The following is a 57671-nucleotide window of genomic DNA, read 5'->3' as shown; positions in this document are numbered from 1 at the left end:
TCGCCGGCGCCGCCGAGATAGAATTCCTTGACGTCCTCGTTATCGCGCAATTCGTCGGCGGTGCCGTCGAGCACGACCTTGCCCTGCTCCATGATATAGCCGTGGCTTGCCACTGACAGCGCGGCGCGTGCGTTCTGCTCCACGAGGAGGATGGTGACGCCGAGGTCGCGGTTGATCTTCTGGATGATCGAGAACACCTCTTTCACCAGCAGCGGCGACAGACCCATCGAGGGCTCGTCCATCAGGATCATTTTCGGGCGCGCCATCAGCGCACGGCCGATCGCGAGCATCTGCTGCTCGCCGCCGGAGAGATAGCCGGCGAGGCCGGTGCGCTCCTTCAGGCGTGGAAAATAGTTGAAGACCATGTCGAGATCGGAATCGACCTCTCGGTCCCTGCGGGTGAAGGCGCCGAGCTTGAGGTTCTCCAGCGACGTCATGTCGGCGACGATGCGTCGGCCCTCCATCACCTGGAAGATGCCGCGGCGGACGATCTTGTCGGGGTCGATGCCGTTGATGCGCTCGTTTTCGAACAGGATCTCTCCTCGGGTGACCTCGCCGTCCTCGGTCTTGAGCAGCCCGGAGATCGCCTTCAGCGTCGTCGACTTGCCGGCGCCGTTGGCGCCCAGCAGCGCCACGATCGCGCCCTTGGGAACGTCGAGGCTGAGGCCGCGCAGCACCAGGATGACGTCGTCATAGACGACCTCGATGTTGCGCACGGCGAGGAGGGCGGCGGGCGGCACTGCGGCCGGCTTGGTGCGGGATGCGTCGAGGGTGTCGGTCATTGGTGTGTCTACCAGATTGCTACGGTCGTCATGCCCGGGCTTGTCCCGGGCACCACGTACTTCGTGCCGTGAGGTCAGGCGTGGATGGCCGGGACAAGCCCGGCCATGACGTCCGAGTTTGCGCTCACCAGCCCAGCAACTCCGGCTTGCGCGGCAGCTCGACGGTCTTGACCTTCTCGAGCTTGATCGTGCCCTTGGCCATGAGGTCGTTGAGGTCGCCGTCGGTCGCGCCCGAGATCTTGGTGCGATAGAGATCGACCTTCAGCGTGCCGCGATGGTCCTTGTCGGTCCAGGTCGAGGGATTGCAGACGCCGTCCATCCCGGCCGGCACCCAATCCTTCTTCTGGTAGAAGCCCTTGGCGACGTTGTCGCCGGTGGCGCCGCCGTTCTTGGCAGCCCAGTCGATCGCCTCCTTCATGTACAGCGCGGAGCAGACGGCCGCGATGTAGTGGACGGGACGATAGACCTTGCCGCTGGCGTCGGACATCTTCGAGATTTCCATGACCGTCTTCATGCCGGGCGCATCGCCGCCCCAGCTCACCGCCGTGCGCAAGGGGAAGATCACGCCGTTGGCGGCATCGCCGGCCGTCTTGGCAGCGTTCTCGTCCATGCCCCAGACATTGCCGAGAAACTGGATGTCGACGCCGGCCGTCTTGCAGGCCTTCAGGACGGAGATGTTGGAAGCCGCGGTGTTGCCGAGATAGGCGTAGTTGGCGCCGGAGGATTTCAGGCTCAGGCATTGCGCGCTGTAGTCACCCGGTGTGAGCGCGAACACCAGCGGCGGCAGCACCTCGAAGCCGAGCTCTTGCGCCATGGCTTCGCCGGCAGCCTTCGGCGCGTTTGGATACGGGTGGTTGGCGCCCATGTGCACGAATTTCGGCTTGCCGCCCTTGCCCTTGGCCTTCCAGTCCTCCGCCGCCCACATCATCATGGCGCGCAGCGAGTCCGAATAGCTCGGGCCGTAGAAGAAATTGTAGGGCGCGGGCTTGGCCTTGCCGCTGACGCCTTCGGGATCGGTGAGTGCTGCGGCATAGGAGCCGGACATGTCGGGGATCTTGTCCTGGGCGAGGAAGCCGGTCAGCGCCTCGGTGTCGGCGGTGCCCCAGCCCATGATCGCGGCGACCTTGCTGTCCGGCGCGGACCACTTCTTGTAGAGTGCGATTGCGCGCGGCACCTGGTAGCCATAGTCGTTGGTGTCGACGTTGAGCTGCTTGCCGCCGACGCCGCCGTTCTTGTTGACCCAGGCGAAGGTGTCGGCAACGGCCTGGCCGTAGGGCGTGCCGACGTCGGAGGTGCCGCCGGAATAGTCGGCGAGGTGTCCGATCGCGATCTGCGCCTGCGCGCCGGCCGAAAATGCGGCGATCGCGAGCGCGAGCGATGCGGTGCTCAAAAGGGACTTCATCGTCATGGGTTTCCTCCTGTTTATTGTTTAAGTGAAGTTGCCCGCGCTCAATGCGAGAACGGGTAGAGTTTCCAGTACGCCTTGACCTGTCGCCAGCGATGCGCGAGCCCGTCAGGCTCGAACATCAGGAACGCGATGATGATCACCCCGATCGCGATCTCGCGCAGGAAGGTGATGTTGGTGTTGAGCGACAGCGCCTTGTCGATCGCGCCGCCCTTCAAATACAGGCTGATGAATTCCATGGATTCCGGCAGCAGCACCACGAAGGCGGTGCCCATCAGCGTGCCCATGACGGAGCCGGTGCCGCCGATGATGATCATGGCCAGGAACAGGATCGAGCGCTCGATGCCGAAACCTTCCTGCGACACCACGAGCTGGTAGTGCGCGTAGAGCGCACCGGCGATGCCGGCGAAGAAGGCGGCGAGCCCGAACGACAGCGTGCGGTACTTCGTCAGGTTGATGCCCATGATCTCGGCGGAGAGATAATGGTCACGGATCGCCACCAGCGCGCGGCCGTCACGCGTGCGCATCAGGTTTGTGACGAGGATGTAGCTCGCAACCACATAGGCCAGCACAACATAGAAATATTGCTTATCGCCGCGCAGCGTGTAGCCGAAGATCGAGAACGGATTGGCGCTCGCCGGCACCGAGCCGCCCGTGAACCACTCGGCGCGGGAGAAGAAGTCGAGCAGGATGTATTGCGCGGCCAGCGTCGCGATGACGAGGTACAGCCCCTTCAGCCGCGCCGCCGGGATGCCGAAGATCAGGCCGACCAGCGCGGTGACGACGCCCGCGAGCGGGATCGCGAAGAATACGGGGATCGGCGCATTGTTGGAGATGTAGGCCGAGGTGAAAGCGCCGAGCAAGAAGAACGCGGCGTGCCCGATCGAGATCTGGCCGGTGAAGCCGACGAGGATATTGAGGCCGAGCGCGGCGATCGAGAAGATGCCGATCTGGATCAGGATGCTCAGCCAGTAGCCGCTGAAGAATTGCGGCGCGAGGCACAGCAGCGCTACGCCCGCGATGGCGAAGTTGCGGCTGGTGGTGGTCGGGAAGATCGTGGTGTCCGCCGCGTAAGAGGTGCGGAAGTCACCAGCAGGAATGAGGGCAGGGCCGGCCATGGGTCAGATCCGCTCGATGTCGTGGGTGCCGAACAGCCCGTAGGGCTTGATCATCAGCACGATGATGAGGACGTAGAACGGCGCGATCTCGTAGAGATTGCCCCAGTGCAGATACTCGCTGTCGACATATTGCGCGACGTTCTCGAGCAGGCCGATGATGATGCCACCGAGCACGGCGCCGCCGACGGAGTCGAGCCCACCGAGGATTGCCGCCGGAAATACCTTGATGCCGTAGGCGGCAAGGCCCGACGACACGCCGTTCACGACTGCGACGACGACGCCCGCGACCGCCGAGACCGTCGCCGAGATCGCCCAGGCCATCGCGAACACGCTCTTGACGGAAATGCCGAGCGATTGCGCGACCTGCTGGTTGAACGCGGTGGCGCGCATCGCAAGACCGTATTTGGACGCACGGAAGAACCAGGCCATGCCGACCATCATGGCGACCGACACCACGAGGCTCATGACGTAGACGGTCTGGATCTGTAAGCCCAACAGGCTGACCGACTGGCTCTCGAATACGCGCGGGAACGGCTGCGGATTGACGCCGAACATCCATTTCAGCGTCGCCTGCAGCACGGTGGAGAGGCCGATCGTCACCATGATGACGGAAATGATGGGCTCGCCGATCATCGGCCGCAGGATGAGCACCTGGACCGCGATGCCGAACACGAACATGAACACCAGCGTCATCGGCATGCCGATCCAGAACGGCACCTGGTATTTCGCAAGCAGCGCCCAGCACACCCAGGCCCCGACCAGCAGCAGCTCGCCTTGCGCGAAGTTGACGACCTGGGTCGCCTTGTAGATCAGCACGAACGACATCGCGACCACGCCGTAGAGCGTGCCGACCACGAGGCCGTTGACCAGGAGCTGGATGAGGAAGGCGGTGTTCATGTGATGATGCTCGATGACGAGTCCGGCGCGCTCTTGCCCTCTCCCCCTGTGGGAGCGGGTGGCTTCGCGAAGCGAAGACGGGTGAGAGGTTGTCTCGGCGGTGACGGTGCGGAGAGAGAACCCCTCACCCGACCGAGGGTGTCGTTGGCTGCGAAGATGCCCGCTCCCACAAGCGGAGAGGGCGCATCGGCCGGCATCGTGCGCTTGGTCGGAAGGTGCTTCACTCCGCCGCCTCCGCCATATGCCCGTGCATCCCCAGATCCACCACGCGCAGCGTGGTGCGCACCCGCTGGGTGGTGCCGTCCTGGAAGCGGATCACGGTGTCGACGGGGATCTCGGCATCGCCGCGGTAGATGGCGTCGATGATCCCGGCGTATTTCTCGTTGATGACGCTGCGGCGCACCTTTCGCGTGCGGGTGAGCTCGCCGTCGTCGGCATCGAGCTCCTTGTAGAGCAAGAGGAAGCGCGAGATGCGCTGCGCGGGCGGCAGCGTGGCATTGACGGTCTCGACCTCCTTGCGAAGCAGCGCATAGACCTCGGGTCGCGAAGCGAGGTCGCTGTAGGTGGTGAAGGAAAGGCGGTTCTTCTCCGCCCATTTCGAGATGATGGAGTAGCGGATGCAGATCATCGCCGCGAGCGCGTCGCGGCCGGCGCCCAGCACCACGGCTTCGGCGATATAGGGCGAGAATTTCAGCTTGTTCTCGATGAATTGCGGCGAGAAGCGCTCGCCGCGCGAGGTCTCGGCGAGATCCTTGATGCGGTCGATGACGACGAGTTGCTGGTCGGCGTTGAAATAGCCGGCATCGCCCGACAACATCCAGCCGTCCCTGATGTCGGCGACGCTCGCCTCGGGATTCTTGTAATAGCCGAGGAACATGTTGGGATGCCGCACCACGATCTCGCCGACGCCGTGGACGTCGGGATTGTCGATGCGGATCTCGACATTGTCGGCCATCGGCACGCCGGTCGTGTCAGGATCGACCTTACCCTCGGGATGCAGCGTGTAGGCTCCAAGCAGCTCGGTCTGGCCGTACAGCGTACGCAGCGGCACGCCCATGGCCTGGAAGAACTTGAAGGTCTCGGGGCCGAGCGCCGCGCCGCCGGTCGCGGCCGAGCGCAGGCGGGTGAAGCCGAGGCGATCGCGCAGCGCGCGGAACAGGATCGCGTCGGCAAGGCCCGAACGCTTGCCCTGTTCGAGCGCGGCCAGGCCCGATTTCATCCCAACGTCGAACAGGCGCTGCTTGAGAGGCGTGGCGTCCATCACCTTCGCCCTGACGTCGGCGGCGATGGATTCCCAGACCCTGGGGGCAAAGAGCACGAATGTCGGCGCGATCTCGCGCAGATCGTTCATCATCGTGTCAGGCTCTTCGACGAAGTTGATCTTCATCCGGCAGAGCAGGCCTTTGCCGAGCACGTAGACCTGCTCCATGATCCACGGCAGCGGCAGCACCGAGACGTATTCGTCGTCCGGGCCCTTGGGGTCGAAGGCGAGGTAGGTCGCGCAGTGACCGAGCACGCGACCGGCGGCGAGCATCGCGAGCTTGGGATGGGACGTGGTGCCCGACGTGGTGCAGAGGATCGCGACGTCCTCGCCCTTGGTGGCATCGACCAGTCTGTCGTAAAGTTCGGGCTCGCGCGCCGCACGGGCGCGGCCGAGCTCGGCAAATGTCTCCGCCGACATCAGCCTGGGATCGTCGTATTTCCGCATGCCGCGTGGATCGGAATAGATGATGTGCTTCAGCTTCGGCGCGCGCTCGGCGAGGGTGAGCAGTTTGTCGACCTGCTCCTCGTCCTCGGCGAAGACCAGCTGCGCCTCGCCATAGTTGAGGAGATAGGAGGCCTCCTCGTCGAGCACGTCGCGATAAAGCCCGAGGCTGAGGCCGCCGATGGCGTGCGTCGCCACTTCCGCCGCGACCCAGTCCGGCCGGTTGTCGCCGATGATGCCGACGACGTCGCCGCGGCCAAGGCCCATTTCGACGAGACCGAGCGCGAAGTCGCGGACGCGGGCCTGATAGTCGTTCCAGGTGAACAACCGCCAGAGCCCGAGATCCTTCTCGCGCAATGCGATCTCGTTGCCGTGCTCCTTGGCGTTGAGCCGGAGCATCTTCGGATAGGTGTCGGCCAGGGCGACGCGGCCTGCGTAATCCATCATGCCGCGCACTCCGGAGCTGCGGGCTCGTCGTCGGGATCGACCAGCACCTCGTCTTCTTCGCCGAGATAAGCGCGCCTGACGTGGGGATCGGCGAGCACCGCCGCCGGGTCGCCCTCGGCGATCTTCTTGCCGAAATCCAGCACCATGACGCGATGGGAGATGTCCATCACCACGCCCATGTCGTGCTCGATCATCACCACGGTCATCCCGAACTCCTCGTTGAGATCGACGATGTAACGGGCCATGTCCTCCTTCTCCTCGAAGTTCATGCCGGCCATCGGCTCGTCGAGGAGGATGAGGCGCGGCTCCAGCGCCATCGCGCGGGCGAGCTCCACGCGCTTGCGCAGGCCATAGGAGAGGGTGCCGGCTTGCGCCTTCCGCACCGACTGCAGATCGAGGAAGTCGATGATCTCCTCGACCTTGCGGCGGTGCTCGAGCTCCTCCTTGCGCGCGCCGGTGAGCCAGTACAGCGAGCCCGTGAGGAAGTTGTTCTTGAGGAGGTGATGGCGGCCGACCATGATGTTGTCGAGCACGCTCATGTGGTGGAACAGCGCCAGATTCTGGAAGGTGCGGCCGATCCCGAGCGAGGCCCGCGCATTCGGCGTCAGGCCGGTGATGTCGCGATCCCCATAGAAGAGCTGGCCTTCGGTCGGCTTGTAGCGACCGGAAATACAGTTCACGATCGAGGTCTTGCCGGCGCCGTTGGGCCCGATGATCGAGAACAGCTCGCCGTCCTTGATGGCGAAGCTGACATCGGTCAGCGCACGGACGCCGCCGAATCGCAAGGACACGCCGCGCACTTCGAGACTGGTAGCCACCAAACGAAACCCTCCCGGTGATGGCGCCTTTTAGCGGCGCTCTTCGTCCGTTCCGTCGGGCGATCCTAGTACGGTGGTGCCGGTCAGGCCATGCAGCAGATGGTCTCGACCGGAGCCGCGCCACTCTCGTTCCCGCTGGGATCGAAAGCCGCATCTCCCGAGGTGGTCCTCAATAGGGGAAAGCGCTATTTTGAAATGTCTCCCGGCTGACAATTCTGCGACAAAGTTTGCCGGGCGGCCGCGGCCTTCATCTTTCGTCGGATGGCGGTCGCAATAATCATGTTGCAATGCAACAGAAGGTGGAGTGACGAAACGGTGCGGCTGGCCGCGAGATCATGATTTCAGAAGATCATCTGAAGCGCGTCGCCGCGTGGTCGCGCGAGCTCACGCAAGCGGAGATCGAGGTCGCGCGTGCCGGAATCACGGAGCGGTCCTACGGCACCGGCGAGACCGTGTTCATGCGCGGCGATATCTTTGCCTATTGGGCCGGCATGGTGGGCGGCCTTGCCCGCATGGGCGGGGTCTCGCGGGACGGCAAGGAGACCAGCCTCGCCGGGCTGACGGCAGGGGCCTGGTTCGGCGAAGGCAGCGTGCTGAAGAACGAGCCGCGGCGCTATGACGTGGTCGCGCTGCGCGACAGCCGCGTCGCGTTGATGGAACGCAGCGCCTTCATGTGGCTGTTCGAGAACAGCGTCGGCTTCAACCGCTTTCTGGTGCGCCAGCTCAACGAACGGCTCGGCCAGTTCATCGGCATGCTCGAGGTCAACCGCACGCTGGATGCCACTGCACGCCTTGCCCGCAGCATCGCCTCGCTGTTCAACCCGATCCTCTATCCGGAATCGACCGCACATCTGGAGATCACCCAGGAGGAGATCGGTGCGCTCTCCGGCATGTCGCGCCAGAACGCCAACCGCGCGCTGAACCGGCTGGAAAAGGAAGGTCTGCTGCGGCTCGAATATGGCGGCGTCACCATCCTCGATGTCGAGCGGCTGCGCGGATACGGGGACTAAGGCGGCTTCATCGCGCATTGGCGGGCGCGTGCACCGGCCACAGATCGGCGCGCCAGCGGATCGCGATCGCCAGCATCGCGACGAAGCCCGCGGCGCCATAGAGTGAACCGGTCGCGGAATAGCCGATGATGTCGATCAGGCTGCCGGCCGCGAGCAATCCGATCGGCAGGCCGTAGATCACCATCATCCGCACGCCCATCACACGGCCGCGCAGATGCGCACTGGCCGTCCGCATCAGAATCACGGCTGCCGAGATCATCGACATGCTCTGCGCGATACCGGCGAGTACGAGGCAGGCCATCGCCACCGGCATGGTCCTGATTTCCACGAACACCAGCAGCATGGCGTACCAGGCCAGTGTCGCGCCGATCAGAAGCCGGGCAATGCGCACTCCGCTGACGAGGCTGAGCGTGATGGAGCCGATCAGCGAGCCAACGGCGAAGCTCGCCGAGAGGTAACCAAGGCCGGTCTGGTCGGTGTGAAAGATCTCGCGGGCGATGTAGGGCAACAGTCCGCCAGTGAAGGGAAATGCAGTGAGATTGGCCAGGAAGGCGACGCAGAGCGCCGCACGCATTCCCGGGCCATTCCAGGCGTAGACGATGCCTTCCTTGAGGTCGCCCAATAGTCGCGACACTGCATGACTGTTTGCCGGAAGATCGCTCGTGATGACGGTCCTCTTGGGGCGGGTCAGGCAGAGCATGAGAAGCGCGGCCACGAAGTAGAGGCAGGCGATTGCCACATAGACGAGGCCGATGCCGAGGACGGCGAACAAGCCGGCGCCGGTCAACGCGCCGGCGATGCGCGCGCTGTCCTGCGTGGTGCGCGCCACGCTGATGGCGCCCACCAACTGCTCGGCCGGCATGATCTCGGCGAGCAGGGCGCCCCGGACGCCGAGATCGGAGGGACGAATCAGGCCCATGATCGCGACGATGATCATGACACTCAGCGGCGACAGATGACCGGTCAGCGCCAGAACCATGATGGTCGACGACAGCACCGTATAAGCAAGACGCATCACGACCAGGAGATCGCGATGGCCCATGCGATCGCCGATCATGCCGAACACCGGCGCGACCAACGTCCCGACGAACTGGAGCGAAGCAAGCACGGTGAGCAGCAGCACCGAGCCGGTCTCGACCAAAATGTACCAGCCGAGCACCAGCGTCTCCACCTCGAACGCCCAGGAGGTGAGCAGATCGGATGGCCACTGAAAGCGATAGTTGCGGATGCGGAATGGCGCCAGCGCGGAAGGTCGTGCGGCTGTGCTCAAGGCGCGATGGCTCGTATCACGGCGATTCCCTGCCTTGTTATTGTTCTTTGCAAGCGTAGCGCTGGCGGCGTTCATGTCAATTGAAGCTGCCGCATGGCGTCATGCTCGACGACAACGGGCGATTCGCCGTGCGCCGGCGACACTGTCGGCCCGGCTGCAGGCCCGTTGTTGCGGTCCTGGATCTGCCGGCGAGGTCACACAGTTTTCATTTTGCTGTGACCTTAGGAGACGGTGGGCGGGCGGACGGAGCAATTGCGGCATGTTGGTGTCTTGGCATGGTTTGACTGCGCGGCTGTTGGGTTTCTTGCTTCTCGTGGGCATGGTCGTATCGCCCTGCCGGGCGGGTCCGCAGGACATGCTGGCGTTGATGCAGCGCATTACGTCGCTGGCGAAGGAGGGCCGCTACGGCGAGGCGGTGGGGCTTGCGCGAAAGCTCGTTGGCGAGGCCGAGAAGAGCGCGGGCCGGCAGTCGCCGCTGACGGCAACCACGCTGGTGGTGCTGGGTCAGTCGCTCCAGGCGCAAGGCGAGACGACGGAGGCTGAAGCCGTGCTGCGGCGGGCTCTTGCGATTCGCGAGAAGAGCCTCGGGCCCAATCATCCAGACGTCGCCGCCGTGCTCGGCACGCTCGGCCAGATCGAGCTCGGCCTGAACCGGCTGAGCGAGGCCGAGCGGGACATGTCACGCGCCATCGCCATCAACGAGAGCGTGCTGGGCTCCGACCATCTCACGACGGCCCTTGCGCGCATGCAACTCGGCAATCTCCGCCACCGTCAGATGAAGGAGACCGAGGCGCTCGACATGTTCAGTCGCGCGCTCGTGGTCTTCAGGAAGACTTCGGGGCAGGCTGACATCATGATCCCGGTGACGCTGAACAACATCGCGGAGGTCAATCGCGCGCAAGGCCGGTTGCAGCAGGCCGAAGCGAGTTTCGCCGAAGCGCTCGCGCTTCAGGAGAAGCAGCACGGCGCGGACAGCATCTATCTGACCGCGACGCTGAGCAATCTCGGCGAACTCCGGCGTGCGCAGGGCCGGCTTCAGGACGCCGAGCAATTGGCCCGGCGGGCTCTGGCCATCAGGGAGAAGACGCTCGGGCCCGATCATTCCGACGTCGCGGCGAGCCTCAACAATCTCGCTTTGGTGTTTTCGCGAGAAGGCCGGGACGCCGAGGCCGAGGGGCTGCTGACGCGGGCGCTCGCCATCCAGGAAAAAGCTTTCGGAGCGGCGCATCCGAACGTGGCGACGGCTCTGAACAATCTTGCCGAGGCCTGGGCCCATCTCAATCGCAAGCAGGAGGCCGAGCAGATCTTGCGCAAATCGCTCGCCATACGCGAGAAAGCGCTCGGTCCCGGGCATCTCGACGTTGCCATCGCTCTCGACAATCTGGTGACCTTGCTGGGCGACGGTGATCGGTACGCCGAGGCTGAGCCGTTCGCGCGCCGCTCGCTCGCGCTACGCGAAGCCGCCCTCGGCGCCTCTCACCCGCTGGTCGCGAACAGCCTGAACAATCTCGCCGTCATCCTGGACAGCACCGGCCGGGCGCAGGAGGCCGAGCCGCTCCTGAAACGCGCGCTGGATATCCGACTGCACGCGCTCGGCGAGACGCATCCGGACATCGCCTCTAGCCTAGCCAATCTCGGCGCCCATTTTCTCGATTTGCAGGACTGGCCGCAGGCGCGCGCCGCATTTGCGCGGGCGGTGGCGATCCAGAGCGGTCGCCGGATCGCGGAGTTCGGCGAAGAGGGTCGCAGCGACCTCAAAGCCCGTGAAGACACCAATCCATATCCGGGATTGATCGCCGCCGCCTACAATCTCGCGCGCGCCGCCAATGACGAGCAGAGGAGCGCCTTGCGATCGCAGGCGTTCGAGGCGGCGCAGTGGATCGGTGACGAGCAGGCCGCGCGGGCGATAACCGCGATGTCGGCCCGCATTGCCGATGGGCGCAATGATCTGGCGGCCCGCGTCCGGGAGCGGCAGGACCTCGGCACGCAGGCGGCGGCGACCGACAAGCTGCTGGTGGCGGCGATCTCGCAAGCCAATGTCGCGCGCGATGCGGCCGCAGAACAGGCGCTTCGTGCCCGGGCCTCGGCCCTCGCGGATCAGATTCGGGAGTTGGATCGTACAATCGCCGCGCAGTTTCCGGATTATGCGGCGCTGGTGACCAGGACGCCGATCGCGATCGAGGACGTCCAGAGGCAGCTTCGTCCCAATGAGGCGGTGCTGCTGTTTGCGACGACCTCGCGCGCGACGTTCGTCTGGACCGTGACGCGCTCGGATGTGCGCTGGCATGCCGCCGATCTCGGCGAGAGCCAGCTCAAGGAGACCGTCGGCGCGCTGCGCTGTGGTCTCGACGCGGAGGCATGGCTGGACAAGGCATCCATGTGCCCGCAGAAGCTCGGCCGCAATGCTCCACTGGGCGCAGACGAGCCGCTGCCGTTCGATCAGGAGCGCGCCTTTGCGCTTTACCAGGCCCTGCTTGGTCCGGTTGCGCGCGACATCGACGGCAAGGAACTGATCCTGGTGCCGTCGGGCCCACTGGCGACGCTGCCTTTCCAGGTCCTGTTGACCGACAAGCCCGTGACGGGTGGAGACCTCGCGAAGGCCCCCTGGCTGGTCAAGCGATTTGCGACCACGGTGTTGCCGTCCGCCTCCAGTCTCAAGGCCCTGCGCCAGGTCGCGCGCGGGAGCACGGCGTCGAAACCGTTCCTCGGCGTCGGCAATCCCACGCTGGACGGCGATGGCCGCAGCGAGCTTTCGATCTCGCGCGCCAAGCTGGCGCGCCAGATCCAGAGCTGCGCCGTCATCCCGACGCAGGCTACCAAGGTCGCACAACGGAGCCTGCGCGCCGTCGACGCGCTGTCGGGCGCCACGGCGGACATTGCGCAGCTCCGGCGCCAGATGCCGCTGCCGGAAACCGCGGTCGAATTATGCGCCGTGGCCGACAGCTTCGCGCCGGTCAAAGGCGATGTCGTGCTCGCCAATGATGCGTCCGAGACGAGGATGAAGACGCTCAGCCAGAGCGGCGATCTCGCGAAATATCGCATCCTGCATTTCGCGACGCATGGCGCGCTGGCGGGGCAGGTGCGCGGCTCGATCGAGCCCGGGTTGATCTTGAGCCCGCCGGCGACCGCGACGCAAGCCGATGACGGCTATCTCTCCTCGTCGGAGATTTCGGGCCTTAGGCTCGATGCCGACTGGGTGATCCTGTCGGCGTGCAACACCGCCGGCGGCCAGGCTGCCAATTCCGAGGCCTTCTCCGGTCTCGCGCGGGCCTTCTTCTATGCGGGCACGCGCGCGCTGCTGGTCTCGCACTGGGCGGTCAACTCGGATGCCGCGGTTGTCATCACCACTGGCACGATGGATGCCATCAACGCCCATCCCGACATCGGCCGCGCCGAGGCGCTGCGCCGCTCGATCTCCGTCTTGATTGCGAGGGGTGGCGCGAATGCGCAGCCCGGCATCTGGGCGCCGTTCGTGCTGGTGGGCAATACCTCGATGTAGCGGCACGATGGATCAGCGCGTCGCGGCCGGCTTGCGCTCTGCCAGCGCCGTGGCCATCGCCGAGATCAGCGGACGCATGAAATAGGCGTCTTCCGCCGGCGAAACGTCGGTGCGCAGGCCGTGAGCGGCGAGCTCGCCCGACACCGCCGGGCCGACCGACGCGATCAGCGTCCGTTCGAGACCGGCGCGCAGCTTGGCCTCGCTGCCATGCGCCTTTGCCGCCTCGATCAGGCGGCGGACCTGGCCGAGATTGGTGAGCGCGAGCGCATCTATCCGCCCCGCGGCCATGTCGTCGATCGCCGTGACGATGTTGGTATCGGCTGCGCTGGAATCGTAGACATACGGCAGCACCGTATCGATCGCGGCGCCTTGCGCGGCGATCGCGCCGGTCAGCGCGCTGTGATCCTTGTCCGGATAGAGCTGCAGGCCGAGACGCCGTCCATTGAGGTCGAGCTTGCCCAGCATCTCGATCACGCCGTCGGTGGTCGGTTTCTCCGTGGTCTGCTGCGCCTCCAGACCGACCTCGCGCAGCGCCTTGCCGGGCTTTGGGCCCCGCGTGAATTTCCGGGTCTTGGCGAGCGCCGCAACGAGCGCGGAATCGAGCCCGCGGGCGCGGGCCAGCTTCATGATCCGCCGCAGGCCTTCGCCGGTCATCAGCACGAGGTCGTCAAGCGGCTTCTCGATGGCGCGGCGGATCCAGGCCTCGACCGGGGCCGGGTCCGGCGCATCGTGGATGGTGAACATCGGGCATTGCACGACCTCGGCGCCTTGCTCGGCGAGCAGCTTGGAAAACTGCGCCTCTTCGCGCGTTTCCAGGATCAGGATGCGGGTGCCGTTCAAACGGTCGGCCATGGGGATTCTCCGGTGGTCATTCGCAATCGTCCGTTCATCCTGACTCCGTGGTTGGGATTGGCGCAAGGGCAGCGTCGGTGCTAGAGCATGGCGCAACTCGCGGATCTACCGCTGCACAATCCTTCATCAAGAGCCAAGCCGTTCATCAACATGCCCGATCATCAATATGTTCTGACCTTGTCCTGTCCGGACCGGCCTGGCATCGTCTCGGCGGTGTCGACGTTCCTCGCCCACAACGGACAGAACATTCTCGACGCCCAGCAGTTCGACGACATCGAGACCAAGAAATTCTTCATGCGCGTCGTGTTCACCGCGGCCGACCTTGCCGTGGAACTGTCGGCGCTGCAGACCGGCTTTGCGGCGATCGCCGAGCGTTTCGGCATGGAATGGCAGATGCGCGACCGCGCCGCGCATCGCAAGGTGATGCTGCTGGTGTCGAAGTCCGACCACTGCCTAGTCGACATCCTCTATCGCTGGCGCACCGGCGAATTGCCGATGACGCTCGCTGCGATCGTCTCCAACCACCCGCGCGAGGTCTATGGTGGGCTCGATTTCGGCGGGATCCCGTTCCACCATCTGCCGGTGACCAAGGAGACCAAGCGCGAGCAGGAAGCGCAGATCATGGAGCTCGTCTCGAACACGAAGACCGACCTCGTCGTGCTCGCCCGCTATATGCAGATCCTGTCGGATGATCTGTCGGCGAAGCTTTCGGGGCGCTGCATCAACATCCACCACTCGTTCCTGCCGGGCTTCAAGGGCGCAAAGCCGTATCACCAGGCCCATGAGCGTGGCGTCAAGCTGATCGGCGCCACGGCCCATTACGTCACGCGCGATCTCGACGAGGGCCCGATCATCGACCAGGACGTCGAGCGCATCAGTCATCGCGACACGCCGGAAGATCTCGTCCGCAAGGGGCGCGACATCGAGCGCCGCGTGCTCGCCCGCGCGATCCGCTACCATCTCGACGACCGCGTCATCCTCAACGGCCGCAAGACCGTGGTGTTCGTGGATTAGCATCGCAGCTGCACGTCAGGCGTGTTCATTGCTGCACTGCCGAATTTTCCCTAGCCCCTCGACAACCCCCGGACCACTGGGCAAAATCCATGCGGGGCTTGGGGGAATGCTACATGGGCATGGGGCGATCTGGCTGCGCTGGTCAGGATCACGCGTCGACTTCATTGATTTCAACCAAAGTTGTTTCGCCCGCCAAACGCGTGATCCTGGCGGCGCTCGGCTTTGCTTTTGTCCCGTCACTCTGGATCCAGTCGGTGGCGGCGGAGGAATTGCAGGTCCTCGTCAACGGCGCAGTCTATGTGGTCAACGGGACCGAGGTTGCGCGCCAGGGAGGACATGAGCCGGTTGAGGACGAGACGCGCCGGCAGGCACTCCTGACGGCGGGCGTGTTGAACGAGCAAATTCGAAATTCCGACTCCAACCGGGCGTTCTTCAGTCCGGCCAACCGGGCGGCTATTTTCGCCGATCAGGCCTCGGGGCGACTTGTCGAGAGCTGGCAGCGTTCGCTTCCAGAGAGTGCGTCCCCCGGCTCGCGCGCCGGCGAATCGGCGCTGGCGGCTGCGAAACAGAAGTTCAAGGCGTGGGCGGCCGAAGCCGCGGCCAACCCGAACAAGCTCGCATTGGCCGTCGTTCGGACAGACTATCTGAACGGCATCGCGGCCTATCGGGAGAACGCCGCGATCTATCGCAAGATCGTCAAGCAGAATGCGCCACTGTCCTACGACGAGGCCATCCAGTTCCTGTCGAACCAATTGATGACGGCGCGCCTCGCCCGCGCCAGGTCCCTCGAAGAGCAGTTGATGGTGGGCGCGTCCGACGACGGACTGCAGGCGGCGGTCGGGCAGCCGCGCGACGCGCGAGAGCTTGCCGGTCGGATCGAGAGTGAGATCGGCCGCATCGGCCAGATCAGGTCCCCCGCCGACCTCGAGCAGGCGAACCAGCGCATACGGCGCATTGCGGAGTCCAGCGTGCTGCAGGGCTACCGAGAGTCCGTAAAGCCGCCAATGGTGCGGCTTTCGGGGAATGGTGCGCCGGTCAGTGCGGATCGCCAGGATTCGCCAAGCGGTGTCAGCGGTGATGCGTCGCCGCAGGGCCGGTCCGCCGCAGAAGCTCCCGCGAATGCTCCGGCCGCGACCTCTCCGCAGGGCACATCCTCAGCGGCAGCTCAGCAGATAACTGCGGAGCAACGCACGACGGATGGTCGACCGGTCTCCGGGCAAAATCCGAGCGCGGCCGAAGCCAATCGAGCTCAAAGCGCGCCGGAAGGCCAGGCCGCGGGCGCTGCCCCCGATTCCAAGGACACGCTGGCGGCGCGGAATGTCGACCGGAGCCAATCGGGCCGAGGCCCCGTTCTGAGGGGGACTGGCGATAATCTGCAAACCTATTCGTCCAAAGGGTACCACAGTCCGGATGGCTTCGTTTTCAATCCATCGCATGCGCGCTGGGAGAACCCGGCGGATCCCACTCAAACGCGCATTCCGGCCGTGATGCTCTGCTGCGACGAGACGGGTCTCGCATTTCCCGGCGACTCGCTCGAAGCGCACCAGCAATCGTCTGGTGAATGGGATGGCGCCAGCGTCGATCCGAATTGCGGCCGGCTCTATGCTTGTGGCGCCGCCAAGGCCAAAGCGGCCGCTGCGATTGATCCGGCAAGCCCCGGCCCCGCGGACAAGGATCAGGAGATCCTGCGGGGCGTCGAGTATCTCGCGCAATTGCCGGAGGAAGACCGGGACGAGGCGTTCGCGAAATTCATTGTCGGGCTGCCCAGCGAATATCGCCGCCGCGCGATCCTCGCGGTCCGCGCGAAGCAGCAGCAACTCGCTCGTCCCCAGAATGCTCCGGCCAGACAGGCCGGGCCGCCGTCAGCTGGACCGCAGACCAAGCCCCGGTATCGGGAGTCCGATGTGAGCGGGTTAAGCAGCGTCAGCTCCCGATACGACCCGGTGACGCAGACTTCTGCAAAGACGATCGTCTCGAAGTATCAGTCGATCCCCGGCGGAGTGACGCTCGAAGGGATCGCAGACCTGAAGTTCGCCAACAAGGTAACGTATCTCGCGAAGGCCAACGCCTTCATCCTGAATGACGACCTTGTCTACGTGAACCCGGTCACCGCAGACGAGCTTGCGCAGATCTACAAGGCTCTCCTCGCCGACGACAAGCTTGGTGTTTCGCTCGGCGAGGCGGTCTCGCTCGTCTATGGTGCTCTGCCCAAGAATGGCACGGTCGTTCGCAACCTCAAGACCGCCGATCGCTTTCTCGGCGCGATCACGTTCACGAATGCGGAACTCACCGACTACAAGTTCTTGCCGGGGTACGTGACGAAGCCCGTCATATCGAGCAACGTTGCGGTTTACTTCAACATCAGTGAAATAGCTCTCGCCGAGACTGATGATGGAGAGCTGAAGCGCTCGCGTATCAACCTCGCAACGACGCTGGTCCCCTTGACGACGCCGTCGGCAACAGGCGGGCATCTTCCTGACGGTCATCGCATTGCCCGGGGCGACATCTCGCCTTCCCACGTGGCCAATCTCAAGCACCTGCAGGACAATTTCAGCTACTACGCACGCGAGAGGATCGTCCGGACCGTGCTGGCTTACGGTGAAGTGGCCGCGTTTGCGCGCGCGCTGAACGCGGCTAATCTGAAGTTGGACCTCAAATGAAGATATCCAGACGACTCTCGCAGTTGGCTTTCGGTTTGGCTCTCTTGAGATGTCTTGCGCCCGACGCAGCCACCGCCCAGACCAATCAAGACCTCAAAGTGTGCCGCGATATCAAGGCAGATCCCGCCGCAATTATCCAGTCATGCGGCGCGTTTCTTTCCACCCGGCGCACCGTTGACGGTCGCCCCGCGCCGGCCACCGCGCTTGCAGCGATCGCGGCGTTCCGTGGATTTGCCTATGTACGGACGGGCGAGCAGAATCGCGCGCTGGCAGATTACGACTATGCATTGAACATCGATCCCAAGGCTGGTTACGCTTACGGACTGCGCGCCAATCTCCACGCCGCCAAACGTGAGGTGAAGGCCGCGCTGGAGGATTACGATCGCGCGATACAACTCACCAAAGGAACGGCCCTGGGCGAGAACTACGCGAACCGCGGCACCGTCTATCTGAGCGTAGGCGAAGACGCTTTGGCGGATTCCGATTTCAAGAACGCCGTCCGTTTCGACCCGAAGTCGCGGCCGCGGATCGAACTCCAGAAGGAGCGGATCGGATCGTGGGTGGCCTATCTGAAGGAAATCCAGGCGGATGGGGACTACGAGAACTGGCGCCAGCCGCCGTTTGATGCAGCCCGGGAAATCAATTAGCTCTGATAGCGCGTCCGGCGGCCTTCGCTAGCGAACGGCGTCTTTCGAGGTCGATCCGGTCGTGCCCTTCTGCGCCTGCTCTTCCTTCTCGCGGTCCGCTGCCGGCAGCAGCCGCTTGCGTTCGCGCTCCTTCATGTAGGCGTCGTATTGCGGCGTCCCCGGTCGCGGCGGGGCGTCGGCCGGCAGGCCGCCGGCCCATTGGGGGATGGAGTCGCCCATGCCGGCGGAGAGCCTCTCGTTGACCGTGCCGCAGCCTGCAAGGGTGGAAGCGAGCAGGGCGACGGCAGCGATCGAAAGCGGACGGGTGCGCATGGACATCTTTTGGGTCGTGCCCGATCGGGCCTGGAGGCTGAGCACCGGATGGCGTCAGCGGCAAACCATAGCTCTCAACCAGTAAAATTGGCCTATTCAGCGGTGGGCGAGAATGTATACATGATAGGTATTATAATACACAAACTTCGGCCTTGAAGCGCTCGTTTCAGCTGATACGGTATACATTGCGTGCTTACGTTTAGTGGTTCGGGGGCAGCGTGACGAGGGGCTTCACCGCGCAGTCGTGAGATGTCCAGATTCTGCAAGTGAGAGGCGGAATCCTCCATCCACTGCATCGTGCGGCCTCCTTACAGTGGCGTGTCAACGAGCCATCCCCACTCGGTCAGGGGCTTTTTTGTTGACAGGACCATCTTCTTTGTACAATCGTACAAATCTCTCCCGTTGGCGTTGAGGGCGGATCACGCGGCTTGCGCCGAATGGTCGCCCAACGTCCGATTGACAACGGGGTTGCAGAGGACGCCATGTGGCCGCACGGCATGGCTTGTCCGTAAGTTAAAGAGCGGCAAGGACCGGGCACTCGGTCCGGCTCACAAGAACGCAGGAATGAAGGGGAGGGACATTTGATGTTCGAACGCAAGATCTTTTCGCGCGCCGCGGCAGCGGCCGTCATCGCAAGCTTCGCGGCCGTCGCGCCGGCCAAGGCCGAGGACACCGTCAAGGTCGGCCTGATCCTGCCGATGACAGGCGGCCAGGCCTCGACCGGCAAGCAGATCGAGAACGCGATCAAGCTCTACATGCAGCAGAAGGGCGACACCGTCGCCGGCAAGAAGATCGAGATCATCCTCAAGGATGACGCCGCGATTCCGGACAAGACCAAGACCGCGGCGCAGGAGCTGATCGTCAACGACAAGGTCAACTTCATCGCCGGCTTCGGCGTGACGCCGGCCGCGCTCGCGGCCGCGCCGCTGGCAACACAGGCCAAGATCCCGGAAGTCGTGATGGCGGCAGGCACCTCGATCATCACCGAGCGCTCGCCCTATATCGTGCGTACCAGCTTCACGCTGGCGCAATCCTCGACCATCATCGGCGACTGGGCCGTGAAGAACGGCATCAAGAAGGTCGCGACGCTGACCTCGGACTATGCGCCGGGCAATGACGCGCTCAATTTCTTCAAGCAGAACTTCACCGCGGGCGGCGGCGAGGTCGTCGAAGAAGTCAAGACGCCGCTCGCCAATCCCGACTTCGCGCCGTTCCTGCAGCGCATGAAGGACGCCAAGCCCGATGCGATCTTCGTGTTCGTGCCGGCCGGCCAGGGCGGCAACTTCATGAAGCAGTATGCCGAGCGTGGCCTCGACAAGGCCGGCATCAAGGTGATCGGGCCGGGCGACGTCACCGACGACGACCTGCTCAACAACATGGGCGACGCCGTGCTCGGCACGGTCACCGCGCATCTCTACTCCGCGGCGCACCCCTCGCAGATGAATAAGGATTTCGTCGCAGCCTACAAGAAGGCGTTCGGCAATCGTCCGGGCTTCATGGCAGTCAGCGGCTACGACGGCATCCACCTGATCTACGAAGCGCTGAAGAAGACGAATGGCGACACCGACGGCACCAAGCTGGTCGAAGCCATGAAGGGCCAGAAGTGGGAGAGCCCGCGCGGCCCGATCTCGATCGACCCCGAGACCCGCGACATCGTGCAGAACATCTACATCCGCAAGGTCGAGAAGGTTGACGGCGAACTTTACAACGTCGAGTTCGCGACCTTCGAGGCAGTCAAGGATCTCGGCAAGACCAAGAAGTGACGCGCGAAAGCGCGTCGTCCCGGAGCGCGCTTCGCGCGCATCCGGGATCTCGCCCCACTCTAGCGTCGTGCCCGGGCTTGTTCCGGGCATCCACGCAAAGCCCAAGAAGAGAACGGCCAGACAAGAACGTGGATGGCCGGGACAAGCCCGGCCATGACGAGACGAGTAACTCCAAGCTGACACGATGACCTCCATCCTCACCAACCTGTTCGATGGCGTTGCCTACGGCATGCTGCTGTTCGTGCTCGCTTGCGGGCTTGCGGTCACGCTCGGCTTGATGAACTTCGTCAACCTCGCGCACGGCGCCTTCGCCATGGCCGGCGGCTATGTCTGCATGGTGCTCGTCAACCGGATGGGCTGGCCGTTCTTCGCCGCGCTGCCGCTCGCCTTCGTCTCGTCGGCGGCAATCGGCATCGCGCTCGAGCGCACGCTCTACCGCCACCTCTATACGCGCAGCCATCTCGACCAGGTGCTGTTCACCATTGGTCTTACGTTCATGTCGGTCGCCGCCGTCGACTACATCCAGGGATCATCGCGCGTCTTCATCAACCTGCCGGCAGCGCTGCAGGGCCAGTTCGACCTGTTCGGCGTCGGCATCGGCCGCTACCGCCTGATGATCATCGTGATCTGCGGCCTGCTCACCATCGCTCTGCAGATGGTGCTGGCCAAGACGCGCTTCGGCAGCCGGTTGCGCGCCGCGGTCGATGATCCGCGCGCCGCGAGCGGCCTCGGCATCAACGTGCCGCAGGTGTTCGCCTTCACCTTTGCCTTTGGCTGCGGACTCGCCGGTCTCGGCGGTGCGCTGAGCGCCGAGATCCTTGGCCTCGATCCGTATTTCCCGCTGAAGTTCATGATCTACTTCCTGATCGTGGTGACCGTCGGCGGCTCCTCCTCGATAACAGGCCCGTTCCTGGCCTCGCTGCTGCTCGGCATTGGCGACGTCGCCGGCAAATATTACGTGCCGAAGATGGGCCCCTTCGTGATCTACACCATGATGATCGTGATCCTGATCTGGCGCCCGAACGGCCTGTTCGGCCGCACGGCCGCGCGTTGAGTTTGCCGATGAGCGCTGCTTCCGACGTCGGATATCACGCCCAGCGCCAGGCACGCTGGACTTACGGAGAAGCCGCCTTCTGGCTGATCGTGCTGGCCTGTGGCTTCGTCTTTCCCACGCGCTATCTGATCATGACCGACATCCTGCGGCTCGCGTTGTTCGCGATGTCGCTCGATCTCATCCTCGGCTATGCCGGCATCGTCTCGCTCGGCCACGCCGCCTTCTTCGGCGTCGGGGCCTATGCGGCGGGGCTTCTCGCGCTGCACGGGATCATCAACGAGCCCGTGCTCGCGTTGATCGTCGCCGGCCTTGCCGCAATGGTGCTCGGCTTTGCCACCAGCTTCCTTGTGATCCGCGGCGTCGACCTGACGCGCCTGATGGTGACACTCGGCATCGCGTTGCTGCTGGAAGCACTCGCCGAACGCTTCTCCAACATCACCGGTGGCACCGACGGCCTGCAGGGCATCGAGATGCAGCCGATCTTCGGCCAGATTCCGTTCGACATGTTCGGCAAGGCCGGCTTCTTCTATTCGCTGGCTGTCCTGTTCCTGTTGTTCCTGTTCGCCCGCCGCGTCGTGCATTCGCCGTTCGGCCTGTCTCTGCGCGCGATCAAGAACAACCCACTGCGCGCGGCGGCGATCGGTATCCCCGTCAACCGCCGCCTGATCGCCATCTACACGCTGGCGGCCTTCTATGCCGGCATTGCCGGCGCGCTTTTCACCCAGACCACGGCGATCGCCTCGCTCGACGTCTTCGCCTTCGAACGTTCGGCCGACCTGATGCTGGTGCTCGTCATCGGCGGCACCGGCTATCTCTATGGCGGGCTGATCGGCGCGGTGATCTTCCGCATGCTCCAGGAATTATTCTCCACCATCACCCCGCAATATTGGCAGTTCTGGATCGGCCTCGTGCTGGTCCTGATCGTGCTGATCGGCCGCCAGCGCCTGCATCGTTGGGTGCTGTACCTGCCCAACCTGGTCATCAGGCGGGTTGCAGGGCGCAAGGCCGTCGTTGCCGTGCCGGAGAGCGATTCATGACCATCGCGCTCGAAACCCAGAATCTCGAAAAGCAGTTCGGCGGCCTGCGCGTCACCCGCGATTTGTCCTTGAGGATCGAGCAGGGTGCCCGCCACGCGCTGATCGGTCCGAACGGCGCCGGCAAGACCACGGTGATCAACCAGCTCACCGGCGTACTCAAGCCGAACTCGGGGCGCATCCTGCTCGAAGGCCAGGACATCACCGATCTGCCCGTACACAAACGCGTGCTGCGCGGCCTGTCGCGCACCTTCCAGATCAACCAGCTCTATCCCGACCTGACCCCGCTCGAAACCATCGGCCTTGCCGTTTCCGAGCGTCTCGGCCATGGCGGCGACTGGTGGCGGCGGATGGGGACGCGCAGCGACGTCAATGGCGAGATCGCCGATCTGCTCTCGCGCTTCCACTTGCTCGACGTCATGAACGAGCAGACCGTGACGTTGCCATACGGCAAGCAGCGCCTGCTCGAGATCGCGGTCGCGATTGCGGCCAAGCCCCGCGTGTTGTTGCTCGACGAGCCCGCTGCCGGCGTGCCCGAGAGCGAGCGTCACGATATTCTCGCCGTGGTCGGCGCGCTGCCGCGCGACGTCACCGTGCTCTTGATCGAGCACGACATGGACCTCGTCTTCTCCTTCGCCGACCGCATCTCGGTGCTGGTCTCTGGCGCGCTGCTGACCGAAGGCCCGCCCGAGCAGGTCGCGCGCGATCCGCAGGTCAAGGCGGTCTATCTCGGCGAGGAGGCGGTCAATGTCTGACCTGCTCGCGATCGAGGCATTGCGCGCCGGCTATGGCGAGGCGGTGGTGCTGCCCAACATGTCCTTGCGCCTCGCCGAGGGGCAGGTGCTGGCGCTGCTCGGCCGCAACGGCACCGGCAAGACCACGCTGATCAACTCCATCGTCGGCGTCACGCGCCGCTTCTCCGGCTCGGTCGCGCTCGCCGGCACCGACGTCACGAGCCTGCGGCCCGACCAGCGCGCGCGCGCCGGCATCGGCTGGGTGCCGCAGGAGCGCAATATCTTTCGTTCCCTCACGGTCGAGGAGAACATGACCGCGGTGGCGCAGCCTGGCCCCTGGACGGTCGAGAGGGTCTACGAGATGTTCCCGCGGCTGAAGGAGCGGCGGAGCAATTTTGGCAACCAGCTCTCCGGCGGCGAGCAGCAGATGCTGGCGATCGGCCGCGCGCTGACCTTGAACCCGAAAGTGCTGCTGCTTGACGAGCCGACCGAAGGCCTTGCCCCGATCATCGTCGAGGAGCTCTTGAAGGCGATCGGGACCATCACCCGGGCGGGCGGCATCTGCTCCATCATCGTCGAGCAGAATGCCCAAAAGATTCTGGGGCTCGCCGACCGCGTTGTGATATTGGAGCGCGGAACGATCGTCCACGACGCTCCGAGCGCCGCGCTGAAGGCCGACCCTTCGGTCCTGGAACGCCATCTCGGCGTCGCCGGGGCGGCGGCCCACTAAACTAAAATGTCCAGGGAGTAAGACATGCAGCGAACCAAAGCCCCCTTCCGCGCCGACGAGGTCGGCAGCCTCCTGCGTCCGGCCAAGATAAAGGAAGCCCGCAGCCGGCTCGAGAAGGGCGAGATCTCGGCCGACGATCTGCGCAAGATCGAGGACATGGAGATCGAGAAGGTCGTGCACAAGCAGGCCTCGGTTGGCCTGAAGCTCGCGACCGACGGCGAATTCCGCCGCTCCTGGTGGCATTTCGACTTCCTGGCCAAGCTCACGGGATGCGAGCTGTTCCATCCCGACGCCGGCATCCAGTTCGCGGGCGTGCAGACCCGTCACGATGCGGTGCGCGTGATCGACAAGCTCGACTTCCCCGCCGATCACCCGATGCTCGACCACTTCCGCTTCCTGAAGAAGGTCGCTGACCAGGCCCACGTCACCGCCAAGATGACGATCCCGTCGCCCGCGGTGCTGCACTTCCGCGGCGGCCGCAAGTCGATCTCCAAGGACGTCTATCCCGATCTCGAGGCGTTTTACGAAGACCTCGGCAAGACCTATCGCAAGGCCGTCAAGGCGTTCTACGACGCTGGCTGTCGTTATCTGCAGTTCGACGACACCGTGTGGGCATACCTCTGCTCGCAGGAGGAATTGCAGAAGGCGCGCGAGCGCGGCGACAATCCGGACGGCCTGCAGCAGATCTATGCACGCATCATCAACTACGCGCTGGCCGAGAAGCCCGCCGACATGGTGGTGACGACGCATGTGTGCCGCGGCAATTTCCGTTCGACCTGGATTTCCTCGGGCGGCTACGAGCCGGTGGCCGAAACCATGCTCGCCGGTACCAATTACGACGGCTACTTCCTGGAATATGACAGTGATCGTGCGGGCGGCTTCGAGCCGCTACGCTTCCTGCCCAAGGGCAACAAGGTCGTCGTGGTCGGCGTCATCACCTCGAAGTTCGGCGAGCTCGAGAAGAAGGATGACATCAAGCGCCGCCTCGAGGAAGCCGCCAAGTTCGCGCCGCTGGAGCAGCTCGCGCTCTCCCCGCAATGCGGGTTCGCCTCGACCGAGGAGGGCAACATCCTCTCCGAGGAAGAGCAGTGGGCCAAGCTCAGCCTCGCGGTCGAGATCGCCAAGGAAGTGTGGGGCAATTAAGCCTCGCACTGTCGGTTGCCTAGGTAGCGGCGAGGCTCTCCACACACTCACTGTCATTCCCCGCGAAGGCAGGGAATCCGGCAAGCCGCGGCCGCTCTATAGGCCGCGGCCGTCACGGAGTGCTGGATCGCCCGATCAAAGTCGGGCGACGACACCGGGCATGTGGCTGATAGCTCCGCGATCCTGACGTTACGACGCAAAAGCCCGCCCTCACTTCTCCGCCAGATACACCTCGCCCAGCAGCGACGAGTTCGACCACGGCACTTGCTTGTTCTTCGTGGACGAGACCACCTCCGCTCGCACCCGCGTCAGCATCTGCTGCACCTCCAGCCCTGGCGTGCCGAGGTGGCGGGAGAGCGCGGCGGAGAACGGCGAGTTGGCGCCTTCGCCGTCGAGTGCGACCTGGCCCGGCGCGGTCGCGAAGGCGATCAGCGTGCCGGCTCCCAATGTCGCGCCGCTGCCGAGGCTGGTCGGTGCTGCGAGACCGGAGGCGCCTTCGATGCCGCGATTGGTGCCGGCGCTTGCCACCTGCTGTGCCATGGGATTGTTGCGGCAGGCATCGAAGATCAAAATGTTGGTGCGCACCTGGTCGTCGAGGCCGGCCATGATCGTGTCCATGTCGATCATCCCGTCCGTCATGGCCGTGCCCGGCTTGAGCGCGACGTCGACGGGAATGAGATAGTTGCGGCCGTCGACCTGCACGCCATGGCCGGCATAGTAGACCACCGCGACCTGCGCCCGGGCCGCCTCGCGCAGGAAGTCGCGCGTCATCTTCTGCATCGCGGCACGGTCCAGATCGATACCCTCCGACACGGTGAAGCCGATGTCGCGCAGGCTCCTGGCGACGGCGCGCGCGTCGTTGGCCGGATTGGGCAGCGCCTTGACATGCGCATAGGCGCCGTTGCCGATGATCAGCGCCATGCGGGCGCCGCGAATGGCCGGAGTGGGCGAGGCGGCCGGTGCCGCGCCGGTCTGCTGCGGGGCAGGAGTCATCGCCGGTTGCGGCGTCGGTGAGGGCGCATCGCGCGGGATCGGGGCGCTCGCGTCCGTCACCAGCGACAGCCGCACCTTGGCGGTGGCCTGGTTGGCCTTGCTGCCGGCGTCGGACGCCACGATCGCCAGTGTCGCGTTGTAGTCGTCGCGCGCGCGGGCGTAGTCACCCTTGGCTTCATAGGCCAGCGCGCGGTGTGTGTAGCCTGAGATCAGCACGCTGTTCGGCGGCGTCATGATGTTGGCCGGCGGCTTGTCCCTGGCGAGCCGGATTGCCTCGCTGCCATCGGCGATGGCGCGATCGAGATCGCCCTTGGCGCGCCAGATCGCGGTGCGGTTGATCAGCGGCTGCGGCAGCGACGGATCAAGCCGGATCGCCTGGTTGATGTCGGCGAGCGCACCGTCGAGATCGCCGAGTGCCTGCTTCGAGATGCCGCGGTTCTGGAACGAGAACGCCGATTTCGGATCGGCCTTGATCGCCATGTCGTAATCGGCGATGGCCTTGGCATAATCGTGCTTGCCGCGCCAGGCGTTGCCGCGATTGTGGAAGATGGTGCCGCTGGGCGGTCCGAGCTTCAGCGCGTCGTCGAAATCGCTGATGGCGATCTCGTAGTCGCCCTTGTCGTAATAGGCCGACCCCCTGAGATTGTAGGCCGCCTGGCTCGGATGGAGCCGGATCGCTTCGGTGGCGTCCGTGATGACCTTGGAATAGTCGCCCTTCTTGTTCCAGCCGACTGCGCGCCAGAAATGGATCGTCGCGAGCTGCTCGCCCCGAAACACCTTCAACGCGATGATCTTGTTGCAGGCATCGATCATCTTGTCCGCCGGCGTCGTGTCGGTGGTGCAGAGCGGCCCGAGCTGGTTGCGCGCCTGCGCGCCCGCGGGCGCGGACCACAGGAATGCTGTGAGGAGAGTAAGCGCGACGAGCAGGCGGCGCATGGCGATGGCTCGGTCAGAGGAGAAGCGCCTGTTTGTTGCCCGGCGGGCCGGCGGGGTTCATCCGCCCGCGGCGGCGCGCACGGGGCGGGAGAAGCCGAGATCCGCTATTCCCTCGGTGGGCAGATTTTGCTAGGGAATGCGTCCCACTCCGTTTGCCCACCGCATCCCATCCATGAAGAACGACGAAATCCTGAGCCAGATCACGGAGTTCTGCCGCACGGCGGACATGGCGGAATCGACGTTCGGCCGGCGCGCGGTGAACGATGGGAAGCTGGTGCATCGCCTGCGGGAGGGCAAGCGCATCACCATCGACACGCTGGAGCGGATCCAGGCCTATATCGCGGCATCGACGACCGGTGGCCTGCCGCCGCCGCGGGGGCTTCAGGTGCCCCCGGAAAAGCGGGATCCGCGCGGCAATTTCCGCTTCTTCGAGAACCGGCAGAAATACCTGCTGTTCGTCCACACCTGCAGCGAGAAACGGGTGGTCGCGGACCGGGTGGCGCTGGAGCTCGCCTCGATCCATCCGCGCCCGCCGGCCCTGCGCATCTTCGACGCCGGCGTCGGCGACGGCACGGTGCTGGCGCGGGTGCTCCGCGCAACGCACCAGCGCTATCCTCACATGCCGTTCTACGTCGCCGGCAAGGAGCTCAGCCTCGAGGACCTGCGCCTGACGCTGGAGAAGGTGCCGGACCGCATTTTCGAGCATCCGGCGTCGGTGTTCGTCTTCACCAACATGTTCTACTCGGAAGCGCCCTGGCTCACGCCGGCATCGCCTGCGGCGGCGGCAGCGACCGTCTGGCACGAGGTCCCGCTGCGGGGCGCCTCGTCGGGCGAGTTCGAGCAGCAGATCGCAGAGCTCCGGCCCTTCCTGGAGCAGAACTGGCGCGCCGCGATCAGCCCGCGCACCGCCATGCCGCTGTACGAGCGGCCCGTCGTTCTGGTGCTGTATCGAGAGGATCACAGGTTCCTGCTGGATTCGACCATTCCGCGGCCGGGCCAGACCGAAGCCAATTTCGACCTCGTCATCGCGTCCCAGCCCTACCGCGCTTTGTCCTCGGTCAACTTCCGGGCCAAGCGGATCATCGCACCGCTGGCGCGGGCACTGCGGCCGGGCGGGCGGCTGATCGGGATCCACTCCCATGGCCAGGATCCAGGCATGGAAATGATCCAGGCGATCTGGCCCGGAGAAAATCCTTTCGCGGTGAGCCGTCATGAGCTATTGCGCGCCGTTAAGTATGAACTGGGATCGGTGGGCCGCGACTTAAATTTTAATGCATATGCGGATAACCGCTCGATCTTCAGGTATGATATGGAAGCGCTGCCCAACGAGGTGACCGGGACGATCGGAACCTCGACGGCCTTTGCAGCGTGGAATGCGGCGGTGTATGTCGCTCAGATTGAGGACGACCGGTTGACGGAAATGACTCAAAACGGCCGCACTCTGGATGCCGCCAGGGACGTGCTGCGAAAGTACAATGGGCTCTGGTTTCTCGACGAATCCTACGTCATCTCGCGCCGGCGTGATTGACATCTCCACAGGTAAACATCGCAAACGCCCGCCGGCTTAGCGGCGGAACAAGGGGTTACTGATGCGCGCGTCCTATCTCTTTACCAGCGAGTCCGTGTCCGAAGGTCATCCGGACAAGGTCTGCGACCGCATTTCCGACGAGATCGTCGATCTGTTCTACCGCGAAGGGCCGAAGGCCGGCATCGACCCCTGGCAGATCCGCGCCGCCTGCGAGACGCTCGCGACCACCAACAAGGTGGTGATCGCGGGTGAGACCCGCGGTCCGAAGTCGGTGACCAACGAGCAGATCGAGGGCGTCGTCCGCGGCGCGATCAAGGACATCGGCTACGAGCAGGAAGGCTTCCACTGGAAGACCTGCGACATCGAGATCCTGCTGCATCCGCAGTCGGCCGACATCGCCCAGGGCGTCGATGCGCTGCAGCCGGGCGAGGTCAAGGAAGAGGGCGCGGGCGACCAGGGCATCATGTTCGGTTACGCCACCAACGAGACGCCCGATCTGATGCCGGCGCCGATCTTCTACGCCCACAAGATCCTCCGCCTGATCTCCGAAGCGCGCCACTCCGGGAAGGAGAAGGTGCTCGGACCGGACTCCAAGAGCCAGGTCACCGTGCAGTACGAGAACGGCAAGCCGGTCGGCGTGCGCGAGATCGTGGTCTCGCACCAGCATCTGGTCGAGGACATCTCGTCCAAGCAGATCCGCGACATCGTCGAGCCCTATGTGCGCGAGGCGCTGCCGATGGACTGGATCACGCCGAAGACGATCTGGCACATCAACCCGACCGGCAAGTTCTTCATCGGCGGCCCCGACGGCGATTCCGGCCTGACCGGCCGCAAGATCATCGTCGACACCTATGGTGGCGCGGCCCCGCATGGCGGCGGCGCGTTCTCCGGCAAGGATCCGACCAAGGTCGACCGCTCGGCGGCTTATGCCGCGCGCTACGTCGCCAAGAACATCGTCGCGGCCGGCCTTGCCGACCGCTGCACGCTGCAGCTCGCCTACGCCATCGGCGTGGCGCGTCCGCTGTCGATCTACATCGACACCCACGGCACCGGTAAGGTGCCGGAGGAGCAGCTCGAGAAGGCCGCGGCGCAGGCGATGGATCTGACGCCCCGCGGCATCCGCACCCATCTCGACCTCAACCGTCCGATCTACGCGCGCACCTCGGCCTATGGCCATTTCGGCCGCACGCCCGACAATGAGGGCGGCTTCTCCTGGGAGAAGACCGACCTCGTCGAGCAGCTCAAGCGCGCGCTCTAAGTCACTTGCTTCATTCCGGGGCGCCGCGACGGCGGCGAGCCCGGAATGACGAGCCAAACAGACAGGAACCCCCTATGAACGCGAAGCCCGGCTTCACCGATTACATCGTCAAGGACATTTCGCTCGCCGATTTCGGCCGCAAGGAGCTCTCGCTGGCCGAGACCGAGATGCCCGGCCTGATGGCCACCCGCGAGGAGTACGGCCCGAAGCAGCCGCTGAAGGGCGCGCGCATCGCCGGCTCGCTGCACATGACGATCCAGACCGGCGTGCTGATCGAGACGCTGGCCGCGCTCGGCGCCGACATTCGCTGGGTCTCCTGCAACATCTATTCGACGCAGGACCATGCTGCCGCCGCGATCGCGGCCGCCGGCATTCCCGTTTTCGCCGTCAAGGGCGAGACGCTGACCGAATACTGGGACTACACCGCAAAGCTGTTCGACTGGCACGGCGGCGGTCACCCGAACATGATCCTCGACGACGGCGGCGATGCCACCATGTACGTCCATCTCGGTCTGCGCGCCGAGAAGGGCGGTACCGCCTTCCTCGACAAGCCCGGTTCGGAAGAAGAGGAAGTCTTCTTCGCGCTGCTGAAGAAGCAGCTCAAGGAGAAGCCGAAGGGCTACTTCGCGGCGATTGCCGAGAGCATCAAGGGCGTGTCCGAAGAGACCACGACGGGCGTGCACCGTCTCTACGACATGCAGAAGGCCGGCACGCTGCTGTGGCCGGCGATCAACGTCAACGACAGCGTCACCAAGTCGAAATTCGACAACCTCTATGGCTGCCGTGAATCGCTGGTCGACGGCATCCGCCGCGGCACCGACGTGATGCTGTCGGGCAAGGTCGCGATGGTCGCCGGCTTCGGCGACGTCGGCAAGGGCTCGGCCGCCTCGCTGCGCCAGGCCGGCTGCCGCGTCATGGTGTCGGAAGTCGATCCGATCTGCGCGCTGCAGGCCGCGATGGAAGGCTATGAGGTCGTGACCATGGAAGACGCCGCGCCCCGTGCCGACATCTTCGTCACCGCGACCGGCAACAAGGACATCATCACGATCGAGCACATGCGCGCGATGAAGGATCGCGCCATCGTCTGCAACATCGGTCACTTCGACAACGAGATCCAGATCGCCAGCTTGCGCAATCTGAAGTGGACCAACATCAAGCCGCAGGTCGACGAGATCGAGTTCCCCGACAAGCACCGCATCATCATGCTGTCGGAAGGCCGCCTCGTGAACCTCGGCAACGCGATGGGTCATCCGTCCTTCGTGATGTCGGCATCGTTCACCAACCAGACGCTGGCGCAGATCGAGCTGTTCGCCAACAACAAGGACGGCAAGTACAAGAAGGAAGTCTACGTGCTGCCCAAGACCCTCGACGAGAAGGTCGCCCGCCTGCACCTCGCCAAGATCGGCGTCAAGCTCACCGAGCTCCGCAAGGACCAGGCCGACTACATCGGCGTCAAGCAGGAAGGCCCGTACAAGTCGGATCATTACCGCTACTGAGACGCAGCGTCCTGAACGCTAACGAGACTGAAATCGTCGAATCGACAATGGCCGGGCGCAACCCCCGGCCATTGCTCTATGCGGGGCCCGCAGGCGGCAAGCCGGTCAAGATTGCTTCTTTTGGTCGGGCCCGGTGCCACGCAATTGCACGAATTTTTGCAGCGTATCGAACCAGAATGGCGCGCCGAACAGCGCGGCGATCGCGCTGATGAGCCATCCCGGGATGACGAAGGCCCAGTTCAGGCCCGTGAAGAAATTGCCAAGGGCGCCGTTGCTCCAGCCGAAAGGCAGCTTAAGCTGTTCCAATTGCGCAAGCGCCTGTTGCGCAGTCGCGCCAGGCTGAGGCGAAATACCCTTGAGCAACATCGGCTGATCCCAGAGCGTCGCGGCAATCTTGACCGTGTCGATATTCAACGCGACCGCGACAACGAAAGCGATGATGAGCGACCATAGTTGTGTCTTGCGCTTGTACGAGCCCGAGACCCGCTCCATGCTTTGATCGAACCAGGAGGCGATCTCATCGCGAACCTGACCGAAATTGCCGTTCGTGCGGTCGACGATTCCGTTGAGAACGTCCTTCAGTTGCTGATCCTGAACCGTGCTTATGCTCGCTTTCAGCTCGGTGAGCGTCTGGGCGGGGTTGAGGTTGACCACGTCGGTCAGGGCGGACGCAAACAGCTTCGGATCGATGTAGGACGGCTTGATCGGCGGACTGGTGCCAGCGGTTGCAGTGCCACTCGAAAGACTGTTCACCAGGCCGTGGTTGTAGATGTCCACTGCCAGCCCAGTGAAGTTCTGATCGTTCAAGAGTTTCTTGACGCCTTCGAACAGTGTGTTCGCCCGCCAGGACATGGCCGAGGAAAGTGCCTCCGTGACCGTACTGGCGATCAGGCTGACGGTCAGAAAAGTGAAAATCAGGCCAATCGCGATATCCAATACATTGCTGCCAAACATGAAGCCCCCCACCAGATTATGAACTGAAAATCAAAGACTGTGCGTAGGCAAAAAGACCACCTATAGTAGTCGGCGCTACGGGACCGTCAACACGGCCCTCCCTTGCGTGGCTGCGCTATTATGTCATCTGATGGGGTATTGGCGCCGTCGAGGAGAAACGTCATGGCAAACCATTTCGACGTGCTGATCGTCGGTGCCGGCCTGTCCGGCATCGGCGCGGGCTATCATCTCCAGACCAAATGCCCGGGCAAAAGCTACGTCATTCTGGAGGGCCGCGACTGCATCGGCGGCACCTGGGACCTCTTCCGCTATCCCGGCATCCGCTCCGACAGCGACATGTTCACGCTCGGCTATTCCTTCAAGCCGTGGACCGATCCGAAGGCGATCGCGGACGGGCCGCAGATCCTGAACTATGTGCGCGAGACCGCGACCGAGAACGGCATCGACAAGCACATCCGCTTCCGCCATCGCGTCAAGCGCGCATCGTGGTCGACGCCAGACGCGCGCTGGACGGTGGAAGCCGAGCGCATCACGGGCGAGGGCGCGAGCGAGCTCGTGCGCTTCACCTGCAATTTCCTGTTCATGTGCTCGGGCTATTACAAATACGAGGCGGGCTATACGCCGGAGTTCAAGGGCGCCAGTGATTTCGCCGGCCGCATCGTGCATCCGCAGAAATGGACCGAGGACATCGACTATGCGGGAAAACGCGTCGTCGTGATCGGTTCGGGCGCCACCGCGGTGACGCTGGTGCCGGAGCTCGCCAAGAAGGCCGCGCAGGTCACCATGCTGCAGCGTTCGCCGACCTATGTGGTGTCGCGGCCGGCGCAGGATCCCGTCGCCAACAAATTGCGCCGCAATCTGCCGGCGCGGCTGGCCTATCATTTGATCCGCTGGCGCAACGTGATGTGGGGGATGTTCTTCTTCCAGCTCAGCCGGCGACGGCCGGACAAGGTGAAGAACCTGATCCTCGGCGGCGTGCGGATGGCGCTCGGCCCCGACTACGATGTCGCGACCCATTTCACGCCGCGCTACAATCCCTGGGACCAGCGGCTGTGCCTCGTGCCCGATGGCGACCTCTTCAAGGCGATCCGCGAGCAGCGCGCCAGCGTCGTGACCAACGAGATCGACACGTTCACGCATGACGGCATCCGCCTGAAGGACGGAAGCGAGCTTGCGGCCGACATCATCGTGACCGCGACCGGGCTGGTGCTCCAGGTCGTCGGCGGCCTCGAGGTCAGTGTCGACGGCCGGGTCGTCGATTTCGCCAAGACGTTGACCTACAAGGGCATGATGTATGCCGACGTGCCGAACATGGCCTCGGCCTTCGGCTACACCAACGCGTCCTGGACGCTGAAATGCGATCTCACCTGCGAATATGTCTGCCGTCTCATCAACTACATGGACCGGCACAATTTCCGCCAGTGCATGCCGCACAATGACGACCCCGCCATCACCGCGCAGCCTTCGCTCGATTTCACCTCGGGCTATGTGCAGCGCTCGGTGGCCAAGATGCCGAAGCAGGGCTCCAAGCAGCCGTGGCGGCTGTATCAGAACTACGCGCTCGACATCGTCACCTTGCGCTTCGGCCGCATCGACGATGGCGTGATGCGATACTCCTGACGGTTGTGACCCGCACGGTTAACGCCGGATTTACGGATCAGTCCTAGCCTGTCTCGGCCGGGGTTACTCGCAAGGCCAAGGTAAGCCCAATGGAAGCCCAGAGAATCGCAGTCGACGCCGTCGTCGCGCTCACCGATTGCGACCGCGACGCCGTCGTCGCCTTCATCCGCCGTCTCTATCAGGCTGGCGTCACCGACCCCAAGCGCCTGACCTTCAAGGGCCTCCAGGCGCTGTCCCGGACCTGATTTGGCTCGATCGGCCGGCGCCAGGTTCCTTCGTCCGCTCTCTCCAGTGTGAACGCAACCCAACGGTGAGCATCTTGTCGCGCCCGTTCGGCCGGAGTAGATGACGTCCCCGGCTGGGTTCACTGGGGAACGGGGAAATGTTGAAACAGCTTTTTGCGCCGCAACTCGTCATTCTTTATGTGTTGGCGGCCTCGACGATTTACGTCCACTTCCGCGGCAAGCAGCGGCTGCGCTTTGCGCGCCAGCTCGGCGATCACTCGACCTATCTGGCACCTTATAATGTGCTGATGTATGCGGGCTCGGCGGTGCCGAACAAGCCGGTGATCTCGGTCGAGCAGTTTCCGGAGCTGAAGCCGCTGAGCGAGAATTGGGAGACCATCCGCGACGAGGCCGTGCGCCTGTTCGACGAGGGTTTCATTCGCGCCGCCGCCAAGAATAACGACTGGGGCTTCTACTCGTTCTTCAAGAGCGGCTGGAAGCGGTTTTACCTGAAATGGTACGATGACTTCCTGCCCTCGGCGAACACGCTGTGCCCGAAGACGGTGGAGCTGCTCAAGTCGATCCCGAGCGTGCATGGCGCGATGTTCGCGATGCTGCCGCCGGGCGGCAAGCTCGGCGCGCACCGCGATCCCTTCGCCGGCTCGCTGCGCTATCACCTTGGCCTGGTCACGCCGAACTCGAACAAGTGCCGCATCCTGGTCGATGGCGTCGAATGCGTCTGGCGCGACGGCGAGGCCTTCATGTTCGACGAGACCTTCATCCACAGCGCCGAGAATGCGACCGACGTCAATCGCATCATCCTGTTCTGCGACGTCGAGCGCCCGATGAAGTTCGGCTTCATGACCGCGATCAACCGCTGGGTCAGCCATCACATCGTCAAGGCGTCGGCGACCCAGAACGTCGAGGGTGAGAATGTCGGTGTGCTCAACAAGGTGTTCGGCAAGCTCTACGAGATCCATCTTGCGAGCCGCAAGGTCAAGGAGTGGAACCGCAACGTCTACTACACGCTGAAATACTCGCTGACGGCGCTGATCCTCGGCCTCATCGTATATTCGGCACTGAATTGAAGCGCTGCAGGAGGGCGGATCAGCATAGCTTGGTTCGCCCTTGCATCGTGCCGATATGGAGTTCTTTGCTATCCTACCGTGATCGCCTGAGCTCGATCGGCATTGTCTAATGATGGTGCTTGTGCCCTGCGTGGCTGTCGGGACGCTGATAGCCCCGTAACTCTGCATATCGCTGCATCTGGCTCTGATCGAGCAAGGCAGCGGTCGACAAATGATATTTGAGGTGGCTCTCGCGGAGCTGCCCTTGCGTTTCGGCAATGGCTCCGATGCTCGTCTTGAGCGTTTCCGATGTGACCGCACGGGAGGCGAAAAGGTCTTCCAGCGCTCTTTCTTGTTCGACGAGCTTGTTACCCAGCGGAACGGTTTCCTGTTTCATGGCATCGAACAACCGCCGGACCTCGGCGCGTTGATCGGCGGTCAAGGCGAGGCGATCGCCGAGCTCGAGCACGTGGCTGGGACCGGGATATCCATTAAGCTCCGCGGCAAGAGCCAGGCCCATGCCACGTCCGGCACGAAGATCGTCGATCTGCTGCTGCGACAGCGCCTTGATGGAGCGCCCTTCCAGACCGGCATAGGGTTGGCTGGACTGTGCGCTGGCTGCGCTGCCGGTGAGGAGAAGAGCGGCAGCAAGCAGAAGGAGGCGGTTCATGAAGCTGGCTCCATCAAATCGAGCCAGCCGATGTCGAAGCATCAGAGCCGGCTGCGAGTTACCCCTATCGCGATCGAGTGATCCCGGAGCTAAATCTTGCTGGATGGCCCGGCTCATGGCAACAAAGATTGCCGTGATTGAGTTGTCGAATGTGGAGCAGGTGATGGCCTCCTTGCCGACCGCGAATACCGAGATCGTGCAATTCTTCCGCGGCTGGCTGGAGACCTTCGCCGGCTACGTCCGCGAGGTCGACTACGCCTCGGCGCGGCCGCTTTTTCATCCGGACGTGCTGGCCTTCGGCACGCACAACGATGTCATCCCCGGCCTCGATCAATGGGTCTCGACGCAATGGGACAATGTCTGGCCGAAGACGGCCGACTTCCGTTTCGTGCTCGATCAGGCCTCGATCCTGGCATCGCCCGACGGCACGATGGCCACGGTGATCGCGCCGTGGACAAGCACGGGTTATCATCCCGATGGCAACCCATTTCCGCGCCCGGGCCGGGCGACGATGGTGTTTTCAAGAGAGGGCGATAATTGGCTGTGCGTGCATTCGCACATGTCGCTCAACCGCGGTGTGCCGCAGGCGAGCTATGCCAACCGGCCAGTGAAGGCCTGGTAGCGTGTAGGGCGGATTAGCGCAGCGCAATCCGCCTCAGAGTCGAACAGCAATCGGCGCTACCGATTGCCGCGAAGGTGGCGGATTACGCTATCGCTAATCCGCCCTACGCTCCGAAATTACTCGGGCTGGCCGATGCTGACCTTCAGCGTGCCGACGCCGTCGACGCCGCATTCGAGCTTGTCGCCGGGCTGGAGCTGGGACACCCCGGCCGGCGTGCCGGTCATGATGATGTCGCCGGCAGCGAGCTTCACCTGCTGCGAGAGCTGCCAGATGATCTCCGGCACGTTCCAGATCAGCTCGGTGAGGTCGCCCTTCTGGGCTTCCTTGCCGTTGACCGTGAGCCAGATCTTGCCCTTGGCGGGATGGCCGATCTTGGAGGCCGGCTGGATCGCGGAGCACGGGGCGGAGCCGTCGAACGACTTGCCGATCTCCCAGGGACGCTCCTTCTTGCGCGAGGCGATCTGGAGGTCGCGGCGGGTGAGGTCGATGCCGACCGCGTAGCCGTAGACGTGATCGAGCGCCTTGTCGGCTGGGATGTTGAGACCGCCGCTCTTCATCGCGACGATCAGCTCGACCTCGTGATGCAGATCCTTGGTCAGCGGCGGATAGGGAATCGTGGCGCCGTCGGGCACCAGCATGTCGGCATGCTTGGCGAAGAAGAACGGCGGGGCGCGCTCGTCATTGCCCATCTCGCGGATGTGCTCGAGATAGTTGCGGCCGACGCACCAGATGCGGCGCACCGGATAACGGCCGCTTTCCCCGACGACGGGAAGCGAAGCCTGGGGCGGAAGCGGGATGACGTAGGAGGCGGCGTTCATGAAGCGGGTCTCGCTGCTCTTGAGGTGGAACGAACTCTATGCGGTTGCGCTGATCGGCGCCAGGGCGCCGGAATCGTGGTGTTGCAGGCGGAAGAACGAGGCATAGCGGCCGCCGCGGCGGAGCAGATCGTCGTGCCGGCCCTGTTCGACGATCTCGCCGCCCTCGACTACCAGGATCCTGTCTGCGTGCATGATGGTGTGCAGGCGGTGCGCGATCACGATGGTGGTGCGGTTCTGGCAGAGATGCTCGATCGCCTCCTGCACCTGCCGCTCGGACTCCGAATCGAGCGCGGCGGTGGCTTCGTCCAGGAGGATGATCGGCGCGTTCTTGATCAGTGCACGCGCAACCGCAATGCGCTGGCGCTGCCCGCCCGACAGTTGCGTGCCGTGCTCGCCGACCGGCGTGTCGTAGCCGAGCGGGAAGCCCGTGATGAAATCATGCGCGCAGGCCGCCTTCGCCGCCTCGATGATCTCGTCCTCGCTCGCGTCCGGCTTGCCGAAGGCGATGTTGTTGCGGATGGTGTCGCGGAACAGATAGACGTCCTGGCCGACATAAGCGGTCTGCGACCGCAGCGACTTGCGCGAGACCGCGCCGATCGACTGGCCGTCGATCACGATGTCGCCCTGCGTCACCTCGTGGAAACGCAAGAGCAATGCCAGCACGGTCGACTTGCCGCCGCCGGACGGCCCGACCAGAGCCGTGACCTTGCCGGGCTCGGCCACGAAGCTCATGCGGTTGAGCACGGTCTCGCCGCTGCGGTAGGCGAAGCTGACGTCGCGCAGCTCGATCCGCGCCTCGGAGAGCTTCAGCGGCGGCTTGTCGTCGTCGGAATGCTCGCTCGCCGGGCTATCGACGATCTCGAGCAGCATGCGCGCGCCGACGAGCTGGCTGTTCAAATCGATGTTGAGCCGCGCCAGCCGCTTGGCCGGCTCGGTCGCCATCAGGAAAGCGGTCATGAAGGAGAAGAACGCGCCGGGCGTGGCGTTGAGCGCGACCACGCTGTAGCCGCCGTACATCAGGCAGCCGGCGACCGCGAAGCCGCCGAGCATCTCCATCAGCGGATTGGAACGGTTGGCGACGCGCGCCATCTTGTTGGCATTGCGCTCGACGATCGCGATGTTCTCGTCGATGCGCTTCTGCATGGTCTCTTCCAGCGTGAACGCCTTCACGGTGCGGATGCCCTGCAGCGACTCCTGCATCGTCTCCATGATGTCGGCGGTGCCGGTGAATTGGTTGAAGGCGAGGCCCTTGATGCGCTTGACCAGCTTGCGCAGCACCAGCATCGCCGGCGGCACCACGACGAGACCGATGAACGACATCACGGGGTCCTGCCACACCATCACGCCGATCATGGCGAGCAGCATCAACAGGTCGCGCCCGATGGCGTTGACCAGCATGTTGAGCACGTCGGTGATCGACTTGGCGCCGGCGGTCAGCCGCGCCAGGAATTCGGAGGAATGGCGCTCGGAGAAGAAGCCGACGCTCTCGCGCATCAGTTTTGCGAACAGCTGGCGCTGGTTGGTGGCGAGGATGGCGTTCGAGATCTTGGTCAGGATCACCATGTGGCCGTAGGTCGCCACGCCCTTGATGAAGAGCAGCAGCACCGTGATCCCGGAGAACATCGCGATGCCCGGGATGTTCTTGTCGACATAGGCCTGGTTGATGACCTGGCCGAGCACGTAGGTCGCGCCCGCAGTCGCGCCTGCGGCCGCCGCCATCAGCGCGAAGGCAACGAGGTAGCGCCGCCAGTAGACGATCCCCTGTTCCGTGACCAGGCGGCGCACGAGGGCCATCGCCGCATAGGGATCGTCGGTGATTTTCTTTGGAAACTGGGCCATCCGGTGTCCATTGACGGCGCAGGACAAAGCCTGCCCGCGCGTCAGGGATCGATGGGCCTCTGTGCCCGCTCAAGCGGGGTTTTTCAAGCCCAATTAAGGGCTTGCGCTGGGGATGATTCTAGGCCGAGGCGGCGTGGCGAAGCTCGCCATGGCGCTCGTGGAACAGCTTGTCCTCCCACGCCAGAGCATGGGCGGCAATGGTCTCGAGGTCCTCGTATTGCGGCTTCCAGTCCAGCAGGCCACGGATGCGGCTGGTGTCGGCGACCATGGTCATGATGTCGCCGGGGCGGCGCGGCGCGTATTGCACGGCGAAGCTGCGGCCCGACACCCGGCGCACGGCGTCGATGGTCTCCAGCACCGAATAGCCGCGGCCATAGCCGCAATTCAGCGTCGTCGAGGCGCCGCCATTGCGCAAATACGCAAGGGCCGAGCGATGCGCCTGCGAGAGGTCCGTGACGTGGATGAAGTCGCGGATGCAGCTGCCGTCCTGGGTCGGATAGTCGGTGCCGAAAACGTCGATCTTGGCGCGCTGGCCGGTGGCGGCTTCCACCGCGATCTTGAGCAGATGCGTCGCGCCGACGGTGGCCAGCCCGATGCGGGCGTGCGGATCGGCGCCGGCGACGTTGAAATAGCGCAAGGTCACGTACTGCATGCCGTAGGCGGCGGCGACGTCGTGCAGCATGATCTCGGTCATCAGCTTCGACGAGCCGTAAGGCGACAGCGGCCGCGTCGGCGCGTGCTCGGGCACCGGGACCTGGTCCGGATTGCCATAGACGGCGGCGGTCGAGGAGAAGATGAAGCGATTGATGCCGCGCTTGACCGCGACGTTGAGCAGGTTGCGCGCGGTCATGAAGTTGTTGCGGTAATAGCCGAGCGGGTCGCGCATCGAATCCGGCACGACGACGGAGCCTGCGAAATGGATGATGCTTTCGATGTTGTGCTGGGCGATCACGCCTTCGAGCAGGTTCTCGTCGCCGGCATCGCCAATGAACAGCGGTACGCCCTCAGGCAGGTACGCGGAAAATCCGGTCGAGAGATCGTCGATCACGACGACGTCTTCGCCGGCTTCCGCCAGCGCGAGGACCGTGTGACTTCCGATGTAGCCGGCGCCGCCGGTGACTAGCACAGTCATGATCTCACCCGTCTTCGATCAACGCTGCAAGCTAACGTCTGCGTGGTGAAGAGGGGGTATCGGGGCGGCCGAACTGGTCACTATGCTTAATGTTGCGTATAGGGGGCCTGTCAAACGGAGCGTGACGTGGCCAATTCCCCCGGCGATCTCGAAGTGATCGTGCCAAATCTGCACAGGCGCTATTCCGGGGTCACCGCGACCAACCGGATGGTGGCGCCGCGGCTGGCGAAATTGTATCGCGCCGCCTGGTTCGGCTCCGACGCGCCGGCGGGAATTGCGCGCCTCGGCGTTGCCGATTTTCTCAAGCTATGGCGCCGCAAGCAGCCATTGATCTGGCACGCACGGCGCAACAACGAGATGATCGCGGGCGTCGTGCTGCGCGCGCTCGGCTGGCCGCTGATGCTCGTGTTCACCTCGGCGGCGCAGCGGCACCATAGCTGGATCACGCGCTGGCTGATCCGGCGCATGGACGCGATCATCGCGACATCAGATCTCTCGGCTTCGTTCCTGAAGGTGAAGGCGACGGTGATCCCGCACGGCGTCGACACCGACGTTTACGCGCCGCCGGCAGATCGCGCGGCGGCCTTCGCGGAAGCCGCGTTGCCGGGCCGCTACGCCGTCGGCTGCTTCGGCCGCGTGCGTGCGCAGAAGGGCACCGATCTGTTCGTCGATGCGATGTGCCGCCTGCTGCCGCGCCATCCGGATTTCACCGCGGTCATCGTCGGTCAGGTCACCGCCGAGCAGACGTCCTTTGCCAACGATCTGAAAAAGCGGATCGAGGCCGCCGGTCTGCAATCGCGCATCATTATCACCGGCGAGCTGCCGATCGAAGATGTGCAGCGCTGGTATCAGCGGCTGACGATCTACGCCTTCACCTCGCGCAACGAAGGTTTTGGCCTGACACTGATCGAGGCGATGGCGGTCGGCAGCGCGCTCGTCGCCGCGCGCGCCGGCGCGGCCGAACTCGTGGTCGAGGATGGGATAAGCGGCGTGCTGATCCCGACAGGCGATGCCGATGCATTGGCGGCGGCATTGGAGCCGCTGATGCGCGACGTTGCTGCGGCCACAGTGATGGGCGAGCGGGGGCGGGCGCGGGTGCTTGCAAAGTTCAGTCTCGATGCGGAAGCGGCTCGGATCGGGGAGGTCTATCGGCCGTTACTCTGACCTGCCGCCCTCATCCGCAAACTAAAACTGTGAAAACAACCCCATGCACAGTAGGCGGCCATAAGGAAATCAATGGGTTGGCAACAGCACTGACCTGCGGATTTATGTCGTTGGTGCCAGAGTTTTGTTCCCGTTTTGGGAATTTTGCGTTGATCCCGAATTGGGAACATGCTATGGCTATGAACGTAATAGCTCGAAGGGCGCTCAAGGTCTTTTGGGAGCGATACCCCCAAGCGGAAACTCCCTTGGGCACCTGGTACGAAATCGTTTCGAAGGGTGACTGGAGCGGCCCCGCAGACCTGAAGAGAGCGTTTGGAAACAACATCGACTTTGTTGGCGACAACAGAGCCGTCTTCGACATTGGCGGCAACAAATATCGCCTTGTGGTTCACTTCTCCTACAAGTTCAAAACAGCTCTCATCAAGTTTGTCGGCACGCATGCAGAGTACGACGGAATAGACGCGGAGACCGTGTGATGATGGACGTAAGGCCGCTTCGCAACGAACAGGATTACGATTGGGCTATCGGTGAAGTATCCCGCTATTTCGAGGCCGAGCCCGCTCCCGGCACGCCTGACGGTGATCGCTTCGAAGTTTTGTCCTCACTCATCAAGGCGTACGAGGATAATCACTTCGCGACCGCCCAGGGCGATCCCATCGACGTTCTCCATTTCGCAATTGAATCCATGGGGCGCTCGCAGACGGAATTGGCGGCTCTGATCGGACGCAATCGGGCGTCCGAAGTCTTGAATCGCATCCGTCCACTGACGCTGGATATGATCCGGACCATCAGCAAGGAATGGAGCATTCCCATTGGCGCTTTGACGGCTCAATATGAGCTGTCGCGTGCACATGCTTGATCGTGCTGGCGCAGCGGCGATGCGGATCGCGTGCGCCAGCGGCGCTCAGTTCTCCGCCTTCGCCCCAGCCTCGCCCAGCACCCGCTGCGCAATCGCCACCACTTCGCTCGCTGCGATATTCCGCATGCATCTGTGGTCGTTCATCTTGCAGATCGTGCTCTGGCAAGGCTGGCAGGACAGCGCTTCCTTGTCCTGCACCACGGTCGCGGCGAGGCCGTTGAGGGGGGCCCAGAGATAGGGGCTGGTCGGGCCGAAGATGCCCATGGTGGGCGTGCCGAGCGCGGCCGCGATGTGCATCAGGCCGGAATCGTTGGAGATGGCGACGCCGGCGGCCGCCATGGCCAGCACCCCGTTGCGTAAGTCGTTGCCGGTGAGATTCCGCACGCCCGCGCCGCCGGCCGCGACGATCTCCTGGGCGAGGGCTTTTTCCCCGGGGCCGCCGACCACCCAGACCTCCAGCCCGCGCTCGACCAGGAGCCGGGCGGCTTCCGGATAGTAGGTCCAGCGTTTTGAGGCCCCTACCGAGCCCGGGGCGAGCGCCACCGCGGCACCCGTGCTGAGACCGTTGGCCTGCCGCCAGCGGACGATCTCCTCGGGGGAGACCCGCAATTGAGGTACCGGCCATTCCGGGGGCAGGGGGGCCCCGTCGGGCTGGGCCAGGGCGGCGTTCTTGTCGATGAAACGGGGCAGTTTCTTTTCGCCCCAGCGCCAGCGGTTGAGCAGGCCAAACCGGAACTCGCCGACGAAGCCGACCCGTTCAGGAATACCGGCCAGGGCAGGCGCGATGGCGGCCTTCCAGGTGCGCGGCAGCACCAGGGCGGTACCGTAGTTCCGCTCGCGCAGGAGCTTGGCCAAAGCCAGCTGCCGGCCCACGGCGAGGCGGCCGCGCGGCAGGTCCCAGACGATCCCCTCGCGCACGCCGGGCATGTAGTCGACCAAGGGGGCGCACAGCGACGTGGTGAGGAGATCGACCGGCCGGTTCGGCCAGCGCTGCTTCAGGACCCGTACGACTGTGTGATTCCGGACGAAATCGCCGATCCACATATAGGGAATGATCAGAATCGGGCGGGTGTCGCTCCGGTCCGCATCTCCACTAAATTGTGAATTTTGATTCATTCGTTGAATGAGGCCGCAATGATTTCGGCGGTTCGGTAGCCGCTCCCGGCCGGCAGGTAAAGCGGGCAAACCGCTCAATCCCAAAAGCGCTTACACTTTGGCGGCTCATGCGCTACGGCAGGACCGGGCCGCAAATAATCGGGCAGGGATTTCGGAATGTTGCTGGTGACCGGCGGGGCCGGTTTTATCGGGTCGAATGTCGTGGCTGCGCTCAATGATTCGGGCCGCAGCGACGTCGTGGTTTGCGATCTGCTTGGCGGCGATGGCAAGTGGCGGAACCTCGCCAAGCGCCAGCTTGTGGACATCGTCCCGCCGGCCGAGCTGATGGACTGGCTGAAGGGTCGCAAGCTCGATGCCGTGATCCATCTCGGGGCGATTTCCGCGACCACCGCGACCGATGGCGACCTCGTGTTCGAGACCAATTTCCGCTTGTCGATGCGCCTCCTCGACTGGTGCGCAGCGAACGCGGTGCCGTTCATCTACGCCTCTTCGGCGGCGACCTATGGCGACGGCGAGACGGGTTTTGACGACGACGCCTCGATCCCCGCATTGAAGAAGCTTCGGCCGATGAATCTCTACGGCTGGAGCAAGCACATGTTCGATCTTGCGGTCGCCGCACGCGGTGCGAACAGCGATCCGCTGCCGCCGCAATGTGTCGGCCTGAAATTCTTCAACGTGTTCGGCCCCAACGAATACCACAAGGGCTCGATGATGAGCGTGCTGGCGCGCCGCTTCGACGACGTCAAGGCCGGCCGCGTCGTGCAATTGTTCAAATCGCATCGCGAGGGCATCGCCGACGGCGATCAGCGCCGCGATTTCATCTATGTCGATGACGTCGTGCGCGTCGTGATATGGCTGCTCGCGACGCCGTCGGTGTCCGGACTCTTCAACGTCGGAACCGGCAAGGCGCGCAGCTTCAGGGACCTGATGCTGGCTGCCTATGCGGCGCTCGGCACCAAGCCCAACATCGAATATATCGACATGCCCGAGCAGATCCGCGGGGCCTATCAGTATTTTACCCAGAGCGAGGTCGATCGGCTCCACCGCGCCGGCTATAACGGCGGCTTCACGACGCTCGAGGACGCGGTGAAGGCCTATGTCGGGGATTACCTCGACCGGCCGGACCGCTTCCGCTGAGGCCCAACGCCATGCCGACGCCCATTCTCGATTTCGACGCCCTCGCGCAAGCCATCTCAGGCCGCACGGTGCTGTGCATCGGCGATATCATGCTGGACGAGTTCGTCTATGGCGAGGTCTCGCGGATTTCGCCGGAAGCGCCGACGCCCGTCATCACGGCCCAGCGCAGCGAGATCCATATCGGCGGCGCCGGCAACGTCGCGCGCAACGTCGCTTCTCTCGGCGCACACTGCATTTTCGTCGGCCTCGTCGGCCAGGACGATGCCGGCGCACGGCTCAAGACGGCGCTGGACGAGCTCGCTGCAATCGAAAGCGTGCTGGTGTGTGATCCCTCGCGCCCGACCACGCGAAAAGTCCGCTTCGTCTCCGAGCATTTTTCCACGCACATGCTGCGTGCGGATTGGGAACAGGCGGCGCCTGTATCCGATGAGATCGAGACGAAGCTGATCGAGGCGATCCTGCCGGGAATCGCGCGCGCCGACCTCGTGCTGCTGTCGGACTACGCCAAGGGCGTGCTGACGGCGCGCGTCATTCGCCACACCATCGACGCCGCGCGAAAGCTTGGCAAGCCCGTGATCGTCGATCCCAAGAGCCTGAACTGGGCGATCTATCGCGGAGCCACGCTGCTCACGCCCAACCGCAAGGAATTTTCGGAGGCGACCCGCAGCCGCGCCGATACCCCGCAGAGCATCGTCGATGCCAGCGAGGACGTGATGCGGCTCGCAGATTGCGAGGCGATCCTGGTCACCCAGGGCGAGCACGGCATGACGCTGGTGCCGCGGAGCGGCGAGGCCGTTCACGTCCCGGCATTCCCGGTGAAGGTGCGCGACGTCTCCGGTGCCGGCGACACCGTCGCCGCCGCGCTCGCGGTGTCGCTTGCGGCCGGCGCGGACTGGGACACGGCGTTGCGCATCGCCAACGCCGCGGCCGCGGTCGCCGTCGGCAAGCAGGGCACTGCCAGCGTGAGTGCGGCCGAGCTGCGCCGAAAGATCCTGCCGCATGCCAGCCTCGCGGCCGAGGAAAAGATCGTGCTCGAGCTTGATACGCTTGACGCCCAGCTCGCCGAATGGAAGAGGCAGGGCCAGCGCGTCGGCTTCACCAATGGCTGTTTCGACATCCTGCATCCCGGCCACGTCAAGGTGCTGACCGCGGCGCGCGCCGCCTGCGACCGCCTGATCGTGGGCCTCAACAGCGATGCCTCGGTGCGGCGGCTCAAGGGCGCCGAGCGGCCGGTCCAGGACGAGCGCGCGCGTGCCGAGGTGCTCGCCGCGTTGGAGGCCGTCGATCTCATCGTCATCTTCGAAGAGGACACCCCGATCGACCTGATCAGGCGCATCAAGCCCGGCGTGCTGGTGAAGGGCGGCGACTACACCCGCGAGCAGGTGGTCGGCCACGAGGTCGTCGAGGAAGCGGGCGGGGTGGTGGTGCTGGTCGACATCCTCCAGGGCTTCAGCACGACGGCGCTGGTCCACCGCGCCCGGGGAGGGGGCAAGTGACGGTGCTTGCACGCGAGACGACCGGCGAAATGCTGCTTCGCCGTCTGCGCAGTCCGGCCGCCTGGCGCGAGACCGTCGATATATTCGCGGTCCTGACCGCAGCCTCGCTGCCCTGGTCGACCTCGCTTGCGGGGATCTTCAACGCGCTGATGCTGGTCTGCATGGTGCCGTTCCTCGACGTCCGCGCGTTCCTGCAATCCTTGAAGCGTCCGATCTGCGCGGCCCCGATCGCGCTGGTGTTGCTCGCGCTGGTAGGGACACTCTGGTCGGACGCGACCTGGGGCGCGCGCTTCTATGCCGTCAATCCGACCATCAAGCTGCTCGTGCTGCCGGTCCTGCTCTATCATTTCGAGCGGTCGCCGCGCGCCCACTGGATCTTCATCGCCTTCCTGGTGTCCTGCGCCTTGTTGTCGGTGATGTCCTGGCTGGTCGCCTTCTACCCGGACCTCGCGCTCAAGACCGATCCCCCCGAACGCGGCATCTTCGTCAAGAACTACATCGACCAGAGCCAGGAATTTGCGCTTTGCGCCGTCGCGCTGGCCTATCCGGTCGTGATGCTGTTGCGTGAAAGGCGCTACCTGCTCGCGGGACTATTGACCGCGTTGGCGCTGAGCTTCTTCGTCAACATGGTCTTCGTGGTCGTGTCGCGCACCGCGCTCGTCACCGTTCCGATCATGTTCGGCGTGTTCGCGCTGCTCCACCTCAAATGGCGCAGCATCGTCGTCATCTCCGCGGTCCTGCTCGCCGGCGCCGCCATCGCCTGGCAGACCTCGCCGCAATTGCGCAGGACCGCTGACACCTTTGCCAGCGACTATACGCGCTATGTCGAGAAGGGCGAGGCCACCTCGGCGGGCCTGCGGCTCGAATTCTGGCGGAAATCGCTCGGCTTCTTTGCGGAGGCGCCGATCGCAGGGCACGGCACGGGCTCGACGCGCGGCCTGTTCGAAAGGGCCGCGGCGCCGGCCGGCCAGAACAAAGCCTCGGCCGAGGTGATCGGCAATCCGCATAACCAGACGCTCAACGTTGCCGTGCAATGGGGCGTGATCGGCGTCGCCGTTCTCTATGCGATCTGGATCCTGCACCTGCTGTTGTTTCGCGGCGACGGACTTGCCAACTGGATCGGGCTCCTGGTCGTGGTGCAGAACGTCTTCACCTCGCTGTTTAACTCCCATCTGTTCGACTTCCACGAGGGCTGGATGTACGTCATCGGCGTCGGCGTTGCCGGCGGCATGGTGATCCGGGCGGAACGGGGCGAGGCGAAGATGGGGGAAGCGGTTCCTGACCGGCCGCGCGGCTGGCAAGTCTGATCCAGATAGGCTATCAGCGCGAGCAGGTTGCATCTAACTGGGTTTTCATCGGTCGGCGGATGACGCGTCTTTCGCATCTCACTTTGCGCAATTTCCTGATCGCGCTCCACGATTTGCTGGCGACCACGGCAGCGCTCTTCGCCGCCTTTTACGTGCGATTCGAAGGGGGCGATGGCTTCTTCGACCGTTTGCCGCTGCTGTTCCAGATCCTGCCCTATTTTCTGGCCTTCAGCGTGGTCGTGTTCTTCGTCTTGAACCTGACCACGACGAAATGGCGCTTCATCTCGCTGCCGGACGCGCTGAACATCATTCGCGCTGCGACCGTGCTGACGGTTGCCCTGCTCGTCCTCGACTACATCTTCGTTGCCCCCAACGTTCGCGGCGCCTTCTTCCTCGGCAAGGTGACGATCGTCCTCTACTGGTTCCTGGAGATCTCCTTCCTCAGCGCGCTGCGCATGGCCTATCGCTATTTCCGCTATACGCGGGTGCGGCGTCATGCGCGGACCGATGAGGCCGCGCCGACGCTGCTGATCGGCCGCGCCGCGGATGCGGAGGTGCTGCTGCGCGGCATCGAGAGCGGGGCGATCAAGCGCATCTGGCCGGTCGGCGTCTTGTCGCCGTCGCTGTCGGACCGCGGCCAGTTCATCCGCAATCTGCCGGTGCTGGGCGGCATTGACGATATCGAGGACGTCATTGCGGACTTCGCCAAGCGCAACAAGCCGATCGCGCGCCTCGTAATGACGCCGTCGGCGTTCGAGCCGGAGGCGCATCCGGAATCGATCTTGATGCGGGCGCGCAAGCTGGGTGTGATCGTCAACCGGATGCCTTCGCTCGAGAGCGGCGACACGCCGCGGCTCACGGCTGTCGCGGTCGAGGATCTCCTGCTGCGGCCGAGCGAGACGATCGACTATGCCCGCCTGGAGGCCCTGATCAACGGCAAGGCGGTGATCGTCACCGGCGGCGGCGGCTCGATCGGTTCGGAGATCTGCGAGCGCGTCGTCGCCTTCGGCGCCGCACGGCTCCTGATCGTCGAAAACTCGGAGCCGGCGCTCTATGCGATCACGGAAGCGCTCGCCGCCCGGGGGGCGGTTGCCGAGATCGAGGGGCGGATCGCCGACATTCGCGATCGCGATCGCATCATGCGCCTGATGGCGGAGTTCAAGCCCGATATCGTGTTCCATGCCGCCGCGCTCAAGCATGTGCCGATCCTCGAGCGCGACTGGAGCGAGGGCGTCAAGACCAACATCTTCGGCTCGATCAATGTCGCCGATGCCGCGCACAGTGCCGGCGCCGAAGCCATGGTGATGATCTCGACCGACAAGGCGATCGAGCCGGTGTCGATGCTCGGCCTGACCAAGCGTTTCGCCGAGATGTACTGCCAGGCGCTTGATCACGACATCGCAGCGGCCAGCGGCGGTGCCAGGCCACCGATGCGATTGATCTCGGTCCGGTTCGGCAACGTGCTGGCGTCGAACGGCTCGGTGGTGCCGAAGTTCAAGGCTCAGATCGAGGCCGGCGGCCCCGTGACGGTGACGCATCCCGACATGGTCCGCTACTTCATGACGATCCGCGAGGCCTGCGATCTCGTCATCACCGCGGCTACGCACGCGCTCGGCACGCAGCGTCCCGACGTTGCGGTCTATGTGCTCAACATGGGTCAGCCGGTGAAGATCGTCGATCTCGCCGAGCGCATGATCCGTCTCTCGGGCCTGCAGCCCGGCTATGACATCGAGATCGTGTTCACGGGAATGCGGCCGGGTGAACGGCTTCACGAGATCCTGTTCGCCTCCGAGGAGCCGACCCGCGAGATCGGCGTTGCCGGCATCATGGCCGCCCAGCCGAATGAGCCGCCGATGCAGACGCTGCGCAAATGGATCACTGCGCTGGAGCAGGCCGTCGCGCGCGAGGACCGTGCCACCATCAGGACCATCCTGAAGGATGCGGTGCCGGAATTCGGGTCGACCGCGGCCTGACCATGCAGCCTTCCGGCAAGATCGTCGTCGCGAGCCAGCATTATCCGCCGGATACCAGCACGACGGCGGCGATCATGGCCGAGATCGCCTGCCGTCTCGCCGCCGAGCACGAGGTCCTCGTGCTCTCGGGCTGGCCGGGCGCGTTGCCGGCCTCGCAGACCGGTCCCGGCATGCCGCGCGTCGTCGCCATCAAGAACCGCTTGGCCGGCAAGGCGGCACTGGTGCGGCGCGCGACGTCCGAGCTCATGTTCGCGGCGCGCACGTTCTTCGCATTGACGCGGCAGCTGAGGCGAGGGGACGTCGTGCTCACGGTCACCGCGCCGTTCATGCTGCCCTACGCGGTGGCGGCGGCAGCCAGGCTCAAGGGCGCGCGCTCGGCGCTGATCATGCATGACCTCTTTCCCGACGTGCTGGTGATGGCGGGCCTGCTGAAGCCCGGCTCGTTCGTGACGCGGATGATGCGGGCCGCCAACGGCCTGATGTTCTGCGCGCTCAATGCGGTCATCACCATCGGTCGCGATGCGGAGCGGCCGCTCCTCAGCTATTCCGGAATGACGCGGAACAAGATCCGCTTCATCCCGAACTGGGCGACGCTGGTGCCCGGTGCCCGTCCGATCACGCCGGAAAATCCGTTCCGCAAGACGCTGTCGGCGGGCTTCGTTGTCGGCCTGTCGGGCAATCTCGGCTTCACTCATGATCCCGAGATCGTGTTCGAGGCGGCGCGCCTCTTGAAGGATCAGCCGGAGATCCATTTTCTGCTCTCGGGCTGGGGCATCGGCTTCGACCGGTTGAAGCAGTTGCAGGCCGAGGCGAAGCTCGCCAATGTCACCTTCGTGGCGCGGGTCGAGGATGCCGAGCTCGAGGCGTTCCTGGCGGCGGCCAATCTCTGGATCATTCCGTACCGGAAGGACGTTGCGGGGGTGTCGGTGCCGAGCCGGTTCTACAATCTGCTGGCGGTTGGCCGTCCCGTGGCGCTGGTCTCCGAGCCGGAGGCCGAGGCTGCGCTGACGGTGGTGGAGAACGGACTCGGCTGGGTGGTGAAGCCCGGCCGCGCCGATCTTTTGGCGGACGCGATCCGTATGGCGTCCCGTTCCGACGCCGACGCCATGGCGGGACGCGCGGTGAAGGCGGCCGCACAGTTCGACCGGACCGTCGCGATGAACGCCTATGCCGGCCTGATCGGCGAATTGTTGCGCAACCCTGTTCTGGCGGAGCAAGGATGAGCGAGCGGAAAGCAGTGGTGCTTGTGACGGGGGCGAACGGTTTCGTCGGCCGTCATGTCGTGCCCGCGCTCACGCGCGCGGGATGGTCGGTTCGCCGCGCGGTGCGCAGCCCCGAGGGGACCGGCGACGAGGTCGTGATCGAAACGATCGGCCCGGAGACCGATTGGACGGGCGCGCTCGACGGTGTCGATGCCGTCGTGCATCTTGCCGCGCGCGTGCATCACAAGCACGAGGAGCACGCGGTCCAGCTCTACCGCAACGTCAACATCGCCGGCACGTTGCATCTGGCGCGTTCTGCGGCGACGGCGGGCGTGCGCCAGTTCATTTTCGTCAGCACCGTTCTGGTGCACGGCCGTAGCAACGAGGGCCGCGCGCCGTTCAGCGAGAGCGACATCCTGACGCCGCGCGGTCTCTACGGCATGTCCAAGGCCGCGGCCGAGGAGGGCTTGAGGACATTGGCGCGCGACAGCGACATGAAGATCTCGGTGATCCGGCCACCGCTGGTCTATGGCGCGGGCGCCAAGGGCAATTTCGCGCTGCTGACGCGCGCGGTCGATCTCGGATTGCCGCTGCCCTTTGGCGCGATCCGCAATCACCGCGCCTTCCTTGCCGTGCAGAACCTGTCGTCGTTCATCCTGCGCCGGCTCACTTATCCCGATCCCGCCGGCAATTTCGATATCTTCCTCGTGGCCGACAGGGAGCAGGTCTCGACGCCCGAATTCATCACGCGTCTGGCCGATGCGTCCGGCAAGAGGCTGCGGCTGTTCGGCGTGCCGACGAGCCTGCTCACCGCGCTGCTCAACGTAACGGGCCGGCAAGACGCGCATGATAGCCTGATCGGCTCGCTCGAGCTCAACATCTCCAAGGCGATCGCGACCGGTTGGCAGCCGCAGGTCTCCCTCGACGAGGGGTTGCGGCTGGCGCTGTCGGCTCAGGACGACTGAGCGCGGGAAAAGCGCCGCAGCACGACAGCGACGGCGGCCGCGCCCGCGAGCAAGGACACAATTGTGATCGTCGTCGAGCCGGCGCGAACGGTGACGATGGCAAGCAACGCCAGCACGAGATTGAGCGCGAACACCTCGCCGATCACCCGCGGGACCGTGAAGCCGTTGTCGGTTGCACGTTGATAGAAGTGGCTGCGGTGCGCCGCCCAGAACGGCTCGCGCCTGACGATGCGCCGAAACAGCGTGATGGTGGAATCGGCGAGGTAATAGGCCGGCAGCAGCAGCGCCGCGGCGGGTTGCCCGTGCCAAGCGAGCTCCAGCAGGCACCAGCCGAGCAGAAGTCCGATCGGCAGGCTGCCGACGTCGCCGAGGAAGACTTTTGCGGCCGGGCGGTTGAACGGCGCAAAGCCGAGCATGGCCCCGCACAGGGCCGTGGCGAGCAGTCCGGCCGCCGGCGAGAGGTCGCCAAACCATCCGAGCAGTCCGAGCGCGGCGGTGACCGGCACCACCTCCGCCACCGTCATCAGGTCGAGACCGTCCATGAAGTTGACGAGGTTCACGAACCAGATTCCGGCGAGCAGGATGAGGCCGCGCTCCAGCGCGAACGGCAGCGCCGGCACGATGCGGGCCGTCTCCGGCGCCGTGAAGACGATTGCGGCCACCGCTGCCGCCTGCAGCACGAGGCGGACCAGGACGGGGAGGGGCCTGATGTCGTCGACGAGCCCGACCATTGCGATCAGGACCGCGGAGCTGATCAGAGCCAGGGGAATTGCGCCGTAAGCAAAAGCCGCGGCGACCAACAGCGTCGCCGCGATCACCGCGATGCCCGCGCCTTGCGGCGTCGGAATCTTGTGGGACGAGCGTGCGTTCGGGCGCGCCAGCGCGTAACGTTGCAGCAGCGGCATGCTCTGCCAGGTGATGCAGGCGGAGATCAGTGCAGCCAGCACGACGGGCGCAAGCGCGAACAGCAGCAGTCCGGCCGCAAGGTCCGGGCCCGAGGCAAGCGTCGTCACTCCGGCACCCCGATCGGAGTGGCCCCCTGCGCGGCCTTTTCCGCGCTGAGGATCCAGACCAGGCCGCCGAACGCGCCGACGATGAAGAACACGGCGCCGTACAGCAGCGAGACGTTGACGCCCTCATTGGCGGCGAGGCCTGCGAAGCCGAATGCCAGGCCCATCGTGGCCTCGCGCACGCCCCAGCCGGCGATCGAGATCGGCATCATCGTGATCAGCATCACCGGCGGCACGAGCATGAAGACGTCGCTGAAGCGAACCGGGGCCGCGATCGATTGCACCACGCACCAGGCGATGACGACGGCGAGGACGTGAACGAGGATCGACAGGATCGCGATGATCGGTCCGCGGCTACGGCTGAAGATCACGCGGTTGGCGATCACCGCGCAGGCGTGAAGATGGTGCGTGGCCCACCAGGTCTTCAGCCAGCGCCATTTCAGCGCGCCGAAGATCAGGAAGCCGACGCCGCCGGCGAGCGCCAGCAGATCGACGAGCAGCAGCGCCGAGCGTCCGTGCGGATCGGTGATGAGGGTGTAGCTCCAGGGCAGGCTCGCGACGATGAGAACCGCGAGCGCGATCAGGCCGATCGCGCGGTCGACGAAGATCGAGTAGGTGGCTGCGCGCCAGCCGGCCCCGGCGCGTGCCACGAGCCACAGCCGGACCGCGTCGCCGCCGATCGCCGACGGCAGGGTCTGGTTGAAGAACGAGCCGATCACGTTGTAGCGCATGGCGCGGCCGAGCTCGAGCGGCGCGCCGCAGACGGCACTGATCTCGCGCCAGCGCAGCACGCCGACGAAGATCTGAAGGAACGTGACCGCGATCGCCACGCCGATCCAGAACAGACTGCTCACGGTGAAGCGCGAAAACAGTTCGGACAGATCGACCTTGCGCAGCGCCAGATAGAGCAGCGCCGCGGAAATCAGGATTTTGGCCGCAGAAAGCAGGATTCGGCGCATCTCGCCCGCATGTACAGGGTTTGCGAAGATTTGAGGCAACCCGACGCGAGGCGCCGAATTCGGCCGCTTTGGTATGGTCTTGGCGCCGATCTTGCAATAGCCATCGTTAAGGATGCTGACCCTCGTTAAGGACGCTGAGAGGAGTCCTCATGACGCGCGGCGGGCCTATTGCGAGCCGATCGAGGTGGCGGCTAAACAGGGCCGGCTTGGATCCCCAGGGAACAGGATGACAGATCAGGCGATTTTGGTTACTGGCGCGGCTGGTTTCATTGGTTTTCACGTCGCCCGGCAGCTCCTGGGCGAAGGCCGCACCGTCGTCGGGCTCGACAATCTCAACCCCTATTACGATCCGGCACTGAAGCGGGCGCGCCTGGCGCTGTTGCAGAACGACTCCGGTTTCTCCTTCGTCGAGGCCGATCTTGCCGATCGCGAGACGATCGCGAGGCTGTTTGCGCAGCATCGTTTCACGGAGGTGGTGCATCTCGCGGCGCAGGCCGGCGTGCGCTACTCGATCGAGCAGCCGCACGCCTACGCCGATTCCAATCTCGTCGGCTTTCTCAACGTGCTCGAGGGCTGCCGCAATAACGGCTGTCGTCATCTCGTCTACGCCTCGTCATCCTCCGTTTACGGCGCCAACACAAAAATGCCATTTGCGGTTGCGGACCGCACCGATCATCCCGTCAGCTTCTATGCCGCGACCAAGAAGGCGAACGAGGTGATGGCGCAGTCCTATAGCCATCTCTATCGCCTGCCGGTCACGGGCTTGCGCTTCTTTACCATCTACGGGCCATGGGGACGGCCCGACATGGCCATGTTTCTGTTCGTAAACGCCATCATGGCCGGCAAGCCGATCCGGCTCTTCAACCATGGGCAGATGCGCCGCGACTTCACCTATATTGATGATGTGACGCGTGTCGTATCCAAGCTGATCGATCTTGTGCCCTCGGACGATCCTTCTGCCGCAAATGCGCCGTTTAAGCTCTACAATGTCGGCAATCACCATCCGGAGGAACTGATGCATGTCGTCGGTCTTCTGGAGCGGGAGTTGGGCCGGACGGCGATCAAAGAATTGCTGCCGATGCAGCCGGGAGATGTGCTGGAAACGTTCGCGGATGTCGAGGACTTGATGCGCGACACCGGCTTTGCACCGTCAACGCCGATCGAGCATGGGGTCCATAATTTTGTCACCTGGTATCGGGACTACTTCAAGGTTTGAGATGACGATGGACAAACGCATAATCCCCCTGATCATGTGCGGCGGTGCCGGCACGCGGCTGTGGCCGGCGTCGCGCGAGGTGCGGCCCAAGCAGTTCCTTCCCCTGTTCGGCACGCGCTCGACCTTCCAGGACACGCTGCTGCGCGTCTCCGATCCCTCCCTGTTCGACCGGTCGATCGTCATCACCAACGCGTCCTATCGCTTCATGGTGCTGGAGCAGCTCGCCGAGATCGGCATCGAGGCCGACGTGATCCTCGAGCCGATGCGGCGCGATTCAGGGCCGGCGATCGCAGCCGGCGCGGTGTTCGCGCAGAACCGCGCCAGTGAGGCCATCGTGCTCGCGCTCGCCGCCGATCACGTGGTGCAGGACAATGCCGCTTTCGTTGCCGCCTGCCGCGAGGGGCTTACCGCAGCGAGCACCGGACGCATCGTCACCTTCGGCGTCAAGCCGGAGCGGCCGGCGACCGAATACGGCTACATCAATCCTGGCGAGTTGATCTCCGGCGAGGTGCATGCGGTCGCGCGCTTCGTCGAGAAGCCGGACGCTGTGAAGGCCTCCGACTACGTCAATTCTGGCTATCTCTGGAACAGCGGCAACTTCATGTTCCCGGCGAGCGTGCTGCTCGACGAATACCGCAAGGTGGATGCGGCAAGCGTCGAGGCGGTCAGCAACGCGGTCAACAATGCCGGACGCGATCTCGGCTTCGTCACGCTGGAGCCGGAGGCGTTCGGCGCGGCGAAGGCGATCTCGATCGACTATGCCGTGATGGAGAAGACCGCGCGCGCTGCGGTGGTGCCGGTGTCGTGCGGCTGGTCGGACGTCGGCTCCTGGCACGCGGTGTGGGAATTGTCCGCGAAGGATGCGCAGGGCAATGCGGCGCACGGTGCCGCTGTGTTTGAGGATTCCCGCAACTGCAACGTCACGACCGACCAGGCGTTGGTCGCGCTCGAAGGCGTCGATGATCTCGTCGTGGTCGCAACCGCGGATGCGGTTCTGGTCTCGCGCCAGAAGGATGCCAACGGCCTGAAGCGTCTCGTCACCAAGCTGAAGGCGGTCGCGCCGAAGGTCACCGAGGAGCATCTCAAGGTGCATCGTCCCTGGGGCAGCTACCAGTCCGTCGACAATGGCGAGCGCCACCAGGTCAAGCGCATCGTGGTGAAGCCGGGCGGGCGGCTGTCGCTGCAGAAGCACCATCATCGGGCCGAGCACTGGATCGTGGTTCGCGGCACCGCGCAGGTGACGGTCGATGACACCGTGAAGATGGTGCACGAGAACGAGTCGATCTACATCCCGATGGGCGCCGTCCACCGCATGGAGAACCCCGGTAAAATCATGCTGGAACTGATCGAGGTCCAGACCGGCTCCTATCTCGGGGAAGACGACATCATCCGGATTGAAGACGACTACCAAAGGTCGTAACCAGCAAACTCCGAATCACGAGACCCGGGCCCAACAGGCGATATTTTTCGGCCTAAGGCCCGGGGAACGTGTAACTTTTTGAATCAAATCGTGTCCGGGCCGCGAGGGCGGCATTCGCCACAAATGTGGCGTCCGTGCTAGAAGCGCGCCGGGGATTTGCGTTGAATCGGGGTTTGCTCAGATGAGTTCCAAAGGATCTGCACCGGCCAAGGCCGGCTTGCGCGTCGGCGTCATTGGCGCGGGCGTGATGGGCAGCAACCATGCGCGCGTGCTCAGCGGACTGCCCGGCGTCAGCCTCGTCGGCGTCGTCGATCCTTCGCCGGCGCATCGCAGCCGCGCGACGGAACTTGCCAATTGCCCGAGCTTCGAGACGCTCGACGAATTGTTCGCGGCCGGCGTCGACGCCGTCACCATCGCTGCGCCGACCCATCTGCATCACGAGGTCGCGCTCGCCTGCATCGCCAAGAACATCCATGTCTTGGTCGAGAAGCCGATCGCCTCCACCGTCCAAGAGGGCCGCGAGATCGTCACCGCCGCGCAGAAGGCCGGCGTGACGCTGATGGTCGGCCATGTCGAGCGCTTCAATCCGGCCGTGGCCGCCGTCAAGCAGGCGATCGCGGGCGAGGACATTCTCTCCATCGCCATCACCCGCGTCGGCCCGTTCCCGCCGCGCATGTCCAATGTCGGCGTCGTCATCGACCTTGCCGTGCACGACATCGATCTGATCCGCTGGTTCACCGAATCCGACATCGTCGAGGTGCAGCCGCAATTGTCGAGCGCGGTTGCCGAGCGCGAGGACATCGCGCTCTTGCAGTTCCGCACCGAGAGCGGCGTGCTCGCCCACATCAACACCAACTGGCTGACGCCGTTCAAGGCGCGCAGCGTCACGGTCGCGACCCGCGGCAAATACGTGATGGGCGATCTCCTGACGCGCCAGGTCACCGAATGCTTCGGCTTCAAGCCTGACGGCAGCTATTCGATGCGGCATCTGCCGGTCGGCCATGACGAGCCGCTGCGCGCCGAGCTGATCGCGTTCCTCAAGGCGGTGCGTAACGGCGAGACGCCGGCGGTCACCGGCGACGAGGGTGTCGCCAGCCTCGAGATCGCGACCCAGTGCCTGGAGACGCCGTCGCGGCCCGCGGCCAAATCGTCCGCCCTCAAGGGGCCGCGCCGCGTCGCCGGCTGATCCCCTTTCCATGTCGACTGCTCAACACCAGCAAGGCGCCAAGAACCAGACAATGAACCAGCATCTGCGTTCCGAACCCATTCCCTTCATCGACGTTGCCTCGCAGCGCCGCCGGCTCGGCGCCTCGCTCGATGAGGCCGTCAAGCGCGTGATGGACCATTGCCAGTTCGTCAACGGCCCTGAGGTGTTCGAGCTCGAGAAGCAGCTCGCAGCCTATAGCGGCGCCAAGCACGTGATCGGCTGCGCCAGCGGTACCGACGCCATTCTGATGGTGATGATGGCGAAGAATGTCGGGCCCGGCGATGCCGTGCTGTGTCCGTCCTTCACCTTCATCGCAACGGCCTCGCCGGTAGCGCGGACCGGCGCGACGCCCGTCTATGTCGACGTCGACGAAGCCACCTTCAACATGAGCCCGGAATCGCTCAAGCGCGGCATCGCGACGGCGCGCAAGGCCGGCCTCAAGCCGGTGGCGGTGATTCCGGTCGACCTGTTCGGCCAGCCCGCCGATCACGACGCCATCGCCGAGATCGCCAGGGCCGAGGGCCTGTTCGTGCTCGATGACGCAGCGCAAGGCTTTGGCGCCAGCTACAAGGGCCGCAAGCTCGGCACC

General features: G+C 64.4%; 49 protein-coding genes (2 of these 49 only partly in view). 31 read left to right on the top strand and 18 right to left on the bottom strand.

Going from position 1 to position 57671, the window contains the following annotated elements:
• The 6 genes from XH83_RS24970 to XH83_RS24945 all read right to left on the bottom strand — a co-directional run.
• On the bottom strand, positions 1 to 782 hold the 5' portion of the coding sequence (locus XH83_RS24970; RefSeq protein ID WP_194403355.1) for an ABC transporter ATP-binding protein. It extends 58 nt beyond the left edge of the window; 782 of the gene's 840 nt are visible here — the first part of the coding sequence; the start codon lies at positions 780 to 782; its stop codon lies off the left edge, out of view.
• 124 nt (positions 783 to 906) lie between these two features.
• Positions 907 to 2190 (bottom strand): ABC transporter substrate-binding protein, encoded by a 1284-nt coding sequence (locus XH83_RS24965; RefSeq protein ID WP_194403354.1) that lies wholly within the window; start codon positions 2188 to 2190, stop codon positions 907 to 909.
• Between the two features lie 41 nt (positions 2191 to 2231).
• Entirely contained in the window at positions 2232 to 3305 is a 1074-nt protein-coding gene (locus tag XH83_RS24960) for a branched-chain amino acid ABC transporter permease (RefSeq protein WP_194403353.1), read from the bottom strand.
• Between the two features lie 3 nt (positions 3306 to 3308).
• Positions 3309 to 4202, bottom strand: a complete 894-nt coding sequence (locus XH83_RS24955; protein ID WP_194403352.1) for a branched-chain amino acid ABC transporter permease — start codon at positions 4200 to 4202, stop codon at positions 3309 to 3311.
• A gap of 220 nt (positions 4203 to 4422) precedes the next feature.
• Positions 4423 to 6354, bottom strand: a complete 1932-nt coding sequence (locus tag XH83_RS24950) for a long-chain fatty acid--CoA ligase (RefSeq protein WP_194403351.1) — start codon at positions 6352 to 6354, stop codon at positions 4423 to 4425.
• Positions 6351 to 7172, bottom strand: coding sequence for an ABC transporter ATP-binding protein (locus XH83_RS24945; RefSeq protein ID WP_194403350.1), 822 nt, complete (start codon positions 7170 to 7172; stop codon positions 6351 to 6353). The genes XH83_RS24950 and XH83_RS24945 overlap by 4 nt, the downstream gene beginning before the upstream one ends.
• A 335-nt stretch (positions 7173 to 7507) precedes the next feature.
• Between XH83_RS24945 and XH83_RS24940 the strand changes: the two genes are divergently transcribed.
• The gene (locus tag XH83_RS24940) at positions 7508 to 8182 is read left to right on the top strand and encodes a Crp/Fnr family transcriptional regulator (protein WP_194403349.1); all 675 of its coding nucleotides are present in this window, start codon (positions 7508 to 7510) and stop codon (positions 8180 to 8182) included.
• A gap of 7 nt (positions 8183 to 8189) precedes the next feature.
• On the opposite strand, the gene XH83_RS24935 is transcribed toward XH83_RS24940, so the two are convergent.
• Positions 8190 to 9452: an MFS transporter gene (locus XH83_RS24935; protein WP_194403348.1), complete on the bottom strand. Its 1263-nt coding sequence runs from the start codon at positions 9450 to 9452 to the stop codon at positions 8190 to 8192.
• A 367-nt stretch (positions 9453 to 9819) separates the two neighbouring features.
• Between XH83_RS24935 and XH83_RS24930 the strand changes: the two genes are divergently transcribed.
• A complete protein-coding gene (locus XH83_RS24930; RefSeq protein WP_194403347.1) occupies positions 9820 to 12951 on the top strand; it encodes a CHAT domain-containing tetratricopeptide repeat protein in 3132 nt (1043 codons plus the stop codon).
• A gap of 12 nt (positions 12952 to 12963) precedes the next feature.
• Here XH83_RS24930 and XH83_RS24925 read toward each other — a convergent pair whose 3' ends face one another.
• On the bottom strand, positions 12964 to 13803 hold the full coding sequence (locus XH83_RS24925; protein ID WP_194403346.1) for a uroporphyrinogen-III synthase: 840 nt from the start codon (positions 13801 to 13803) through the stop codon (positions 12964 to 12966).
• A gap of 150 nt (positions 13804 to 13953) precedes the next feature.
• On the opposite strand from XH83_RS24925, the gene purU reads away from it, so the two are divergent.
• The 3 genes from purU to XH83_RS24910 all read left to right on the top strand — a co-directional run bounded on the left by purU (position 13954) and on the right by XH83_RS24910 (position 18124).
• The gene (gene purU / locus XH83_RS24920; RefSeq protein ID WP_194408393.1) at positions 13954 to 14817 is read left to right on the top strand and encodes a formyltetrahydrofolate deformylase; all 864 of its coding nucleotides are present in this window, start codon (positions 13954 to 13956) and stop codon (positions 14815 to 14817) included.
• A gap of 113 nt (positions 14818 to 14930) precedes the next feature.
• The gene (locus tag XH83_RS24915) at positions 14931 to 17477 is read left to right on the top strand and encodes a hypothetical protein (RefSeq protein WP_194403345.1); all 2547 of its coding nucleotides are present in this window, start codon (positions 14931 to 14933) and stop codon (positions 17475 to 17477) included.
• A complete protein-coding gene (locus XH83_RS24910) occupies positions 17474 to 18124 on the top strand; it encodes a hypothetical protein (RefSeq protein WP_194403344.1) in 651 nt (216 codons plus the stop codon). The genes XH83_RS24915 and XH83_RS24910 overlap by 4 nt, the downstream gene beginning before the upstream one ends.
• Before the next feature lie 27 nt (positions 18125 to 18151).
• On the opposite strand, the gene XH83_RS24905 is transcribed toward XH83_RS24910, so the two are convergent.
• Positions 18152 to 18442 carry a hypothetical protein gene (locus XH83_RS24905; RefSeq protein WP_194403343.1) on the bottom strand — a complete coding sequence of 97 codons (291 nt, stop codon included), beginning with the start codon at positions 18440 to 18442 and terminating at the stop codon, positions 18152 to 18154.
• Positions 18443 to 19020: 578 nt separating this feature from the next.
• On the opposite strand from XH83_RS24905, the gene XH83_RS24900 reads away from it, so the two are divergent.
• The 6 genes from XH83_RS24900 to XH83_RS24875 all read left to right on the top strand — a co-directional run bounded on the left by XH83_RS24900 (position 19021) and on the right by XH83_RS24875 (position 24894).
• Positions 19021 to 20199: an ABC transporter substrate-binding protein gene (locus tag XH83_RS24900; protein ID WP_194403342.1), complete on the top strand. Its 1179-nt coding sequence runs from the start codon at positions 19021 to 19023 to the stop codon at positions 20197 to 20199.
• A gap of 184 nt (positions 20200 to 20383) precedes the next feature.
• Positions 20384 to 21253 (top strand): branched-chain amino acid ABC transporter permease, encoded by an 870-nt coding sequence (locus XH83_RS24895; protein ID WP_028143352.1) that lies wholly within the window; start codon positions 20384 to 20386, stop codon positions 21251 to 21253.
• A gap of 8 nt (positions 21254 to 21261) precedes the next feature.
• Positions 21262 to 22290 (top strand): branched-chain amino acid ABC transporter permease, encoded by a 1029-nt coding sequence (locus XH83_RS24890; protein ID WP_194403341.1) that lies wholly within the window; start codon positions 21262 to 21264, stop codon positions 22288 to 22290.
• The gene (locus tag XH83_RS24885; protein WP_128918270.1) at positions 22287 to 23042 is read left to right on the top strand and encodes an ABC transporter ATP-binding protein; all 756 of its coding nucleotides are present in this window, start codon (positions 22287 to 22289) and stop codon (positions 23040 to 23042) included. The genes XH83_RS24890 and XH83_RS24885 overlap by 4 nt, the downstream gene beginning before the upstream one ends.
• Entirely contained in the window at positions 23035 to 23751 is a 717-nt protein-coding gene (locus XH83_RS24880; RefSeq protein ID WP_194403340.1) for an ABC transporter ATP-binding protein, read from the top strand. The genes XH83_RS24885 and XH83_RS24880 overlap by 8 nt, the downstream gene beginning before the upstream one ends.
• 24 nt (positions 23752 to 23775) lie before the next feature.
• Entirely contained in the window at positions 23776 to 24894 is a 1119-nt protein-coding gene (locus XH83_RS24875) for a cobalamin-independent methionine synthase II family protein (protein WP_194403339.1), read from the top strand.
• 210 nt (positions 24895 to 25104) lie between these two features.
• Here the strand turns inward: XH83_RS24875 and XH83_RS24870 are convergent, their stop codons facing one another.
• A complete protein-coding gene (locus tag XH83_RS24870; RefSeq protein WP_194403338.1) occupies positions 25105 to 26823 on the bottom strand; it encodes a caspase family protein in 1719 nt (572 codons plus the stop codon).
• 172 nt (positions 26824 to 26995) lie between these two features.
• Here XH83_RS24870 and XH83_RS24865 point away from each other — a divergent pair, with 172 nt between their 5' ends.
• The 3 genes from XH83_RS24865 (at position 26996) to ahcY (ending at position 31105) form a co-directional block, all read left to right on the top strand.
• Positions 26996 to 28351: a hypothetical protein gene (locus XH83_RS24865; protein ID WP_194403337.1), complete on the top strand. Its 1356-nt coding sequence runs from the start codon at positions 26996 to 26998 to the stop codon at positions 28349 to 28351.
• Between the two features lie 61 nt (positions 28352 to 28412).
• Positions 28413 to 29609, top strand: coding sequence for a methionine adenosyltransferase (gene metK / locus XH83_RS24860; RefSeq protein WP_194403336.1), 1197 nt, complete (start codon positions 28413 to 28415; stop codon positions 29607 to 29609).
• A 74-nt stretch (positions 29610 to 29683) separates the two neighbouring features.
• On the top strand, positions 29684 to 31105 hold the full coding sequence (ahcY, locus tag XH83_RS24855; RefSeq protein WP_194403335.1) for an adenosylhomocysteinase: 1422 nt from the start codon (positions 29684 to 29686) through the stop codon (positions 31103 to 31105).
• Positions 31106 to 31210: 105 nt separating this feature from the next.
• On the opposite strand, the gene XH83_RS24850 is transcribed toward ahcY, so the two are convergent.
• Entirely contained in the window at positions 31211 to 32059 is an 849-nt protein-coding gene (locus tag XH83_RS24850; protein ID WP_194403334.1) for a hypothetical protein, read from the bottom strand.
• 162 nt (positions 32060 to 32221) lie between these two features.
• Between XH83_RS24850 and XH83_RS24845 the strand changes: the two genes are divergently transcribed.
• From XH83_RS24845 to XH83_RS24835, 3 genes are all read left to right on the top strand, one after another.
• A complete protein-coding gene (locus XH83_RS24845; RefSeq protein WP_194403333.1) occupies positions 32222 to 33679 on the top strand; it encodes an NAD(P)/FAD-dependent oxidoreductase in 1458 nt (485 codons plus the stop codon).
• Between the two features lie 89 nt (positions 33680 to 33768).
• Complete coding sequence (locus tag XH83_RS24840) at positions 33769 to 33924, top strand: hypothetical protein (RefSeq protein WP_194403332.1); 156 nt, start codon at positions 33769 to 33771, stop codon at positions 33922 to 33924.
• Between the two features lie 137 nt (positions 33925 to 34061).
• Positions 34062 to 34991 carry an aspartyl/asparaginyl beta-hydroxylase domain-containing protein gene (locus tag XH83_RS24835; protein WP_194403331.1) on the top strand — a complete coding sequence of 310 codons (930 nt, stop codon included), beginning with the start codon at positions 34062 to 34064 and terminating at the stop codon, positions 34989 to 34991.
• Between the two features lie 106 nt (positions 34992 to 35097).
• On the opposite strand, the gene XH83_RS24830 is transcribed toward XH83_RS24835, so the two are convergent.
• Complete coding sequence (locus XH83_RS24830; RefSeq protein WP_194403330.1) at positions 35098 to 35640, bottom strand: Spy/CpxP family protein refolding chaperone; 543 nt, start codon at positions 35638 to 35640, stop codon at positions 35098 to 35100.
• Between the two features lie 163 nt (positions 35641 to 35803).
• On the opposite strand from XH83_RS24830, the gene XH83_RS24825 reads away from it, so the two are divergent.
• Positions 35804 to 36262, top strand: a complete 459-nt coding sequence (locus tag XH83_RS24825) for a nuclear transport factor 2 family protein (protein WP_194408392.1) — start codon at positions 35804 to 35806, stop codon at positions 36260 to 36262.
• A gap of 116 nt (positions 36263 to 36378) precedes the next feature.
• Here XH83_RS24825 and XH83_RS24820 read toward each other — a convergent pair whose 3' ends face one another.
• The 3 genes from XH83_RS24820 to galE form a co-directional block, all read right to left on the bottom strand.
• Complete coding sequence (locus tag XH83_RS24820) at positions 36379 to 37080, bottom strand: fumarylacetoacetate hydrolase family protein (RefSeq protein WP_028137558.1); 702 nt, start codon at positions 37078 to 37080, stop codon at positions 36379 to 36381.
• Positions 37081 to 37116: 36 nt separating this feature from the next.
• Entirely contained in the window at positions 37117 to 38919 is a 1803-nt protein-coding gene (locus XH83_RS24815; protein ID WP_194403329.1) for an ABC transporter ATP-binding protein, read from the bottom strand.
• A gap of 118 nt (positions 38920 to 39037) precedes the next feature.
• Positions 39038 to 40051: a UDP-glucose 4-epimerase GalE gene (galE, locus tag XH83_RS24810; RefSeq protein WP_194403328.1), complete on the bottom strand. Its 1014-nt coding sequence runs from the start codon at positions 40049 to 40051 to the stop codon at positions 39038 to 39040.
• A 126-nt stretch (positions 40052 to 40177) separates the two neighbouring features.
• Here galE and XH83_RS24805 point away from each other — a divergent pair, with 126 nt between their 5' ends.
• The 3 genes from XH83_RS24805 to XH83_RS24795 all read left to right on the top strand — a co-directional run bounded on the left by XH83_RS24805 (position 40178) and on the right by XH83_RS24795 (position 42074).
• Positions 40178 to 41215 (top strand): glycosyltransferase family 4 protein, encoded by a 1038-nt coding sequence (locus tag XH83_RS24805; protein ID WP_194403327.1) that lies wholly within the window; start codon positions 40178 to 40180, stop codon positions 41213 to 41215.
• Between the two features lie 179 nt (positions 41216 to 41394).
• Positions 41395 to 41691, top strand: coding sequence for a type II toxin-antitoxin system HigB family toxin (locus XH83_RS24800; protein ID WP_194408391.1), 297 nt, complete (start codon positions 41395 to 41397; stop codon positions 41689 to 41691).
• Entirely contained in the window at positions 41691 to 42074 is a 384-nt protein-coding gene (locus tag XH83_RS24795) for an XRE family transcriptional regulator (protein WP_349629343.1), read from the top strand. Before XH83_RS24800 ends, XH83_RS24795 begins: the two co-directional genes overlap by 1 nt.
• Before the next feature lie 45 nt (positions 42075 to 42119).
• Here XH83_RS24795 and waaF read toward each other — a convergent pair whose 3' ends face one another.
• On the bottom strand, positions 42120 to 43190 hold the full coding sequence (gene waaF, locus XH83_RS24790) for a lipopolysaccharide heptosyltransferase II (RefSeq protein WP_194403326.1): 1071 nt from the start codon (positions 43188 to 43190) through the stop codon (positions 42120 to 42122).
• 156 nt (positions 43191 to 43346) lie between these two features.
• Here waaF and rfaD point away from each other — a divergent pair, with 156 nt between their 5' ends.
• Genes rfaD through XH83_RS24760 form a run of 6 tightly spaced genes read left to right on the top strand, consistent with a single transcriptional unit; the run spans position 43347 to position 51270 of the window.
• Positions 43347 to 44327, top strand: a complete 981-nt coding sequence (rfaD, locus tag XH83_RS24785; RefSeq protein ID WP_194403325.1) for an ADP-glyceromanno-heptose 6-epimerase — start codon at positions 43347 to 43349, stop codon at positions 44325 to 44327.
• Positions 44328 to 44338: 11 nt separating this feature from the next.
• On the top strand, positions 44339 to 45823 hold the full coding sequence (rfaE1, locus tag XH83_RS24780; protein ID WP_194403324.1) for a D-glycero-beta-D-manno-heptose-7-phosphate kinase: 1485 nt from the start codon (positions 44339 to 44341) through the stop codon (positions 45821 to 45823).
• Positions 45820 to 47130: an O-antigen ligase gene (locus tag XH83_RS24775; protein ID WP_194403323.1), complete on the top strand. Its 1311-nt coding sequence runs from the start codon at positions 45820 to 45822 to the stop codon at positions 47128 to 47130. Before rfaE1 ends, XH83_RS24775 begins: the two co-directional genes overlap by 4 nt.
• Positions 47131 to 47189: 59 nt before the next feature.
• Entirely contained in the window at positions 47190 to 49103 is a 1914-nt protein-coding gene (locus tag XH83_RS24770) for a nucleoside-diphosphate sugar epimerase/dehydratase (protein ID WP_194403322.1), read from the top strand.
• Positions 49104 to 49105: 2 nt separating this feature from the next.
• The gene (locus XH83_RS24765; protein ID WP_194403321.1) at positions 49106 to 50326 is read left to right on the top strand and encodes a glycosyltransferase family 4 protein; all 1221 of its coding nucleotides are present in this window, start codon (positions 49106 to 49108) and stop codon (positions 50324 to 50326) included.
• Complete coding sequence (locus XH83_RS24760) at positions 50323 to 51270, top strand: NAD-dependent epimerase/dehydratase family protein (RefSeq protein ID WP_194403320.1); 948 nt, start codon at positions 50323 to 50325, stop codon at positions 51268 to 51270. The genes XH83_RS24765 and XH83_RS24760 overlap by 4 nt, the downstream gene beginning before the upstream one ends.
• On the opposite strand, the gene XH83_RS24755 is transcribed toward XH83_RS24760, so the two are convergent.
• Both XH83_RS24755 and XH83_RS24750 read right to left on the bottom strand, forming a co-directional pair.
• Positions 51258 to 52283 (bottom strand): glycosyltransferase family 4 protein, encoded by a 1026-nt coding sequence (locus tag XH83_RS24755; RefSeq protein ID WP_371746133.1) that lies wholly within the window; start codon positions 52281 to 52283, stop codon positions 51258 to 51260. The genes XH83_RS24760 and XH83_RS24755 overlap by 13 nt on opposite strands.
• Positions 52280 to 53239, bottom strand: coding sequence for a lysylphosphatidylglycerol synthase transmembrane domain-containing protein (locus XH83_RS24750; protein WP_194403319.1), 960 nt, complete (start codon positions 53237 to 53239; stop codon positions 52280 to 52282). The genes XH83_RS24755 and XH83_RS24750 overlap by 4 nt, the downstream gene beginning before the upstream one ends.
• A gap of 226 nt (positions 53240 to 53465) precedes the next feature.
• On the opposite strand from XH83_RS24750, the gene XH83_RS24745 reads away from it, so the two are divergent.
• From XH83_RS24745 to XH83_RS24730, 4 genes are all read left to right on the top strand, one after another.
• Positions 53466 to 54455: an NAD-dependent epimerase gene (locus tag XH83_RS24745; RefSeq protein ID WP_194403318.1), complete on the top strand. Its 990-nt coding sequence runs from the start codon at positions 53466 to 53468 to the stop codon at positions 54453 to 54455.
• Between the two features lie 7 nt (positions 54456 to 54462).
• Positions 54463 to 55875: a mannose-1-phosphate guanylyltransferase/mannose-6-phosphate isomerase gene (locus XH83_RS24740; protein ID WP_194403317.1), complete on the top strand. Its 1413-nt coding sequence runs from the start codon at positions 54463 to 54465 to the stop codon at positions 55873 to 55875.
• A gap of 181 nt (positions 55876 to 56056) precedes the next feature.
• Positions 56057 to 57061 carry a Gfo/Idh/MocA family protein gene (locus XH83_RS24735; protein ID WP_194403316.1) on the top strand — a complete coding sequence of 335 codons (1005 nt, stop codon included), beginning with the start codon at positions 56057 to 56059 and terminating at the stop codon, positions 57059 to 57061.
• Positions 57062 to 57113: 52 nt separating this feature from the next.
• On the top strand, positions 57114 to 57671 hold the 5' end (the start) of the coding sequence (locus XH83_RS24730) for a DegT/DnrJ/EryC1/StrS aminotransferase family protein (RefSeq protein ID WP_194403315.1). The gene runs 594 nt beyond the window's last position; the window shows 558 of its 1152 coding nt (coding positions 1–558); its start codon is at positions 57114 to 57116; its stop codon lies off the right edge, out of view.

The organism is Bradyrhizobium sp. CCBAU 53351 (genome assembly GCF_015291745.1).
GTDB lineage: Bacteria > Pseudomonadota > Alphaproteobacteria > Rhizobiales > Xanthobacteraceae > Bradyrhizobium.
Note: the sequence above shows the minus strand (reverse complement) of the source record. Positions and strands in the feature narration are given on the sequence as shown.

Bases quoted from the DNA above. Each gene is read 5' to 3' on its own strand.
- XH83_RS24885 (WP_128918270.1), top strand. From the start codon at position 22,287: ATGACCATCGCGCTCGAAACCCAGAATCTCGAAAAGCAGTTCGGCGGC.
- XH83_RS24800 (WP_194408391.1), top strand. From the start codon at position 41,395: ATGAACGTAATAGCTCGAAGGGCGCTCAAGGTCTTTTGGGAGCGATAC.
- XH83_RS24960 (WP_194403353.1), bottom strand. From the start codon at position 3,305: ATGGCCGGCCCTGCCCTCATTCCTGCTGGTGACTTCCGCACCTCTTAC.
- rfaD (WP_194403325.1), top strand. From the start codon at position 43,347: ATGTTGCTGGTGACCGGCGGGGCCGGTTTTATCGGGTCGAATGTCGTG.
- XH83_RS24915 (WP_194403345.1), top strand. From the start codon at position 14,931: ATGGGCATGGGGCGATCTGGCTGCGCTGGTCAGGATCACGCGTCGACT.
- XH83_RS24815 (WP_194403329.1), bottom strand. From the start codon at position 38,919: ATGGCCCAGTTTCCAAAGAAAATCACCGACGATCCCTATGCGGCGATG.
- XH83_RS24795 (WP_349629343.1), top strand. From the start codon at position 41,691: ATGATGGACGTAAGGCCGCTTCGCAACGAACAGGATTACGATTGGGCT.
- XH83_RS24760 (WP_194403320.1), top strand. From the start codon at position 50,323: ATGAGCGAGCGGAAAGCAGTGGTGCTTGTGACGGGGGCGAACGGTTTC.
- XH83_RS24830 (WP_194403330.1), bottom strand. From the start codon at position 35,640: ATGAACCGCCTCCTTCTGCTTGCTGCCGCTCTTCTCCTCACCGGCAGC.
- rfaE1 (WP_194403324.1), top strand. From the start codon at position 44,339: ATGCCGACGCCCATTCTCGATTTCGACGCCCTCGCGCAAGCCATCTCA.
- XH83_RS24820 (WP_028137558.1), bottom strand. From the start codon at position 37,080: ATGAACGCCGCCTCCTACGTCATCCCGCTTCCGCCCCAGGCTTCGCTT.
- XH83_RS24770 (WP_194403322.1), top strand. From the start codon at position 47,190: ATGACGCGTCTTTCGCATCTCACTTTGCGCAATTTCCTGATCGCGCTC.
- XH83_RS24905 (WP_194403343.1), bottom strand. From the start codon at position 18,442: ATGTCCATGCGCACCCGTCCGCTTTCGATCGCTGCCGTCGCCCTGCTC.
- XH83_RS24930 (WP_194403347.1), top strand. From the start codon at position 9,820: ATGCAGCGCATTACGTCGCTGGCGAAGGAGGGCCGCTACGGCGAGGCG.
- XH83_RS24835 (WP_194403331.1), top strand. From the start codon at position 34,062: ATGTTGAAACAGCTTTTTGCGCCGCAACTCGTCATTCTTTATGTGTTG.
- galE (WP_194403328.1), bottom strand. From the start codon at position 40,051: ATGACTGTGCTAGTCACCGGCGGCGCCGGCTACATCGGAAGTCACACG.
- XH83_RS24750 (WP_194403319.1), bottom strand. From the start codon at position 53,239: ATGCGCCGAATCCTGCTTTCTGCGGCCAAAATCCTGATTTCCGCGGCG.
- XH83_RS24875 (WP_194403339.1), top strand. From the start codon at position 23,776: ATGCAGCGAACCAAAGCCCCCTTCCGCGCCGACGAGGTCGGCAGCCTC.
- ahcY (WP_194403335.1), top strand. From the start codon at position 29,684: ATGAACGCGAAGCCCGGCTTCACCGATTACATCGTCAAGGACATTTCG.
- metK (WP_194403336.1), top strand. From the start codon at position 28,413: ATGCGCGCGTCCTATCTCTTTACCAGCGAGTCCGTGTCCGAAGGTCAT.
- purU (WP_194408393.1), top strand. From the start codon at position 13,954: ATGCCCGATCATCAATATGTTCTGACCTTGTCCTGTCCGGACCGGCCT.
- XH83_RS24880 (WP_194403340.1), top strand. From the start codon at position 23,035: ATGTCTGACCTGCTCGCGATCGAGGCATTGCGCGCCGGCTATGGCGAG.
- XH83_RS24890 (WP_194403341.1), top strand. From the start codon at position 21,262: ATGAGCGCTGCTTCCGACGTCGGATATCACGCCCAGCGCCAGGCACGC.
- XH83_RS24865 (WP_194403337.1), top strand. From the start codon at position 26,996: ATGAAGAACGACGAAATCCTGAGCCAGATCACGGAGTTCTGCCGCACG.
- XH83_RS24870 (WP_194403338.1), bottom strand. From the start codon at position 26,823: ATGCGCCGCCTGCTCGTCGCGCTTACTCTCCTCACAGCATTCCTGTGG.
- waaF (WP_194403326.1), bottom strand. From the start codon at position 43,190: ATGAATCAAAATTCACAATTTAGTGGAGATGCGGACCGGAGCGACACC.
- XH83_RS24910 (WP_194403344.1), top strand. From the start codon at position 17,474: ATGAAGATATCCAGACGACTCTCGCAGTTGGCTTTCGGTTTGGCTCTC.
- XH83_RS24940 (WP_194403349.1), top strand. From the start codon at position 7,508: ATGATTTCAGAAGATCATCTGAAGCGCGTCGCCGCGTGGTCGCGCGAG.
- XH83_RS24765 (WP_194403321.1), top strand. From the start codon at position 49,106: ATGCAGCCTTCCGGCAAGATCGTCGTCGCGAGCCAGCATTATCCGCCG.
- XH83_RS24965 (WP_194403354.1), bottom strand. From the start codon at position 2,190: ATGACGATGAAGTCCCTTTTGAGCACCGCATCGCTCGCGCTCGCGATC.
- XH83_RS24950 (WP_194403351.1), bottom strand. From the start codon at position 6,354: ATGATGGATTACGCAGGCCGCGTCGCCCTGGCCGACACCTATCCGAAG.
- XH83_RS24925 (WP_194403346.1), bottom strand. From the start codon at position 13,803: ATGGCCGACCGTTTGAACGGCACCCGCATCCTGATCCTGGAAACGCGC.
- XH83_RS24895 (WP_028143352.1), top strand. From the start codon at position 20,384: ATGACCTCCATCCTCACCAACCTGTTCGATGGCGTTGCCTACGGCATG.
- XH83_RS24850 (WP_194403334.1), bottom strand. From the start codon at position 32,059: ATGTTTGGCAGCAATGTATTGGATATCGCGATTGGCCTGATTTTCACT.
- XH83_RS24735 (WP_194403316.1), top strand. From the start codon at position 56,057: ATGAGTTCCAAAGGATCTGCACCGGCCAAGGCCGGCTTGCGCGTCGGC.
- XH83_RS24825 (WP_194408392.1), top strand. From the start codon at position 35,804: ATGGCCTCCTTGCCGACCGCGAATACCGAGATCGTGCAATTCTTCCGC.
- XH83_RS24840 (WP_194403332.1), top strand. From the start codon at position 33,769: ATGGAAGCCCAGAGAATCGCAGTCGACGCCGTCGTCGCGCTCACCGAT.
- XH83_RS24745 (WP_194403318.1), top strand. From the start codon at position 53,466: ATGACAGATCAGGCGATTTTGGTTACTGGCGCGGCTGGTTTCATTGGT.
- XH83_RS24845 (WP_194403333.1), top strand. From the start codon at position 32,222: ATGGCAAACCATTTCGACGTGCTGATCGTCGGTGCCGGCCTGTCCGGC.
- XH83_RS24740 (WP_194403317.1), top strand. From the start codon at position 54,463: ATGGACAAACGCATAATCCCCCTGATCATGTGCGGCGGTGCCGGCACG.
- XH83_RS24900 (WP_194403342.1), top strand. From the start codon at position 19,021: ATGTTCGAACGCAAGATCTTTTCGCGCGCCGCGGCAGCGGCCGTCATC.
- XH83_RS24955 (WP_194403352.1), bottom strand. From the start codon at position 4,202: ATGAACACCGCCTTCCTCATCCAGCTCCTGGTCAACGGCCTCGTGGTC.